Below are 57,671 nucleotides of genomic sequence, written 5' to 3'. Positions count from 1 at the left end.
GTAAAGAAGAACAAGAAAGTGCGTTAAAAGATCAAGGTGTTAATGCCATTTTAATAGATGTAGAAAAAGATAGTATTGATGATTTAACTGAGAAATTCAAAGGCTTTGATAAAGTTATTTTCTCAGTTGGTTCAGGTGGTAGCACAGGTGCTGATAAAACAATCATTGTTGATTTAGATGGTGCAGTGAAAACGATTGAAGCAAGTAAAAAAGCAAATGTTAAACATTATGTAATGGTTTCTACTTACGATTCACGTCGTGAAGCATTTGATGCAAGTGGAGATTTAAAACCTTATACAATTGCAAAACACTATGCAGATAATCATTTAAGAAATTCTGGACTAACTTATACAATCGTTCATCCAGGTGGTTTAGAAGATAAATCAGGTACTGGTGAAATTAAAGCTGACTTGTATTTTGATGAAGGAAGTACAATTCCACGCGAAGATGTGGCTTCTGTATTAAAACACGTAGCGACTTCTGAAAATAAATTTGAAAATAAAGAATTTCAAATTCTTTCAGGGCATCAATCTATTCAAGAAGCATTATCTCGTTTTGAGTAGTTAAGTTAGATAATTAATTACAAATGAAAAGTTCTGTGTTAGAGTAGGACAGTGAGTTTTAAAACTTGCTGTTCTATTCTTTTTTATTAATATATATAATTTCTATTAAATTAATAATGAAATTGATATAATAAACATATGAGTGAAAATTTTTGTTTAACGATAGAAGCGAAACAGCTTTCATATAGAATTAGTTATCTGATATATTAAAAGCTTAAATAGATAGTAATTTAAAGATAAAGTGGGTCATCAATTGTTCTAATTATACATAATCATTTAAATACGATATTTCACTTTAAAATAAAGAGAGAAGCAATAACCGTGTTTTAGGAGGTGCAATCATGCCATTATTTTTAAAGCCTATTTTCTTTGAAAAAATATGGGGCGGTAATAAGTTAAATCAATTTAATTACGACATACCAAGTGAACAAACTGGAGAATGCTGGGGTATTTCTGCACATCCGAATGGAAAAAATATGATTGAAAATGGTCAGTATGCTGGTCAAACATTAGATCAAGTATGGAATGATCATAGAGAATTATTTGGAGACTTTCCAAGTAAAGATTTCCCTTTATTATGTAAAATAGTGGATGCAAGACATCCTCTATCTATTCACGTTCATCCTGACGACTCGTATGCATATGAATTTGAAAATGGTCAATATGGTAAGTCTGAATGTTGGTATATTATTGATGCAGAAGAAGACGCTGAAATTATACTCGGTACTTCTGCTGATTCAAAAGAAACATTTGAGAATAAGATAAAAGAAGACGCGGTGTTGGATGCAGTAGAAAGAATCAAAGTTAAACCAGGTGAGTTTTATTTTATACCAGCTGGAATGCTTCATTCTATAGGTTCTGGCGTTTTAGTATATGAAACAATGCAATCATCTGATATTTCATATAGAGTATATGATTATGAACGTAATCGAACTGATGGATCATCATTAGAAGTTAGCAAAGCATTAGACGTGATTCAATTTACTGCAAATGCACCTACTATAGTACCTGAAACTACAATTGTAGAAAATCATAAACGTAGCCAAATTGTATCTAATGACTTTTTTACAATGGTTAAATGGGAAATAAGTGGAACGCTTAATTATATGAAGCCTCGTGAATTTTGTCTTATTTCTGTATTAGAAGGTCGTGGACAAGTGATTACAGATGGTGAAATCTTTAAGCTAGAAAAGGGATCTAATTTTATTTTAACTTCTGAAGATTTAGATAGCGTATTTGAAGGAGAGTTCACTCTAATTATAAGTTATATTTAGTTAATCAATTTAATTTATAAGCAGACGTGTTGGAATAATTTCTATATCTAGCATGATTTTCTTGTGTGATAGCTGAATCTAGAAGTTTTTTATCTTCCGCTTCCTGTTAATCGGAAATCTAATAATGTTTAAATAATGAGATAGTATATTTTAATAGTGAAATGGAATTTTGTGAGGATTCATATGATTCTATTTCACTTTTTTGAATTTAAAAAGTGATTTAATAATACGTCAACTCTATTAAAAAAATATGATAAAATAAAAAAAACGAAATCTTATAGACTATTCATATATTTAAATTTAAGCGATCTAAAAATGACTAATAGGTGCTAAAATTAATATTAATATATACATGAATAAAGATGCTAAATTTAAAATAAGTAAGAAGGAGATTCTAGATGGCAGAAGAAGTAAATTACTTTTGGTTAAATTGTGGATATACAAGATGGAACCATAATGAACCATTAGTTGGACAAACAACTTTATTTGAGTCTGGAGCACAGTTCAATCCTACTCAGGGTTTTCGAGCGTTCAAAAAAGCTAAAATTGGCGATCAAGTGATTTTTTATCAAGTACAAACAGATACTGGATTATTAGGAATTGGGGAAATTATTAGTGTTCAAACAGGAGCACAAAATAAAATTAGAGTTGAATTTAAATTTAATGAAGAGTTAAAGCCTTTAACTACTGACTATTTAAAACGTAGTGAAGTGCTAGATTATCGAATGAATAATATGCGAGAAACGTTAATAAATCAACTCACAAAAGAGGAGTTTCAATTAATCGTTGAGTTAGGAAAAGGTAACATTCAATTACCTCGATATTTCTTTTTATCTGAAACTGAAAAATTTGAACCTGATACCCATTATACGATTTTTACACATACTTATAATGGAATTAAACGGAATGGTTATCATTTTTATAACCAATTAGAAGTAGGGGATAATTTAATATTTTATGATAAGAATAGTAATCAATCGGTCGTAGGAATTGGTGAAGTATCTCGTCATATTCATGAAAAACCTCCAATTCCTGGTCGTACTAATAGTACTGCAATTGAGATTTATTATGAAAAGAATATCACTCCTGTTACATTAGGAGCACTAAATAAACATCCTAAATTAAAGAACTTATACTTTTTACAAGAAAATGCTAAGCAAGCAATAGCAAGTATGAGTCAAGCACAATACGATGCTATTATAGACATGAGTGAAAATGATGGGATTAGAACACCATTTGAGACTATTAAAAAACCAGGATTCAATACGGATCATGATGAGACCATTAAACCTTTTATTTTACTCGTTGTAGATAAACGTGAAGAAGGTTTGAAAGCAGCCAATAATCTTTTACAAAAAACGAATGCTAATCCAGTTATTACTAGTGGTCACCCTGACTTTAGTGAAGATATGTTATATGGCAAATATCTACCTAATGAGACAGGTGCTTTATATTATAGAGAAGGTTTTATTACACAACTTATGCCTAAAAATGACAAAAGTTACTTAGTGATTGATAACTTTAATAGACTTGATCCAGATATATTTCAAACTTATATTAATGTTTTAGAAGGGTACGAAGTTACATTACCTAGATATAATAAAGACGGTAACATGATTACTTGGTCTCGTGAAAAAAATTCTTTTTATCATTTTAATCCTAATTGGCATATTATTGGCGTAACATACGAAAAGTTAGAAGATATCAAAAATAAATATTCACAACAATTTTTAAAATATACACGTATTGTAAAAGTGAACCATGATGCATAATGTCAAACAAGTTAGATAAAAACAGCATAATGTATAATTAGTTAAAGTGGATATAGAATTTGAAATAAATTCTATATCCACTTTTTCTGTGTTTAATGAGTCCTTGTAAAAGGAATATATTAAATAGGTTAAAAAGGAAGGTGACGGAACATGCCAATCGTTTATTACGATGGAAATTGTGTGTATTGTTATAATTATTGTATTTGGCTAATACAACATGGTTTACCTAAAAATTATGAGTTTGCGACTTTAAAAGGAGAGGCGGGACAACATTTATTTAAACAACATCCCGAAGCTAAAAATAAAAATAGTGTGATACTACAAGAAGGAGATCGTTTATATTACGAGACTACTGCAGTAGCAAAATTAATCACAACATTAAGTAGTAAAAAATGGTTAGGCATACTACTTAGAGTAATGCCATTACCAATAAGAAATTTAGGTTATCGACTGTTTGCTAATAATAGAGATAAAATGTGGAAAACACATTGGCATAAACCAAACGCATATGAAAAATCATTCTTTATTGATGATGATAGACAATAAATGAGAAAACTATTTTTTAATTGATAATATCTATATATTTTGATTATATATTATAAAGCTTTTGATAATGATTCTATATATTTATTCATAAGTATTAATGTTTTTTAATTGCGTGTGTAAAATGACTTTACAGATTATAATTATTATAATATAATTATGATTGTAAAAGAGAGACTTGACTGTATAAAAGTACAAAAAAGGAGAGATTCGATGACTCAACAAGATGTAGTAAAAGAATTAAATCAACAAGTAGCAAACTGGACAGTAGCATATACAAAATTACACAACTTCCATTGGTATGTTAAAGGTCCTAATTTCTTCTCATTACATGAAAAATTTGAAGAATTATACAATGAAGCTAGTCAATATGTAGACGATTTAGCAGAACGTATTTTAGCAATTGGAGGTAACCCAGTAGCAACATTAAAAGAAAGTTTAGAACTTTCAATTGTAAAAGAAGCAGAAACACATTACACTGCTGAAGAAATGGTTAAAGCTTTCTCTGAAGATTTAACTCAAATTTCTAAACAACTTGGAAAAGCAATTGAAGTTGCAGGAGAAGCAGGAGACGATGTTTCAGAAGATATGTTTATTGGCATGCAAACATCAGTAGATAAACATAATTGGATGTTTAAATCTTATTTAGTTTAAATATTCTATTTTAAAAAGAGCCATTGTGGACGATAAAACGTCTACAATGGCTCTTTTAACTTTTAATATTAACATTGATAAGTGATTATTCAGCGATTTCTAAAGCAATTTCCATCATTTGAGTAAATGATGTTTGACGTTCTTCAGCTGATGTAGCTTCATCTCTTAAGATATGATCACTTACAGTAAAAATACCTAATGCTTTTTTACCAGCATGAATTGCATTTAAATATAAGCCAGCTGATTCCATTTCAATACCTAAGATACCCATGTTCTTCCAACTATCGTTAAAATGTTTATCGGCATTATAAAACGTATCTGATGATAAAATATTTCCAACATGTGTAACTGCTCCGATATCATCAGCAACTTGTTTAGCTTTAGTAATTAACTCAAAATCTGCAATTGGAGCAAAGTGACCAGGAATATTAAATTGATCTACATAATTTGAATTAGTTGAAGCAGCTTGAGCAATAATGACATCATATAAATTCACATTCTCTTGTAATGCACCACATGAACCAATTCGAATAATTGTATCAACATCAAAGAAATTATAAAGCTCATACGAATAAATTCCAATACTTGGAATACCCATACCTGAACCCATTACTGAGATTTCTTTACCTTTATATGTGCCAGTGTATCCAAACATATTACGTACTTCATTAAATTGCTCAACATTTTCTAAAAAGTTATCAGCAATATATTTTGCACGTAATGGATCCCCAGGCATTAATACTGTTTTAGCAATTTTAGTTCCATTAGGTTGAATATGAGGTGTACCGTTTGTCATGAATATCTTCTCCTTAACATTTTTATTCAAAATAAAGATAACATTTGTTTAAAATTTTTGCGAATTTTTGTACCATATAAATGAGAGAAACATATAAATTATGTTAATACAGTTGGCTTTCGAGCAATACATTGGAGGAAATTTTTATGGAATATTCAAAATATATTGATCATACACTTTTAAAACCGGAATCAACACGTCAACAGATTGATAAAATTATTTCTGAAGCTAAGGCGTATCATTTTAAATCGATTTGCGTTAATCCAACCCACGTTAAGTATGCTTCTGAACAGCTTGTGAATTCTGATGTGCTTGTATGTACAGTGATTGGGTTCCCACTTGGAGCTACAACAACCGCTACAAAGATTTTTGAAACAGAAGATGCGATTAAAAATGGCGCGTCAGAAATTGATATGGTTATCAATATAGGCGCACTTAAAGATGGAAGATATGAAGACGTTCAAAAAGATATCGAAGGCGTAGTTGGCGCAGCTAATGGAAAAATAGTGAAAGTTATTATTGAAACTGTTCTTTTAACAGACGATGAAAAAGTGAAAGCAAGTGAACTAGCAAAAGCTGCTGGTGCAGATTTCGTTAAAACATCAACTGGCTTTGCTGGGGGAGGCGCTACACCAGAAGATGTGAAATTAATGAAAGACACTGTGGGAGACGAATTAGAGGTTAAAGCTTCAGGTGGCGTACGTAATTTAGAAGATTTCAATAAAATGATTGACGCAGGCGCTACACGTATAGGTGCGAGTGCTGGTGTCCAAATTATTCAAGGTTTAGAGTCAGATTCTGATTATTAATCATGCAGTTGATGTAACAGCATACAGATACAACAGCTTATTTTGAGAGGAGTTCAGAATGATGAGAATGATAGATATTATTGAAAAGAAACGCGATGGAAAATCATTATCTAAAGAGGAAATTGAATTCTTTATCAAAGGCTACACGGAAGGAGATATCCCAGATTATCAAGCCTCAAGTTTAGCTATGGCGATTTTCTTCCAAGATATGAATGAAGAAGAACGTGCAGCTTTAACTATGGCAATGGTTAATTCAGGTGATGTTATTGATTTATCAAAAGTCAATGGTATTAAAGTAGATAAACACTCAACTGGTGGCGTTGGAGATACGACGACATTAGTGTTGGCACCATTAGTAGCTGCAGTGGGAGTGCCAGTTGCCAAAATGAGTGGCCGTGGTTTAGGACATACGGGTGGTACGATTGATAAATTAGAATCTATTGATGGGTTTCATGTTGAAATCTCTGAAGCGGACTTCATTAAACTTGTTAATGAAGATCAAGTTGCAGTGATTGGACAAACAGGCAATTTAACACCTGCAGATAAGAAACTATACGCATTAAGAGATGTTACAGGAACAGTTAACTCTATTCCTCTAATCGCATCATCTATCATGAGTAAGAAAATTGCCGCGGGTGCTGATGCAATCGTCCTAGATGTTAAAACTGGAAATGGTGCATTCATGAAAACATTAGAAGATGCCGAGGCTTTAGCACATGCTATGGTTAGCATAGGAAATAATGTTGGTAGAAATACAATGGCTATTATTTCAGATATGAGCCAACCACTTGGTCGTGCGATTGGGAATGCTTTAGAATTAAAAGAAGCGATTGATACATTAAATGGTCAAGGACCTGAAGATTTAACTGAATTAGTATTAACGCTTGGTTCACAAATGGTCGTACTTGCTGAAAGAGCAAGTACACTTGAAGAGGCGCGTCAATTGCTCAATGAAGCCATTGAAAATGGCTCAGCATTAGATAAATTCAAAACATTTTTAGAAAATCAAGGTGGCGATGCTTCAGTTGTCGATTCACCGGAGTTATTACCGACTGCCGAATATCAAATTGATTATAAAGCAAAATCAAGTGGTGTAGTTTCAGAGCTTATTGCTAATGAAATTGGCGTTGCTTCAATGATGTTAGGTGCGGGAAGACAAACGAAAGAAGATGACATAGATTTAAGTGTTGGCATTGTGTTGAATAAGAAAGTAGGAGACAACGTCAATGAAGGAGAGTCTTTATTAACGATTCACAGTAATCGTGAAAATGTTGATGATGTAATTAAGAAACTTGACGAAAGTATCGAAATTAAAGCGCAAGCAAAAACACCAACATTAATTCATAAAATAATTACAGAGTAGGAGTGTTAAATATGACGACACCATTTAAAAGAGTACATTTAATTGTCATGGATTCAGTAGGTATTGGTGAAGCACCTGATGCTGCAGCTTTTAATGATGAAGGTTCACACACATTAAAACACACGTTAGAAGGTTTTAACCAATCATTACCTAATTTAGAAAAATTAGGATTAGGTAATATTGAAGATTTGCCAGTAGTCAATAAAGTTGAACAACCAGGTGCTTTTTATACTAAATTAAGTGAAGCTTCTGTTGGAAAAGATACGATGACAGGACATTGGGAAATTATGGGACTAAATATCATGCAACCATTTAAAGTTTATCCAAATGGATTTCCTGACGAATTAATTCAAGAGATTGAAGAAATGACAGGTCGAAAAGTTGTAGCAAATAAACCTGCTTCAGGTACTGCAATTATTGATGAATTAGGCGAACATCAAATGAAAACAGGGGATTTAATTGTTTATACTAGTGCAGACCCAGTACTTCAAATTGCTGCACATGAAGATATTATCCCACTTGAAGAATTGTATGATATTTGCGAAAAGGTTCGTGAATTAACTAAGGATCCTAAGTACTTAATTGGCCGTGTTATTGCACGTCCATATGTTGGTGAACCAGGAAACTTTACTCGTACATCTAATCGTCATGATTATGCTTTAAAACCATTTGGTAAAACTGTTATGAATACATTAAAAGATAGTGATTATGATGTTATTGCTATTGGTAAAATCAATGACATCTATGATGGCGAAGGTGTAACTGAAGCCATTCGTACAAAAAATAATATGGATGGAATGGATAAGTTAATAGAAGTTGTCAAAAAAGACTTTAATGGATTAAGTTTCTTAAATCTTGTTGATTTTGATGCTTTATATGGTCATCGTCGTGATAAAGAAGGTTATGCACAAGCCATTAAAGATTTTGACGAACGCTTACCAGAATTAATTGATAATTTACAAGAAGATGATTTAGTGATTATTACTGCTGATCATGGTAATGATCCAATTGCAGAGGGAACAGATCATACTAGAGAATATATTCCAGTGCTTATGTTTAGCCCTAAAATAGATGCATACCATGAATTATCAGGAGATACAACATTTAGTTCTATTGGTGCAACAATTGCAGATAATTTCAATGTTGAATTGCCAAAATACGGAAAAAGTTATTTAAAAGAAATGGGAGTTGAATAATTATGAAAATAATGAGATATTTGTTAGGTTTAGCATTTGGAACAGCAGGAATACTACATTTTACAAAGGAACGTCAATTTAGATCGATTGTACCGGAGTATTTACCATTACGAAAAACAGCAGTTTTAGTGACAGGCGTATTTGAAATGTTCTTTGGAGTTATGTTATTAGCTAAAAAACCTGCGGATTGGTTGAAAAAAGGTATTAATGCATTTTTACTTGCGGTTTTTCCAGGAAACATTTACATGGCAAGAAAGCAATTACCATTAGGAAATAAATCTATTCCTAAGTGGGCATTATACTTAAGATTACCACTTCAATTCATTTTAATAGCTATTGTAAAAAAATTATAATAAAACTTAAATAAACAATACCCTACCTAAAGCATTTAGGTAGGGTATTGTTTATTTAATTATTAATTATTTGCCTTCACCAAAAATGTCGTCCCATTGATTACGCTTATCTAAGAATTCTTTTGCGAGTGCTTTAGCACCTTCAAGAGAATGACTAGCAGCCCAACCGCATTGAACTTCATTGCAAGCAGGAACTTCTGTAGCTTCTAACACATCATTTAAAGTTTTTTCAATAATATTTAATACATCTTCATAATCATCGTGATCAATAAATGAAACATAAAAACCAGTTTGACAACCCATAGGACTTAAATCTACAACTTTATCAGAATGATTTCTAATATTTTCAGCCATTAAATGTTCTAATGAATGTAGCGCTGGCATATCCATATGCGCTTTATTTGGTTGTTTAAAACGTAAATCATATTTTTTGATAACGTCTCCATTAATCCCTTCCATTGTGCCTGCTAAGCGAATATATGGTGCAACTACTTTTGTATGGTCAAGATTAAAACTTTCAACGTTCATTTTAGTCATATTTATTTCCTCCTATAAATACATTGCTTGAATAATATGATTGTAACAAGAGTGCTAATCATTTACAATTTTCTTAATCAAGTAATTCAAATGCTTATTGTAAGAAAATTTTGTAAATTCAAATGAATGTGATGACAATCTATAGTAAATCCGATAAAATAAGTAATAATTAAATTTAAAGATACATCAAGAAATGGATTGACTTGATGTCTAAATAAATATGGATATTAATATTCGTGTATAAAAGGAGTATAGATTGATGAGTAGTAAACAAGAGATATTAGACTATATAGAGAATAAAAAGTACGATTATGTCGAAATAAGCCATCGTATACACGAGCGTCCTGAGTTAGGCAATGAAGAGATATTTGCATCAAGAACATTGATTGATCAATTAAGAGCAAATGATTTTGAGATAGAAACGGATATTGCCGGACATGCTACTGGGTTCATTGCAACTTACCAGTCTGAAAAAGAAGGACCAACTATAGGATATTTAGCTGAATATGATGCTTTACCTGGTTTAGGTCATGCATGTGGCCACAATATCATTGGGACAGCAAGTGTATTAGCAGGAATAGCACTTAAACAAGTCATCGATCATGTTGGTGGAAAAGTAGTTGTATTAGGATGTCCTGCCGAAGAAGGTGGAGAAAATGGAAGTGCAAAAGCTTCATATGTAAAAGCCGGTGTGATTGATGATATTGACATTGCACTTATGATTCATCCTGGAAATGAAACATATCCAACGATAAATACATTAGCCGTTGATGTGCTTGATATTAAATTTTATGGTAAAAGCGCCCACGCTTCAGAAAATGCGGATGAGGCTTTAAATGCATTAGATGCGATGATTTCTTATTTCAATGGTGTAGCTCAATTACGTCAACATATTAAGAAAAGTCATCGTGTACACGGTGTAATTTTAGATGGAGGTAAAGCTGCTAATATTATACCTGATTATACACATGCGAGATTTTATACACGTGCCACTACTAGAAAAGAACTTGATATTTTAACAGAACGTGTTAATCAAATTGCAAGAGGTGCAGCCATCCAAACGGGTTGTGACTATGAATTTGGTCCTATTCAAAATGGTGTAAATGAATTTATAAAAACACCTAAACTAGACGAATTATTTGAAAAATACGCCATAGAAGTTGGCGAAGAAGTAAGTTATGATGATTTTGGTTTTGGTTCGACAGATACAGGAAATGTTAGTCATATAGTTCCTACGATTCATCCACATGTTAAAATTGGTTCAAGAAATTTAGTAGGTCATACACACCGTTTTAGAGAAGCAGCTGCAAGTGTTCATGGTGATCAAGCTTTGATTCGAGGCGCAAAAATTATTGCTCTTATGGGACTAGAATTAATTGAAAATAAAAAACTATTTGATGAGGTTGTAGAGCAACATTCTCAAATAAAGGGGTAAATAAATGAAAAATGAATATAGTGTTCCAAAGTTAACGTTAAGTGATTTGTATAATGAAAATATTGTATATAATTCAAGGCCTTCTTATGCATTGAATCCTTGGCTCACAACAGAAGAGCATCAGTCTAATTTTTTGACTGGTCGTGAAATGATTATCGCTAAGGATATGCCGATTGTTGTACACGAAGCGAGTATTACAGATAAGTTACAACAACTATTTGATTTTATTGGTAAAAAAATACCAAAGCATCTTTATACATTTAGAGATCGTGAAACGTATGAACGCTTGTTACAAGAGATTATCAATAAAGAAGGGAAAAAAATATATTTTCAATATATCGAAAACAATGACATAGTAGATGACGAAGCGTATGCCATTGATAAAGACGTTTTTGTAGCTTTAAATAATAAATCACGTATTCCTGAATGGACAAATCATAAATATTTACCAGACCGTGAAATTGTGTCAATTAGAGATTTCAAAGGTCGTATCAAAGATTGGGATTATCCTTTTGTAATTAAGCCAGGAGATGAATTACCAACTGCAGGTGGTTATGGCGTAATGATTTGCTATAACGACGAAGACTTAGAAAAAGCAACTCAACGAATATTTGAAGCGGCCCATGCTACCGATAATTTAATCATTGAACAAAAAATAGAAGCAGTTAAAAATTATTGTGTCCAATTTGCATATTCTAAAGAAATAGGTATCACCTATCTAGGTACTGCCCATCAAATTACTGATAAATATGGTCTATACGCAGGAAATGAAAATGTGCATGATGTTCCAGAAAAAGTGATTCAAGCTGGTCGTGAAATTATGCAAAATGGAGTGAACTTAGGCTTTATTGGTGTGGCAGGATTTGATTTATTATTAGATGAAAATGATAATGTATTTGCTATAGATTTGAATTTTAGACAAAATGGTTCGACAAGCATGCTACTATTACAAGATGAATTAAATCCTAACTATCAAAAATTTTATAGTTATTTTTCAAGAGGAGATAATACTCGTTTCTTCAATGTTATTTTAAAATATGTTAAACAAGGCGTGCTTTATCCTCTTTCGTATTATGACGGTGATTGGTTTGGTAAAGATGAAGTGAATTCTCGCTTTGGATGTATATGGAATGCTGATTCTAAAGAAGAAGTTGAACAATTAGAACAAGCATTTATTAGTGAACTTGATGATACTAATTAAGTTAGAGTATAGGTTAAATTAATTATAAAAAAAAATATGGATGTTTGACGTTAATTTTAATATAATTTAACATTTAATTAGTATATTAAGAGAGAGGGTTTGTAATGGAATATAAGCATAATGACTATTTCAAAGAGATATTAATTAATGAAGTCATTATTTTGGCTAGTAAAAATAAAAAATTAATTCGTATTCATCATGAAGATGGTGATTACACAGGAATGTGGACGAATGAAGACATCGCAAAAGAGTATTTAAATCACTCAGACATTCAATTTGATCGACTATTAAATATTGATATTGATACGTTCGTTACGTATGATATGGATGAATTGTTTGATGAAAGTGATAAAATTTTAATCAATACTTCAAGTAAAGAAGAGGGACATATTGTCAAAGTTGTAGACATGATGAATGAACTCATGTCTGAATTAGACAAAATTCGTCTTAAAGAATTTGCAAAAGATATTTCAAAAGAAAATCATGTTTTTGGCTTAACACGTAAAGGGGAAAAAAGATTTATTCTTATTAGTGATAAAGAAAATCAAAAACCTAATATTATGCCTGTATGGAGTATTAAAAATCGGGCACGAAAAGTTCGTGATAAAGATTTTGAAGAATGTGATTTAATCGAAATTGAAGGTAGTGTATTTAGTGAATGGCTTGATAAATTAAGAGATAATGATCAAGCTGTCGCAGTAGACTTAAAACCTGGAGTCGTAGGCACCATTGTTTCTCCACAAAAAGTATCTAATGAATTATCATTTTAAATCAAATCCCAATAGGTTTCTTTTTTAAGAAATCTATTGGGATTTTTATGTTAATGTTTTTAGTTTGAATTAGCTTAAATGAAGGACACCGATTGCACCTGAAAATGCACCATTTTCAATATAAAAAGGATGACATCCTCGTAAAACAGTATAATCCTCAATAACTTTTCGTAGTAAGGGATTATTATTAAAAGAAGACCCAATATAAACAACATTTTTTGTTTGACATTCACGAGCTACTGTAATCGCCATCGTTGTAATCACTTCGCCAACGACACCCACGACAGATGCTAATTTATCTGAGTTAGTAAAATGTTCATTCATATTATTTAGTACATTGCCAAAGTTTGCAGCAGTGAGTTCACCAGGAATAGGCGGTTCAGAATCTTTATATATATGTTTAACTTTTAAATCGATAATATCTCTATTTCCAGATTGAGCGAGATTTGTAAGTGTTTCATAATCAGATATTTCAGTCAATAAATAACCTAAACCTCGAATCATTCCGCCACCCGTACCAATTCCGCCTACACGTTCTTGATGGTGACCATTATAATAGTGTAAAGATGTACCAGTACCTATGTTTGCAAATATGTATTGATTAATATGATGGCCTTGCTCCTTAAGTAAAATACCTAATCCCTTTGAAGCAGCATCAAATTCAACAAATATTTGGGATGATTGTTTGATGTTTTCAGCAATAACGCCTGCGTTACCACCTGTTAAATTGATTTTTTCGAATTCATTTTGGTTTAACCATTGAATGACTTTATTTATATCTGTTGTTAATTCAGTTGACAATGTACGGTGTGTATCATCTTCCATTGCTATTTTAATTAATGTACCGCCGGCATCGATACCTACTCTCATTTTTTTCACCTCTAAAATTAATATATGACATGTTAATACTATAATAATTTTGACGAATTGCAATTATTTTACAATATTATAAAATAAATAGTAAATATTAGAGTAAATAGATTATTTTATAAGATTTAAAGGTTATATATGATATTATTAAAACAACTTTGAGATATAGGGGTTAATTTTATGAGTATAGTAAAGCAATTTGAAAATATTACAATTCAGGAATTTGAAGAACAATATCGCGATGATGTCTTAAACTTTGAATTAAGCGAACGACAACAAATTTATTCATCATTACCTAAATCTGTATTAGAAGATGCTTTAAAAGATGAAAATCGAGTAGCTAATATTGCCATTAATGAAAATGGAGATGTAGTAGGATTCTTCATACTTCATCAGTATTATCAACATGAAGGATATGATACACCTGAGCATGTCGTTTATGTTCGATCATTGTCTATTAATGAAAAATTTCAAGGACAAGGCTATGGTACAACTATGATGATGTATTTACCTCAATATGTTCAACTATTATTTCCAGATTTCAATCATTTATATTTAGTTGTTGATACTGAAAATGAAGGGGCATGGAATGTATATGAACGTGCTGGATTCATGCATACTGCTACTAAAGAAGAAGGACCCATCGGTAAAGAACGTTTATACTATTTAGATTTGGATTCTAAACATGTATCGTCATTGAAATTAGTTGAGAATAAAAATTCAAATATTGCAATGTATCAAATTATTGATTTATTAAAAGATGATCAAAAAGTTGGATTTATTGCACTCGAACATCTAGATACTCATCTAAACATCGCTGCAATAGAAGTCTATAAAGATCAAAGAAAAGAGGGGATTGCTGGGAGTGCTTTAAGACAACTTCCTACATATGTACGTAAACATTTTAAAGAAATAAGAAGTATAGGTATTACATTATTTGGGGAAAATAATGAACTTAAGCCATTATGTATTAGTAGCGGCTTTGTTGAGACAGATCAATCAGATGACTTAGTTATTTTCAAAAAATATATTAATTACTAATTGAATAGCAATTGCGAAATCATAAAATGTCATTTATAATTTATCTTTGTTACTATTAATAAAAGCAATGTAAAGATAATAAAATCCTTTGAAAGGAAGTTTAGTTATAATGAAAATTCAAGATTATACTAAAGAAATGGTTGATGAAAAATCATTTATCGATATGGCTTATACTTTATTACACGATAAAGGGTCAACAATGAATCTCTATGATATTATTGACGAATTTAAAAGTCTCGGTAATTATGAATATGATGAAATTGAAAATCGTATTGTACAATTTTATACTGACTTAAATACAGATGGACGTTTCTTAAATGTTGGTGAAAATCAATGGGGATTACGTGATTGGTATTCAGTAGATGATATTGAAGAAAAAATTGCACCAACAATTCAAAAATTTGATATTCTTGATGACGATGATGAAGAAGATGAAAATCTTAAGTTACTTGGCGACGATGAAATGGATGATGACGATGATATTCCAGCTCAAACGGATGATCAAGAAACATTAGATGATTCTGATGATAATGAAGAAGATATTGACGGTTCAGATATCGTTATTGAAGAAGATGATGATGACGACATCGCTGAAGGTGAAGAAGAAGCATTTGAAGATGCAGAAGATTTTAATGACTAAATATTAGTTTTAATTGACTTTTGAATGAAAAATGTTAAAATTTTATTCGGGCTCCTTTAATTAGGACACGTGTATAAATGTTATACGCTCCCCTTACAAATATGTGAGAGGGAGCGATTTTTTTATTTTTAGGAAATGTTTAAATTTTGTAGAGATAGAGTAAGGAAGCAACCCTTAATAAATTAGGAGGTCAGACAATGACAAAATTTATCTTTGTAACCGGCGGAGTAGTTTCATCTTTAGGTAAAGGTATCACAGCCGCTTCTCTAGGAAGATTGTTAAAAGACAGAGGACTTAAAGTAACAATTCAAAAATTTGATCCATATTTAAATGTTGATCCTGGTACAATGAGTCCTTATCAACATGGAGAGGTATTTGTTACAGATGATGGCGCTGAAACTGACTTGGACTTAGGACATTATGAACGTTTTATAGATATCAATTTAAATAAATATTCGAATGTCACTGCGGGAAAAGTATATTCACATGTGCTAAAAAAAGAACGTCGTGGAGATTATTTAGGTGGAACAGTTCAAGTGATTCCACACATTACAAATGAAATTAAAGAACGCTTATTATTGGCTGGAGAAAGTACAAATGCGGATGTGGTCATTACCGAAATAGGCGGTACAACAGGTGATATTGAATCTCTTCCATTTATTGAAGCTATTCGCCAAATTAGAAGTGACCTTGGCCGTGAGAATGTTATGTATGTTCATTGTACATTACTTCCATACATTAAAGCAGCTGGAGAAATGAAAACTAAACCAACACAACATAGTGTAAAAGAATTACGTGGTTTAGGTATTCAACCTGATTTAATTGTTGTTCGAACAGAATATGAAATGACTCAAGATTTAAAAGATAAAATTGCTTTATTCTGTGATATAGATAAAGAAAGTGTTATTGAATGTAGAGATGCATCGTCATTATATGAAATCCCATTACAATTAAGTGCTCAAAATATGGACGATATTGTAATTAAACGCTTAGATTTAGATGCTAAATACGATACACAATTAGATGAATGGCAATATTTATTAGATACCGTTAATTCATTAGATGGTACGATTACTATTGGCTTAGTTGGTAAATATGTAAGTTTACAAGATGCATACTTGTCAGTGGTGGAATCACTAAAACATGCAGGTTATCCATTGAAAAAAGATGTTGTAGTAAAATGGATTGATTCAAGTGAAGTGACAGACGAAAATGTAGAGAGTTATTTAAGTGATGTTGATGGAATTTTAGTTCCTGGTGGCTTTGGTTTTAGAGCGAGTGAAGGTAAAATTTCAGCTATCAAATATGCAAGGGAAAATAATATACCTTATTTTGGTATTTGCTTAGGAATGCAATTAGCAACTGTCGAATTTGCAAGAAATGTTGTAGGACTTAAAGATGCTCATTCAGCAGAACTTGATCCAAATACACCATATCCAATTATTGATTTGTTACCTGAACAAAAAGATATCGAAGATTTAGGTGGCACATTACGTTTAGGTCTTTATCCATGTACTATTAAAGATCATACTTTGGCACATGACATTTATAATGAAACAAATATTGAAGAGCGTCATCGTCATCGTTATGAATTTAATAATGCTTATAGAGAACAATTAGAAGATAAAGGAATGGTCTTTTCTGGTACTAGTCCAGATGGTCGTTTAGTGGAAATGGTAGAAATTCCAGAAAATGATTTCTTCATTGCTTGTCAATTCCATCCGGAATTCTTATCTAGACCTAATAGACCACAGCCAATTTTCAAAGCTTTTGTAGAAGCTGCTTATAAACACCAACAAAATTAAAATATCAAAATAGAAGCGGAATAGACTTTAAAAGTAGTCTATTCCGCTTCATTTATATCAATTTATATAGAAGATAAAGGTTGTACATGTTAGGCGCTAATGATTATAAAGTTAATTTATAATTCCAAGTCTCTAGTCATTTCAATCATTTGTGTATATATATCATAGTAAATGTAATTAAACGCCATTGTATGAGGTTGTACAATTTTATCGTAATCCTCAGTATATACAATCGGACGCGGAGTTGATAAGTTTACAAAATGCATAAGATGTTCAGGGAAATCTTCTTGTTTAGGACGATTGCATACTAATACAAAATCAATATCTTTGTCTATTAATTGTTGAACATCTTGAGCAACCTCCTTAGTATAAAAAGGAGAGAATAAAAATACACGATCAGTTGTGTCTAAATCATTTAAACTGTTTAATTCACTCAATTTTTTACTAGAATTTAATTTTTCATCACTTTCTAATATAAAAGTTTCAAAAAATTTTAAATCTCCATAACCATTAATATATACATATCCTTCTCCACCAATAGCTTGGATTAAACATTGAGCAGCCATTTGTATGTCTAACGCTTGGTCTTCTAAACGATTAAATATACCCGTTAATTGTGTTTGTAGTATCTTTGACATGATTATCCTCCATTTCATTAGTATTGTAATGAAATATAATATTTTATGCAATGAAGCTTCAAAAGTTATCAATTATTTTTAAATTAAGCATGCAATAAAAAATATTATCTGCTATAATAATTTTTGAAAATTTATGTAATTGGATACAAGGAGGAACTTTCATGCCATTAGTTTCAATGAAAGAAATGTTAATCGATGCGAAAGAAAATGGTTATGCGGTTGGTCAATACAACTTAAATAACTTAGAATTTACACAAGCTATTTTAGAAGCTTCTCAAGAAGAGAACGCGCCAGTGATCTTAGGTGTTTCCGAAGGTGCTGCACGTTATATGAGTGGTTTTTATACAGTAGTTAAAATGGTAGAAGGTTTAATGCATGATTTAAACATTACTATACCAGTAGCTATCCACCTAGATCATGGTTCAAGTTTTGAAAAATGTAAAGAAGCTATTGATGCTGGATTTACTTCAGTAATGATTGATGCTTCACATAGCCCATTTGAAGAAAATATTGAAATTACTTCTAAAGTAGTAGAATATGCACATCAACATGGCGTGTCAGTTGAAGCTGAATTAGGAACAGTGGGTGGACAAGAAGATGATGTTGTAGGCGGTATCATCTATGCCGATCCTAAAGAATGTCAAGAATTAGTCGAAAGAACTGGTATTGATACTTTAGCACCAGCATTAGGTTCAGTACATGGTCCTTATAAAGGCGAACCTAAATTAGGCTTCAAAGAAATGGAAGAAATTGGTGCATCAACTGGATTACCACTTGTTTTACATGGTGGTACAGGTATTCCAACTAAAGATATTCAAAAAGCAATCCCTTATGGTACTGCAAAAATTAATGTAAATACTGAAAATCAAATTGCTTCAGCTAAAGCTGTTAGAGATGTATTGAACAATGATAAAGAAGTTTACGATCCTCGCAAATACTTAGGTCCAGCACGTGAAGCTATTAAAGAAACAGTAAAAGGCAAAATTAGAGAGTTTGGTACGTCTAATCGCGCTAAATAAAATAATTATTATTAAAGGTTAAGGCAACCTGAACTGTCAGCAAAGTGTTCGCTTTGTTGACAGTTTTTTTATTTTATACAAAAATTTTACGATATATTATTAAAGTATTTGTATAAAGTTAGTCATGCTGAATGTTAATCAATTACTGACTCATGATTTATAAAAAATAAATTATCTCTTTTTAAAATTTATGAAAAAACAGAATTAAATAATTGTATAAATTGATTTATAATAGTGTTATCAATCCGTTATATGAAATATTAGATTTTTGGATATTAATATTATAATTGCTAAGTTTTTTTAAAAGTTAGTATTTTACAAATAAATAATATATAATTTATAATGCGAATTATGTATAATTTTACAAAAGGCGAATAAAGGAGAAAAAATAAATGAGTCAAGAAGTAATTAAAATCCGAGGTGGTCAACCACTAAAGGGTGAAGTTACAATTAGTGGTGCAAAAAATAGTGCCGTAGCTATTATTCCAGCTACTCTATTAGCGCAAGGACAAGTGAAAATTGACGGTTTACCGCAAATCTCAGATGTTGAAACACTAGTGAGTTTATTAGAAGATTTAAATATTAAAACAAATCTTAATGGTAAAACATTAGAAGTTGATACAACAGACATTAAAAATGCACCGTTACCAAATAACAAAGTTGAATCTTTACGTGCTTCTTATTACATGATGGGAGCCATGTTAGGTCGCTTTAAAAAATGTGTGATTGGTTTACCAGGTGGTTGTCCATTGGGCCCACGTCCAATTGATCAACACATTAAAGGATTTAAAGCTTTAGGTGCTGAAATTGATGAATCAAGTGATACATCAATGAAAATAGAAGCAAAAGAATTGCACGGAGCCAACATCTTTTTAGATATGGTAAGTGTTGGTGCAACCATCAACATTATGCTTGCAGCTGTTCATGCAAAAGGGCAAACAACGATTGAAAATGCTGCCAAAGAACCAGAAGTAGTAGATGTAGCAAACTTTTTAAATAGCTTAGGCGCAAATATCAAAGGCGCCGGTACGAGTACTCTAAAAATCAGTGGTGTTGAAGAGTTACATGGAGCTGAATATCAAGTGATTCCTGATAGAATTGAAGCGGGAACGTATATGTGTATTGCCGCTGCTTGTGGTGACGAAGTAACAATTAAAAATATTGTACCTAAACATTTAGAAGCGCTCACAGTTAAACTAAATGAATTAGGTGTTGATATTGATATCGATGATGATAAAGAACAAATAGTAATTAAAGGTAAATCATCATATAAAAATGTAGATATTAAAACATTAGTATATCCTGGATTTGCTACTGACTTACAACAACCTATTACGCCTTTATTATTTATGACAGATGGTCCATCTTTCGTTACAGAAACGATATATCCAGCTCGTTTCCGCCATGTAGAAGAGCTCAAAAATATGGGAGCTAGTATTGAAGCAGATACGTCTACTGGTACTGCAACAATTAAACCTTCTAAACTTCAAGGTGCCAAAGTATATGCGAGTGATCTACGTGCAGGAGCTTGCTTGATTATTGCTGGATTACTAGCAGAAGGTGTTACAACAATTTATAATGTTAAACATATTTATAGAGGATATACAGATATCGTTAAACATCTTAAAGATTTAGGTGCGGATATTTGGACTGAACAAGTTTAATTATTTTTGATATACTTAAATATATTAATTGCTGAAGTATATTAAATACCTGCAATGTTTAAGAAGTTTTGAATAGAGGTGAAGACAATGGAAATCTGTCCATATCTCGAAGAAACCTTTAAAATTGTTGGTAGAAGTTGGAACGGTTTAATCATTAATTACCTATCTCGATGCGCTGATTATACTGCACACTTTTCCGATATGAAAAGGGATTTAAAAACAATTACTCCACGTGCATTAAGTATTAAGCTTACAGAATTAGGTGAGTGGGAATTAGTAGACAAAAAAGTCATTTCTACACGTCCTGTTTCTATCGTTTATGAGTTAACCGATAAAGGAAAAGCACTTGCTGAGGCTTTAAGACCAATTGAAGCATGGGCTAGAGATTACGTCACATTAGAACATAACGATTCAGTTAAATAATATAGTTAAAAGGTTGGAGTTTATATAAACTTTAACCTTTTAATTATGTTTAAATAACATCAAATCGGATATATATTAGACATACACATTCTTAAGGAGTGAATCATTGATGAGAAATTATACTCAACAATATATTAATGGTGAATGGATTGATAGTGAAAGTAACGAAACAATTGATGTAATTAATCCAGCAACAGAAGAAGTTATTGGAAAAGTTGCAAAAGGTAATGAAAAAGACGTAGAAAAAGCGGTTCAAGCTGCTCATGACGTATATTTAGAATTTCGCCATAGTTCAGTTGAAGAAAGAAAACAACTACTAGATAGAATAGTAGAAGAATATAAAAATAGAAAACAAGATATTATTGAAGCAATTACTGCAGAGTTAGGTGCTCCACTAACTGTTTCAGAAAATGTTCATTATCAAATGGGTTTACAACACTTTTCAGAAGCACGTAGAGCTTTAGATTCATTTGAATTTGAAGAACGTCGTGGAGATGATTTGGTAACTAAAGAAGCGATTGGCGTTTCTGGATTAGTTACACCATGGAATTTCCCAACTAATCAAACATCTCTTAAATTAGCAGCAGCATTTGCTGCAGGTAGTCCAGTTGTGTTAAAACCTTCTGAAGAAACACCATTTGCTGCAATAATTTTAGCTGAAATCTTTGAAAAAGCAGGCGTTCCTAAAGGTGTATTTAACTTAGTTAATGGTGATGGTGAAGGTGTAGGTAATCCATTAAGCGAACATCCTAAAGTTAGAATGATGTCATTCACTGGTTCTGGAGCTACAGGTTCTAAAATTATGGAAAAAGCAGCTAAAGATATCAAAAAAGTATCTCTTGAATTAGGTGGCAAATCACCATATATCGTACTTGACGATGTAGATATTAAAGAAGCTGCAAAAGCTACAACTGGAAAGGTTGTTAATAATACTGGTCAAGTATGTACTGCAGGAACAAGAATCTTAGTTCCAGAAAGTATTAAACAAGAATTCTTAACTGCCTTAAAAGAAGAGTTTAGTAATGTTAAAGTTGGCGATCCACTTGATAAAAATACTCAAGTAGGACCAATCATTAGTAAAAAACAATTCGACACAGTACAATCTTATATTGATAAAGGTATTGAAGAAGGCGCTGAATTATTATATGGCGGTCCAGGTAAACCAGAAGGATTAGATACAGGTTATTTTGCTAGACCAACTATTTTTGTAAATGTTAAAAATGATATGACTATTGCACAAGAAGAAATTTTTGGTCCAGTTGTTTCAGTAATCACATATAATGATTTAGACGAAGCAATCGAAATTGCTAATGATACTAAATATGGTTTAGCAGGATATGTAATTGGTAAAGATAAAGAAACGCTTCAAAAAGTAGCACGTTCAATTGAGGCAGGTAGAATTCAAATTAATGAATCTCCAAACGAACCTTATTTACCATTTGGTGGTTATAAACAATCTGGTATCGGTCGTGAATGGGGCGACTACGGAATTGAAGAGTTCTTAGAAGTAAAATCAATTGCTGGTTATTTTAAATAATTAAGTATAATGAAATATTTTAATATAAATACAGTTCATGGAATTGTTTTAGTTCCATGAGCTGTTTTATTTTTTGAAATTTAATAAAATCATTTTGTAATTAAATTAAAAATTTGCTATATTAATTCTAGTATTTAAGATGCTAACGTTTAAAACATTTAAGTTATAATCATTTAGATGATTTGACAATGCTAGTAGCTAGATGATTTTTATAAAAATATAAGAAATGGGTGCAATTTATGCCTGAAAGAGAACGAACATCACCACAATATGAATCTTTTCATGAATTGTATAAAAATTATACGACAAAAGAACTTACGCAAAAAGCAAAATCATTAAAACTAACTAATTATAGTAAATTGAATAAAAGTGAGCTTGTCTTGGCAATTATGGAAGCTCAAATGGAAAAAGATGGAAATTACTATATGGAGGGTGTTTTAGATGATATACAACCTGATGGATATGGTTTCTTAAGAACCGTTAATTATTCTAAAGGTGAAAAAGATATATATATATCAGCTAGTCAAATTAGACGTTTTGAAATTAAACGAGGCGATAAAGTAACTGGAAAAGTACGAAAGCCTAAAGACAATGAAAAATACTATGGACTTCTACAAGTTGACTTTGTTAATGATGAAAATGCAGAAGTTGTAAAAAAACGTCCTCATTTCCAAGCACTTACTCCGTTATACCCAGAGGAAAGAATTATTCTTGAAACAGAGCCTCAAAACTATTCTACTCGAATTATGGATTTAGTTACTCCAATTGGTTTAGGTCAACGTGGTCTTATTGTTGCTCCTCCTAAAGCTGGTAAAACGTCATTACTTAAAGAAATTGCAAATGCAATTAGTACAAATAAACCAGATGCTAAATTATTTATATTATTAGTAGGTGAACGACCTGAAGAGGTAACTGATATAGAGCGTTCAGTAGAGTCAGCAGAAGTAGTACATTCCACTTTTGATGAACCTCCTCAACACCACGTTAAGGTAGCAGAGTTATTACTAGAAAGAGCAAAACGTCTTGTAGAGATAGGACAAGATGTCATTATCTTGATGGACTCTATTACGCGTTTAGCAAGAGCATATAATCTTGTTATCCCGCCTAGTGGTAGAACATTGTCAGGTGGTTTGGATCCAGCATCCTTACATAAGCCTAAAGCATTTTTCGGTGCTGCGCGTAATATTGAAGCAGGTGGTAGCCTAACTATTTTAGCAACAGCTTTAGTAGATACAGGTTCACGTATGGATGATATGATTTATGAAGAGTTCAAAGGTACAGGTAATATGGAACTTCATCTTGATCGTAAATTATCCGAACGTCGAATATTCCCAGCTATTGATATTGGACGTAGTTCTACACGTAAAGAAGAATTATTAATTAGCAAGTCCGAATTAGACTCATTATGGCAACTTAGAAATATGTTTACTGATTCTACCGATTTTACAGAGCGTTTTATAAGAAAATTAAAACGTTCAGAAAATAACAAAGAATTTTTTGAACAATTGCAAAAGGCAGCCGCTGAAAGTACAAAAACAGGAAAACCAATTATCTAAAATATATGATTGAGGGTTGCGTTTTCCTTCAATAACTATTATAATTACACAGTATTGGGTAAAAACTCACAAATAACTCTGTTCCAGATGGTTCAGGGCAAAGGAGCTGAAAAAAATGAAACAAGGAATTCATCCTGATTACCACAAAGTCATCTTTTTAGATACAACAACTAACTTTAAATTCTTAAGTGGTTCTACTAAAACTTCTTCAGAAACAATGGAATGGGAAGATGGTAACGAATACCCAGTTATTCGCTTAGATGTATCATCTGATTCACATCCATTCTACACAGGACGTCAAAAATTCGCTGCTGCGGATGGTCGTGTGGAACGTTTCAACAAAAAGTTTGGTCTCAAATCAAACAACAATTAATTTTGAACTTAAAATGCCTGCCTAATCTATTATGTATAGAATTAAGCAGGTATTTTTTTATTTCTAAACTATTTTATTCATTTGTTCAATGATAACCCAGTAATAAACTCATTTATAATAAACGAAAATATGATATAATTAAGCGATTATGTTTTGAAAAAGGTGGAACTTATAATGTATGAAACTTACCATTCTGGTTGGATTGAATGCATTACTGGAAGTATGTTTAGTGGTAAATCGGAAGAATTAATTCGTCGATTAAGAAGAGGAATTTATGCTAAACAAAAAGTAATCGTATTTAAACCGGCTATTGATGACCGGTATCATAAAGAAAAAGTTGTATCACATGATGGTAATGAACTAGAAGCCATTAATATTTCAACAGCTAGAGAAATACTATTACAAAATTTATCTCAATTTGATGTCATAGGGATAGATGAAATTCAATTTTTTGATAATGAAATTGTACATATAGTAGAAAAGCTAGCTGAAGAGGGTCATAGAGTTGTAGTAGCAGGTTTAGACATGGACTTTAGAGGTGAACCTTTTGACCCCATGCCTCAAATTATGGCTGTAAGTGAACAAGTGACCAAATTACAAGCCGTTTGTGCAGTATGTGGTTCGTCATCAAGTCGGACGCAACGTTTAATCGATGGACAACCAGCAAGAATTGATGACCCAATTATATTAGTAGGAGCAAATGAAAGTTATGAGCCAAGATGCAGAGCACATCATATTGTAGCACCTAGCATCAATGACAAGGAGGAAATATAGTGTTTGATCAATTAGATATTGTTGAAGAAAGATATGAACAGTTAAATGAAATGTTAAGTGATCCAGAAATCGTCAACGATCCAGATAAATTACGAAAATATTCTAAAGAGCAAGCTGATTTACAGAAAACAGTAGATGTTTATAGAGATTACAAAAGTAAAAAAGAAGAAGTAGCAGAAATAGATGAAATGCTAACTGAAACAGATGATAAAGAAGAAATTGAAATGTTAAAAGAAGAAGCATCTGGATTAAAAAGTGAACTTCCTGAATTAGAAGAACAACTTAAATTCTTGTTAATTCCTAAAGATCCAAACGATGAAAAAGACGTTATTGTCGAAATTAGAGCAGCAGCTGGTGGAGATGAAGCAGCTATTTTCGCAGGCGATTTATTAAGAATGTATACAAAATATGCGGAATCTCAAAATTTTAAAACTGAAATTGTTGAAGCGGCAGAAAGTGATCATGGTGGATATAAAGAAATCAGTTTTTCAGTTTCAGGTAGTGGTGCCTATAGTAAGTTGAAATTTGAAAATGGTGCTCATCGTGTACAACGTGTGCCCGAAACAGAATCTGGAGGACGTATTCATACATCTACAGCGACTGTAGCTGTATTACCTGAAGTTGAAGATGTAGAAATTGAAGTGCGTAATGAAGATTTGAAAATTGATACGTATCGTTCAAGTGGTGCTGGTGGTCAACACGTTAATACTACAGACTCTGCTGTGCGTATTACACATATTCCAACCGGTATTATTGCAACGTCTTCAGAAAAATCACAAATTCAAAACCGTGAAAAAGCATTAAAAGTATTAAAAGCACGATTATATGATATGAAATTACAAGAAGAACAACAAAAGTATGCAGCTCAACGTAAATCAGCTATAGGGACAGGAGATCGTTCTGAACGTGTACGAACTTATAATTATCCTCAAAGTCGTGTGACAGATCATCGAATTGGTTTAACTTTACAAAAGCTCGACCAAATTATGGAAGGTAAATTGGATGAAATTATTGATGCATTAACACTTTCTGAGCAAACTGAAAAACTGAAAGAACTAAATAATGGCGAGCTTTAAAGATACCTTACAAGAAGCGATTGAATTAACAAAAGAAAAAGGATTTGAGCAATCTAGAGCGGAATGGCTGATGTTAGACTTATTTAAATGGTCTAGGACTGATTATTTAATGCATATGTATGATGAGATGTCTCAAGCTGAAGAAGCAAAATTTTCACTTGCATTAGACCGTATGTTATTAGGAGAGCCTATTCAATATATTGTTGGTTTTCAATCATTTTATGGATATCAATTACAAGTAAATTCTCAATGTCTTATTCCACGTCCAGAAACAGAAGAAGTTATGCTTCATTTTTTAAAGCATTGTAAAGATGGAAGTACAATTGCTGATATAGGAACAGGCAGTGGAGCGATTGCAATTGTACTTAAAAAACTAAATCCAACCTTAAATGTAATAGCCACAGATCTTATTGAAGATACTCTAGAGGTAGCATCTGATAATGCACATCAATTAAAAGCGGATATCAGATTTCTAAAAGGTAACGCCCTTAAACCACTTATTAAAGAAAATATTAAATTAGATGGCTTAATTTCAAACCCTCCTTATATTGATCAAACTGAGATGAAAGATATGGAAGATACGGTAGTAAAGTATGAACCTCATATCGCGTTATTTGCTGAGGATGAAGGGTATGAAATTTATGAGATGATTCTAGATGATTTACCAAAAGTACTTAATAAAGGGGCTTATGTAACTTTTGAAATTGGATATAATCAAGGAGAAATATTAAAAGCACGTATTATAAATAAATATCCGCATGTGAATGTAAATCTCTTGAAAGATATTAACGGATTAAATAGAATGATTTCATTTAAGTGGTAATAGTGGAGTGGGAAAGAAATGTATTATTTTCTAACCCACTTCTTTTTCTTTAATAATTTCACATATGTGAAAGGTGTGATCAAAGTGAAAACAAATATATGGAATATGAAAGATTATAGTCAAGATCCCCACACGTTTTCTCAATTAGCAGAAATAAAAACTATTTATGAAAATGGTGGCCTAATTGCGATACCTACTGAAACAGTGTACGGTTTAGGTGCCAATGCTAAAAATGAACAGGCAGTAGAAAACATTTATAAAGCCAAAGGACGCCCGTCTGATAACCCACTGATTGTTCATATTTACAAGCAATCACAAATGGATGCATTTGTATCAACTATCCCTAAGGAAGCTAAGAAATTAATGAATGCATTTTGGCCTGGCCCAATCTCGTTTATTCTTCCTTTAAAACAAGGATATTTATGTGAGAAAGTGACAGGTGGTCTTAATTCTATTGCTGTAAGAATGCCAAGTCATCCAATTGGAAGAGCCATATTAGAATATGTTGATTTACCAATCGCAGCACCCAGTGCAAATATAAGTGGAAGACCTTCTCCAACGACATTTCAACATGTTTATAATGATTTAAATGGAAAAATAGATGGTATTGTGAATGGCGATCAAAGTGAAGAAGGCTTGGAGAGTACAGTTTTAGATTGTACCCAATTTCCTTTTAGAATAGCAAGACCAGGATCAATTACTCAAACAATGCTTAATCAGGTGGTACCTCACAGCGTCATTCAATATGATTATAATCAATTAGAACGTCCCATAGCACCAGGTATGAAATATAAACACTATGCACCTAAAACACCTGTATATATGTTAACTGAATTGACACAACCTATTTCTGAGTTAAATGAATCAGGGTTAGCATTTGTTTTACCTTCTAGTATGAAAAAGTATGTACCTAAAGATGGTATATTTATCTCTCTTTGTGAAAATCAAAGAGATGTTAAAGGGGCTAATCATAACTTATATAAAATTTTACATGACATTGATGATGATGAACGAATAAAAAAAGCATTTATTTATACTTTTGATAATATTGAAGGTTCTGAAGCAGTTATGAATCGTATGCTAAAAGCAACGGGAAATCAAATAGTTAAAGGAAGAGAATTATGAAGATAATATTTGTATGTACTGGAAATACTTGTAGAAGTCCTATTGCTGAAAGTATAGCTACAGCGCTTCTACCTAACGATTCTATTCAATCACGTGGATTATTTGCAATGAATGGACAATCCATTACTCCTGAAGCATTAGAAGTTATTTTAGAAAATAATTTACCAGAACCTTCTGTATCTCAAACATTCAGTCAAGATGACTTAAAAAGTGATTTAATTTTAACAATGACCAATAGTCATAAACGACAGTTAATCAGTCAATTTGGGACAGAATATCCTATTTATACATTATGTGAGTATGTATCAGAAACAGGTGAAATAGATGATCCATTTGGCGGTAGTATAGATACCTATCGTCACACATTTAATCAATTATATTCTCTTATTAGCAAATTGAAACACGAAGAATAAAGAGAAATATTACGCTAATAGTATAAGTTGAGTAATAAATAAGTTATAATAAAGAAGTATAGCTTGTCAGCTATGCTTCTTTTTATCTTTGCAAGTGAGGTGAAATAATATGCAAGAACTTACAACTTTACTGGATGAATTGAAAACTCAATCGTTTTTCAAAAAAGATGAGATTTGTGTGATAGGATGTTCAACTTCTGAAGTAATTGGGGAAAAAATTGGGTCAGTTGGTTCAATGGAAGTTGCTGAAACTATTTTTAATGAATTGGAACATATAAAACGTGAAACGGGCGTTTCATTTGCGTTTCAAGGTTGTGAACATATTAATAGAGCGATTACAATTGAGCGTGAAGATTATAATCCATTTACTATGGAAGAAGTAACTGTTGTACCAGATGTTCATGCAGGAGGAAGTCTTGCTACATATGCCTATCAACATATGAAAGATCCAATAGTCATTGAATATATAAAAGTGCCTAAAGGTATTGATATTGGTCAAACGCTTATTGGAATGCACATTAATCATGTTTGTGTTCCGTTGAGAACAAGCGTTAAAAAAGTTGGTGAAGCTACAGTTACAATCGCTACTTCAAGACCAAAAAAAATTGGTGGAGAAAGAGCTAAATATGAATAAGTTCTAAAGGAAGAAGGGGAATATATGTCTTATATTAAAGAACAAGATCACATTATTTATGAAGCCATTCAAAATGAATACAACCGTCAAAACAATAATATTGAGCTCATTGCTTCAGAGAACTTCGTTTCAGAAGCGGTAATGGAAGCGCAAGGATCTGTAATGACAAATAAATATGCAGAAGGCTATCCAGGTCGTCGTTACTATGGTGGTTGTGAATATGTTGATGTTACGGAAACAATAGCTATTGAACGTATCAAAGCTTTATTCGGAGCTGAACATGCAAATGTACAACCCCATTCAGGTTCTCAAGCTAATATGGCAGTGTATTTAGTTGCTTTAGAGATGGGAGATACTGTGCTTGGAATGAATTTAAGTCATGGTGGTCATTTAACTCACGGTGCTTCAGTTAATTTTAGTGGTAAGTTTTATAACTTTATCGATTATGGCGTAGATAAAGAAACTGAAAGAATTAATTATGATGAAATTCGTGAATTGGCACAGAAACATAAGCCTAAATTAATTGTAGCTGGTACGTCAGCGTATTCTAGACAATTAGATTTTAAGAAATTTAAAGAAATTGCTGATGAAGTTGGTGCTAAATTAATGGTTGATATGGCACACATTGCAGGTTTAGTAGCAACTGGATTACATCCTAATCCTGTAGAATATGCTGACTTTGTTACCAGTACAACTCATAAAACGTTGAGAGGACCACGTGGAGGCCTGATTCTTTGCAAGGAAAAGTATAAAAAAGAGATAGATAAGACAATATTTCCTGGAATTCAAGGTGGACCACTAGAACATGTGATTGCTGCAAAAGCTGTTGCTTTTGGAGAAGCTTTAGAACCAGGTTTCAAAGTGTATCAAGAACAAGTCATTAAAAATGCTAAAACTTTAGCTGAAACACTTCAAAATGAAGGATTTAGAATTGTTTCAGGAGGTACAGATAATCATCTAGTTTCAGTAGATGTGAAACAATCAGTTAATTTAACGGGTAAACAGGCTGAAGAAACATTAGATTCAATTGGTATTACATGTAATAAAAATACAATACCTTTTGATCAGGAGAAACCATTCGTTACAAGTGGAATTAGACTAGGCACTCCTGCTGCAACGACGCGTGGTTTTGATGAAGTAGCATTTAAAGAAGTAGCTTTAATTATCAGTACAGCATTAAAAAATTCAACTGACCAAGCAAAATTGAAAGAAGCTAGTGATAGAGTAAAACAATTGACTCAACAATATCCGCTATATGAATAACAACATAAATGGAGGAAATGAATTATGAGTAAAGTACATGTATTTGATCACCCACTCATTCAACATAAATTGAGTTACATTCGTGATAAAAATACTGGAACAAAAGAATTTAGAGAGCTTGTTGATGAAGTAGGTATGCTAATGGCATATGAAGTTACAAGAGATTTACAATTGCAAGATGTAGAAATTGAAACACCTGTAACAACTATGACAGCAAAACGATTAGCTGGAAAAAAATTAGCAATTGTACCTATTTTAAGAGCAGGATTAGGGATGACAGATGGTGTATTAAGCTTAGTTCCAGCTGCTCGTGTAGGACATATTGGTTTGTATCGTGATCCTAAAACATTAAAAGCAGTAGAATATTTTGCTAAATTACCTCAAGATATCGATGAACGTGAAATTATAGTAGTTGATCCAATGTTAGCTACAGGCGCTTCAGCAATCGAAGCAATCAATTCACTAAAAAATCGAGGTGCAAAGAATATTCGTTTTATGTGTTTAATTGCCGCACCTGAGGGTGTTGAAAAAATGCAAGAAGCGCATGAAGATGTTGATATCTATATTGCAGCTTTAGATGAAAAACTTAATGAAAAAGCATATATTACACCTGGTTTAGGAGATGCTGGGGATAGATTATTTGGTACTAAATAGTACTATAGGAGTAAATATTATGAGAAAGATTATGACAGTCTTTGGTACAAGACCGGAAGCAATTAAAATGGCACCTTTAGTTAAAGCACTTGAAAAAGATTCAATGCTAGAACCAATTATTGTTGTAACTGCTCAACATAGAGAAATGCTTGATTCAGTTTTAAAAACATTCAACATAAAACCACATTATGATTTGAATATCATGAAAAAAGGGCAAACTCTTTCAGAAATAACAGCTAAATCTATTATTCAACTTGAGCAAATTATGAAAAAAAAATGTCCAGATATGGTACTTGTTCATGGTGATACAACAACTACTTTTTCTGGTGCATTAGCAGCATTTTATAATCATATATCTGTAGGCCACGTAGAAGCTGGTCTTAGAAGTGGGAATAAATATGCGCCTTTTCCAGAAGAAATAAATCGGCAGATGGTTAGTAATATTGCCGATTTACACTTTGCTCCTACTATTGGTGCAAAACGCAATCTAATTCAAGAAAACAAAGATAAGACATCTATAGTGATTACTGGCAATACTGCCATTGATACACTAAATTTTACAATTAATAAAAATTATACTTCTGAGTTGATAAAAAAGCATAAAAATAAAAAAATTGTATTGCTGACCGTTCATCGTAGAGAGAATATTGGAAAACCTATGGAACATATTTTCAAAGCAGTTAGAGATATCGTTGAAGATATTGAAGACGTTGTAGTAGTTTTTCCTTTACATATGAATCCCGAAGTTAGAAAACTATCATACGCTTATTTAGAAAATCATCCAAGGATAGAGCTTATTGAACCATTAGATGTTGTCGATTTTCATAATTTTGCTAATCATGCTTATTTAATTTTGACTGATTCTGGAGGCATTCAAGAAGAAGCACCATCATTAAATAAACCAGTTTTAGTTCTTAGAGATGTAACTGAAAGATCTGAAGGTGTAGAAGCTGGAACATTAAAAGTAATTGGAACAGAGTATACACATGTGTATCAAGAAATAAGAAAATTATTAAAGAACAAACAAGTTTATAATAATATGGCCTATGCTCAAAATCCTTATGGAGATGGAAAGGCATCTGAACGTATATGTGATAGTATTAAATACTATTTAGGATTAACTGAAGAAATACCTAAAGAATTTGAAAAGTTAAAAAATTGTTGATTTATTTGTGAACATTTTATGACAATATCGGTGTTGAATTCAACAACAATTTGAATAGAATTGACACATAAATTACCCTATATTATTATTAAAATTGTATGAGTGGAACGGTTTCCATGATTGTCATAAGTTTTGGAGGCACAAAGAATGAAACGGTTCAGCATCATATTTAGACAATTCATTCAATATTACATTTATTTTTTAATATTGTTAAGTATTTTGTATTTTATTAAATCTAATTCTTTTTTATTAGGCTTAATAATTGGGACACTTGGGTCTCTAATCAACACATACATTTTTGAGATATATCTTTCTAGGGCAAAACAACCAGATAATATACATATTTCTACAGGTAATGTATGGAGATACTTAGTCGCAATTATTGCATGTATAGTATGGGTTGTCTTTAAAGAGAATGTAAATATCATTGGTATAATGATAGGCCTTATGATTTCTTATGTATTAATCATTTTTCGCCCTCTCTTGCTAAAATAGTAAACTATATACAGAAAGAGGTGAGTACATGGATCACAAATCCCCACTCGTAAGTTGGAATGTGTTTGGATTTGATATTGTTTTCAACTTAGCAAGTATTATGATGCTTATTATTACTGCTATTATTGTTTTTATAATAGCTATTGTTTGTACGCGTAATCTTAAGAAAAGACCTAGTGGCAAACAAAACTTTATCGAATGGATTTTCGATTTTGTAAGAGGCATTATTGAGAGTAACATGGCTTGGAAAAAAGGTGGTCAATTTCACTTCTTGGCGGTAACATTAATTTTATTTATTTTTGTTGCCAATATGCTAGGTTTACCATTTGCAATTGTTACACATGATCATTATTTATGGTGGAAATCTCCAACTGCTGACGCGACTGTAACGTTGACGTTATCTACGATGATGATTTTATTAACACATTACTATGGTGTTAAAATGCGTGGAACAAAAGCATATGTTGGTAATTACTTTAAACCTTTCTGGCCATTAGCAATTATTAATGTCTTTGAAGAATTCTCTTCAACATTAACACTAGGTTTACGTCTTTACGGTAATATTTTTGCTGGTGAGTTACTATTATCACTATTAGCTGGCCTGTTTTTCCAAAACGGCTGGGGCTGGATAATTAGTATTCCTGGCTTAATTATATGGCAAGGATTCTCAATCTTTGTCGGTACAATCCAAGCATATATCTTTATTATGCTATCTATGGTTTACATGTCCCATAAAGTTGCGGACGCACATTAACATAAACAAACATTTTAGGAGGAATTATTAATATGGGTTTAATCGCAGCAGCAATTGCAATCGGTTTATCAGCATTAGGTGCTGGTATCGGTAACGGTCTTATTGTTTCTAGAACAGTTGAAGGTGTAGCACGTCAACCAGAAGCACGTGGTCAATTAATGAGTATTATGTTCATTGGTATTGGTTTAGTTGAAGCATTACCAATCATCGGCGTTGTTATCTCATTCATGACATTATTCAGATAAGAAATGTTCGAGGCGAAGTCTCTTTGATCTTCGCCATTCGTTTTATTTAGTGGCAAAGTGATGATTAATAATGAAAGGAGTGTCAAATGCCAGTGAACGCATTAACTAATTCATTTGTTTTAGGTGCAACTACAGGTGGCGTTGAATGGGGAACAACAATTGTTACAATTATTACATTTATAATCCTATTAGCGTTATTGAAAAAATTTGCTTGGGGTCCATTAAAAGAAGTAATGGATAAACGTGAACGCGATATCAATAGAGATATTGACGAAGCTGAAGAAGCAAAATTGAATGCACAAAAACTTGAAGAAGAAAATAAAAAGACACTTAAAGAAACACAAGATGAAGTTCATCATATTCTTGAAGATGCAAGAATTCAAGCACGTAAACAACATGAAGAAATTATTAAAGATGCACATGAACGTGCAAACGGTATGATTGAAACAGCACAAAGTGAAATCAACAGTGAAAAAGAACGCGCTCTTGCAGATATTAATAATCAAGTTTCTGAGTTATCTGTTTTAATAGCTTCTAAAGTTTTACAAAAAGAAATTTCAGAACAAGATCAAAAAGGTCTCGTTGATAAGTATCTTAAAGAGGCAGGCGATAAATAATGGCAGATGTAGCAAAAAAATATGCTAAAGCTTTATTTGATGTCTCTATAGATAAAGATCGATTAGATTTAATGTATGAAGAATTACAAGAAGTTAGTCATGCAACTTTAAATTACATTGATGATTTAAAAGCAATTGATTCAAATCCTAATCAGCCTGCTTCTGAACGACGTAAATTCGCAGGTATTGTATTTGGGGATGCGAACTATTACTTAAAAAATATGCTAATGATTTTAGCAAATAATCGTCATTTAGCGCTTATCCATTCTATCTTTAAAGAATTTAAACATTTGTATGACCATCATTATAATCAAGGTGATGCTTTGGTTGAATCTGTATATCAATTGAATGAAGAAGAATTATCTCGTATTGAAAGAGTAATTCTTAACAAAACTAAATTGTCTAAAGTACATATTACAACTAAAATAAATCCTAACTTAATTGGCGGTTTTAGAGCAAAAGTTGGGACTACTGTATTAGATGGCAGTATAAAAAATGATTTAGAACAAATAGAGCGTAAATTTAAAAGAGTTAATTAAAAAAGAGGAGTGACATAGATGGCCATCAAAGCTGAAGAAATCAGTGCATTACTTCGCTCACAAATTGAAAACTATGAGTCAGAAATGTCTGTTGATGATGTAGGTACCGTCCTTCAAATTGGTGATGGTATTGCATTAATTCACGGATTAAATGATTGTATGGCTGGTGAGCTTGTAGAGTTTTCAAATGGAGTGCTTGGTTTAGCACAAAACCTTGAAGAATCAAATGTGGGTGTCGTAATCTTAGGACCTTATAGTGAAATTAGAGAAGGCGACGAAGTTAAACGTACTGGCCGTATCATGGAAGTGCCAGTAGGTGAAGAACTTATCGGACGTGTTGTAAATCCACTTGGTCAACCAATTGATGGACAAGGTCCTATCAATTCAACTAAGACACGCCCTGTTGAGCAAAAAGCAACAGGTGTTATGGATCGTAAATCAGTTGATGAACCATTACAAACTGGTATTAAAGCGATTGACGCATTAGTACCAATTGGTCGTGGACAACGTGAGTTAATCATTGGTGATAGACAAACAGGTAAAACAACGATTGGTATTGATACAATTTTAAACCAAAAAGGTTTAGATACAATTTGTATTTATGTAGCTATTGGTCAAAAAGATTCAACAGTACGTGCAAACGTTGAAAAATTACGTCAAGCTGGTGCTTTAGACTACACAATTGTTGTATCTGCATCAGCAGCGGAACCAGCACCATTATTATACATTGCCCCTTATTCAGGAGTAACAATGGGTGAAGAGTTCATGTTTAATGGAAAAAATGTACTTGTTGTATATGATGATTTAACTAAACAAGCAGCAGCTTATCGTGAATTATCATTATTATTACGCAGACCTCCAGGTCGTGAAGCATATCCAGGGGACGTCTTCTACTTACACAGTAGATTGTTAGAAAGAGCAGCTAAATTAAGCGATGCATTAGGTGGCGGTTCAATTACAGCTTTACCTATCATTGAAACACAAGCTGGAGATATCTCTGCATATGTTCCAACTAACGTAATTTCAATTACTGACGGACAAATTTTCTTACAATCTGATTTATTCTTCTCAGGTGTACGACCTGCGATCAATGCCGGTCAGTCTGTATCACGTGTTGGTGGTTCAGCACAAATTAAAGCAATGAAAAAAGTTGCCGGTACATTACGTTTAGATTTAGCATCTTATCGTGAGTTAGAATCATTTGCACAATTTGGTTCTGATTTAGACGAATATACTGCTAGAAAATTAGAACGTGGTAAACGTACGGTTGAAGTTTTAAAACAAGATCAAAACAAACCACTTCCTGTTGAAAATCAAGTGTTAATTATTTATGCCTTAACAAAAGGTTATTTAGATGACATTCCTGTAGAAGACATTACACGTTTTGAAGATGAATTAAATAGTTGGTCTAAATCAAATGCTTCAGAATTATTAGGAGAAATCAGAGAAACTGGTAACCTTCCTGATGATGCTAAATTTGAATCAGCTATTAATGAATTTAAGAAAAGTTTTAGCAAGTCTGAATAACTAAACTTTAAATCAAAAAGGTGGTGAGATAATGGCTTCTCTTAAAGAGATAGATAGTCGTATTAAATCGACGAAAAAAATGAAACAGATTACTAAAGCGATGAACATGGTTTCAAGTTCTAAATTACGTCGAGCTGAAAAAAATACTAAGCAATTCGAACCTTATATGGAAAAAATGCAAGATGCGATAACTGCTATTGCAGGCGCAAGTAAAAATTCAAGTCATCCAATGTTAAGACCAAGACACATTCAACGTAGTGGTTACCTGGTTATTACAAGTGACAAAGGATTAGCGGGTGCTTATAGTTCGAATGTGCTTAAACGACTAGTCAATGACATTAAAGAAAAACATACAAATAGTGATGAATATAGCATTATTGTTTTAGGTCAATCCGGTGTTGATTTCCTTAAAAATAGAGGTTATGAAGTTGAAAGTTCACTTGTTGATGTACCTGATCAACCTTCATTTAAATCAATACAAGCTATCGCTAAGCATGCGATTGACTTATTCAGTGAAGAACATATTGATGAACTTAAGATTTATTATAGCCACTATGTTAGTGTTCTTGAAAATAAACCTTCTGTTAAACAAGTTCTACCATTATCTCAAGAAGATTCTAGTCAAGGCCAAGGTCAAATGTCGTCATATGAATTTGAACCAGATAAAGACTCAATCTTAAGAGTTATTCTTCCACAATACGTTGAAAGTTTAATCTATGGAACGATTCTTGATGCTAAGGCTAGTGAACATGCAGCACGTATGACTGCAATGAAAAATGCATCTGATAATGCAACTGAACTTATTGATGACTTATCATTACAATATAATAGAGCGAGACAAGCTGAAATCACTCAACAAATTACAGAAATTGTTGGTGGTTCTGCCGCACTTGAATAATATTTTAAAGGAGGAAACAACATGGGTAATGGCCGTGTAACTCAGGTTATGGGTCCTGTAATTGATGTTCGATTCGAACATAATGAAGTCCCTGAAATTAATAATGCCCTAATTATTGAAGTCCCTAAAAATGATGGCACATTCAAATTAACATTAGAAGTTGCATTGCAATTAGGTGATGATGTTGTTCGTACTATTGCAATGGATTCAACTGATGGTGTTCAACGTGGTATGCAAGTTGTGAATACTGGTAAAGATATTAGTGTTCCTGTAGGTGAAGAAACACTTGGACGTGTGTTTAACGTTTTAGGAGAAACAATAGATTTAAATGAAAAAATAGATAGTTCTGTTAGACGTGATCCAATTCATCGTCGTCAACCTAATTTTGATGAATTGTCTACTGAAGTAGAAATCCTTGAAACAGGTATCAAAGTTGTAGACTTATTAGCACCTTATATTAAGGGTGGTAAGATTGGTTTATTCGGTGGTGCCGGTGTAGGTAAAACTGTATTAATTCAAGAATTAATCAATAATATCGCTCAAGAACATGGTGGTATTTCTGTATTCGCTGGTGTAGGTGAACGTACTCGTGAAGGTAACGATTTATACTATGAAATGAGCGATAGTGGCGTTATCAATAAAACTGCCATGGTATTTGGACAAATGAATGAGCCACCAGGTGCGCGTATGCGTGTTGCTTTATCTGCATTGACAATGGCTGAATATTTCCGTGATGAACAAGGTCAAGATGTACTTTTATTCATTGACAATATTTTCCGCTTTACTCAAGCTGGTTCTGAAGTTTCAGCATTATTAGGACGTATGCCTTCAGCTGTAGGTTATCAACCAACATTAGCAACTGAAATGGGTCAATTACAAGAACGTATTACATCTACTAATAAAGGTTCAGTCACTTCAATTCAAGCAGTATTCGTTCCTGCCGATGACTATACTGACCCAGCACCAGCAACTGCGTTCGCGCATTTAGATGCAACAACAAACTTAGAACGTAAATTAACTGAAATGGGTATTTATCCTGCGGTAGACCCATTAGCTTCAACTTCTAGAGCTTTAGAACCATCTATTGTTGGACAAGAACATTATGAAGTTGCACGTGAAGTTCAATCTACATTACAAAAATACAGAGAATTACAAGATATCATTGCAATTTTAGGTATGGATGAATTATCTGAAGAAGATAAATTAACAGTAGAACGTGCGCGTAGAATTCAATTCTTCTTATCACAAAACTTCCATGTGGCTGAACAATTTACTGGTCAAAAAGGTTCTTATGTTCCAGTTAAAACAACTGTAGCGGACTTTAAAGATATCTTAAATGGTAAATATGATCATATTCCTGAGGATGCGTTCCGTTTAGTTGGAAGTATGGATGATGTTATTGCTAAAGCTAAAGATATGGGTGTTGAAGTTTAAACTAATTAGGAGGTAAAGATAATGAACACAGTAAATCTTGATATTGTCACTCCTAATGGTTCAGTCTACGAAAAAGATGATGTTGAACTCGTTGTATTTCAAACTACTGCGGGCGAAATAGGTATCATGAGTGGACATATTCCGACAGTTGCCGCATTAAAGATAGGCCATATTAAAGTTAAGTTTAAGAATGGTACTGAGTATATAGCTGTTAGTGGTGGCTTTGTTGAAATTAGACAACATAAAGTATCTGTCATTGTTCAAACAGCTGAAACAGCTAGTGAGATTGATGTAGAAAGAGCTAAGTTGGCTCGTCAAAGAGCTCAGTCTCATTTAGATGAAGAGGATAACAGTGACATTAACCGAGCTAAACGCGCATTAGCTAGAGCGGAAAACCGTCTGCGTGTAGCTGAATTAAAATAATGATTAAATTAAATGATGTGGGATAATATTTATGATGAATATATTATTTCAATTTAGTGAGAATGGTTAATGAAAAAGTAACAGATATTAAAATATTATTGGTTTAGTTAATTATTCTTAATATATTAAAAGAGTTTGAGACATTTAATGGTGTTTCAAGCTCTTTTTTTATTGTAAATAAAAGAACTTAGAATGATAATAACTTTAAATTTTTATTTTAGTTACTTTTATTAAATATCGTAACGTTCTTATGTATCATTATTAACTTTTTTAATGTACAATATATTACAGAAATCTTTAAGGAGAGAAAAGAATGGAATATGTTGGGCAATTTGCAATAATACATCTATTTTTACATGTAATATGTATATGTATTGCGTACTGGGCATTACATTCTCTCAGATTAGATCAATTTTTTAAAAAAGGATATTCAACACAACTACAAGTGTGTATGATTTTCTTAGCAATTTTAATGGGTACTGCAGTAAGTAACTTTATCGTGGATTTATTACAGTATTCTACACAAATTAAATATTTATTTTAAAAAATGAATTTCTACTAATTAACTAAAAATGTAGATATACTAATTAAATAAGTAATTCAAAATGGGAAATGTTATAAGAAATAGGAGTTTAATGTGGAGGATTAATATGGATAAGATAATTATAAATGGAGGCAATCGCCTTACTGGTGAAGTTCAAGTAGAAGGAGCTAAAAATGCTGTATTACCTGTCCTTACAGCATCGTTATTAGCGTCTGAAGGACAAAGTAAATTAACCAATGTGCCAGATTTAAGTGATGTTGTTACTATCAATAATGTTTTATCTACTTTAAATGCTAAAGTGGATTATGATAAAGAAAACAGATCAGTTACAGTTGATGCTTCTGCTACACTAAATGAAGAAGCGCCTTATGAATATGTGAGTAAAATGAGAGCAAGTGTGTTAGTAATGGGACCTTTATTAGCACGTTTAGGTCATGCAATCGTTGCATTACCAGGTGGCTGTGCAATTGGTGCTCGTCCAATTGAACAACATATCAAAGGTTTTGAAGCCTTAGGTGCAGAAATTCATTTAGAAAACGGAAATATATACGCAAGCACTAAAGAGGGATTGAAAGGTGCAAATATTCATCTAGATTTTCCAAGTGTAGGTGCAACTCAAAATATTATAATGGGTGCTTCTTTAGCACAAGGAAAAACAGTTATCGAAAATGTAGCTAAAGAACCTGAAATTGTAGATTTAGCTAATTATATCAATGAAATGGGTGGTAACGTTGTTGGTGCTGGTACAGATACCATTACTATCCATGGTGTTGAAAAATTAACGGGCGTTGAACATGCAATTATACCTGATCGTATTGAAGCAGGTACACTTATTATCGCAGCAGCAATTACAAGAGGAGATGTTTTTGTAAAAGGTGCTGTTAAAGAACATATGACAAGTTTAATTTATAAATTAGAAGAAATGGGAGTTAACCTCGATTTTAATGAGGAAGGTGTACATGTTACTACAAATGGTGAACTTCAACCTGTAGATATTAAAACACTGCCTCATCCAGGTTTCCCTACAGATATGCAATCACAAATGATGGCATTATTATTAACAGCTGAAGGCCATAAAGTGGTAACTGAAACAGTATTTGAAAATAGATTTATGCATGTTGCAGAATTTAGAAGAATGAATGCTAATATTAATGTAGAAGGTAGAAGTGCTAAAATAGAAGGTAAAAGTCAACTACAAGGTGCTCAAGTAAAAGCTACGGATTTAAGAGCAGCCGCAGCTCTTATTTTGGCTGGTTTAGTGGCAGAAGGTACAACTCAAGTGACAGAACTTAAACACTTAGATCGTGGTTATGTTAATTTCCATGAGAAGTTAAAATCACTTGGTGCAGATATCAAAAGAGTCGATGACTAATTTTTAAATAGATTTGAGGTAATAGTTATGGAAACAATTTTTGATTATAATGAAATAAAAAAAATCATTCCTCATAGACAACCTTTTTTACTTATTGATCGTATTGTTGAATATGAAGAAGGAAAGCGTTGTGTAGGTTTAAAACAAGTTTCAGGAAACGAACCGTTTTTCCAAGGACATTTTCCTGATTATGCAGTTATGCCTGGTGTTCTCATTACAGAAGCTTTGGCACAAACTGGAGCGGTAGCTATGTTAAATAGTGAAGAAAATAAAGGTAAAATTGCATTATTTGCTGGGATTGATAAATGTAGATTTAAAAAACAAGTGACACCTGGTGATACTTTAATGTTAGAAGTTGAAATTACAAAAATTAAAGGTCCTATTGGAAAAGGTACAGCAAAAGCTACTGTTGATGGACAACTTGCTTGTAGTTGTGAACTTACTTTTGCTATTCAAGATGCGTAATTAAAATAAGAGTAGTAGCGAAATCATTCATTTCGTTACTACTCTATTTTTATCTTTCAAATTTTTCTTCTTTTAATTTCGGTTTAGATTGCATCATTCTGTTAAATGTAATTTTTAATTCTTCTCCAGATAATCCTTCATCAATAAGTTGTTCTAATAGTGTTTCTGCGTATACCTGACGGTGTGTATAAATATGACACTCGAAAATAATTGATATTTTCCTTTCAAATAGAGAGATATGTTTTATTGTTGCATCAAACAATGCTGGATCGTTAGAAGGTCTAGTAATCACTACTCTGATATCTAATACTGTTTGTGATTCATAAAATTTTTGCATGATATCATAATGTGTATCTGAAATTACAATTTCTAGGAGCCAACCTGTACCACTATTTTCTTTATTTATAATAACACCATCATAAAGTTCAAATTCTGAAATCCTGTTATCATCGCTTACTATTTGGAATCGAACTGCTTTAAAAGTCTTCATAACATGTCTCCCATACTCTTAAACATTTTTAAATTATATGATTATTGTTTTTTTGTTAAATAAGTCGTCTCATATCTTAATATTTTTCTTAAATATATCAGATATTAATACTAAAAAGGGAAGAAATCTAAAAAAATAGCTTTTTGACGTTATATTCAATTCTATTTAATATAACGATATAAGGAGGTGACACATGTTAAATAAGATAGTAATCGTTGGTCGTATGACTAAAGATGCAAAAATTTATGATAATGAGGAGGTGAAAATCGCAACGTTTAGTGTGGCTACTGAACGCAATTATAAAGATGAAAATGATGAAATAGCGTGTGATTATATATTTTGTAAAGCATTTGGTAAGATGGCTAGCAACATTGAAAAATATACTTCTCAAGGATCTTTAGTAGGTATTACTGGCCAAATGCGTTCTCGTAAATATGAAAAGGAAAAACAAACTCACTTTGTCACAGAATTATATGTTGAAACAATTAAATTTATGTCCCCTAAATTAAATAATGAAAAACTCTCAGATAGCTCACTAAATACAGACACTTATTCATTTGATAATCTCGAATTAATGAATATAAAATAAAACTCTCTATTTTTAATACTCCAAACCTTTCCAATTAATATAAAATAAGTCTTTCAATTATACTCAAATATACTCAAGAGGTCGGTATAAATATTCCGACCTCTTTAACTATGTATAAGACATTAGATACAACTCATTCATTGAATGATAAAAAAGACAGTGTATTTTTCTGAAATATTACAAAGTAATTACAGTTGGTTCTTTTATTATATATCTAATAAACACTGCCATTAAAGTGTTTATAGTATATATATAAGAAAAATTATTTACAAATCTATGTAATTTTAATGTAAAATAAGTATATTTTTTTTATTTCACTGTAACCTGCTAAGCTTTTTTAGATGTTAGAGTAGTATCCGTAAAATATTTAAGAAAACAAATGACTTAGGAGGATTATACTATTATGAAAAAGACAATTATTGCATCTTCATTAGCAGTAGGCTTAGGATTAGTAGCAGGAAACGTAAGTCATGCTGATGCAAGTGAAAATCAAATTAATAAAGAAAAATTAGCTCAATTAGCGGAATCTAACGATCAATCATTAAATCAACATCCTATTCAAGAAGGAGCTTATAATTACCAATTTAATTTAAATGGTAAAACTTATCATTTTTGGTCAGATGGAACATATTTTAAATGGGAATATTATCCATCAAACGGTTCAACTGTAAATAGTGCTAATCAAAATGTAGCTTCAACTCAATCAGCACAAAATGTATCTTTCCAAAATAATAATTATAATCATATAAATCAATCAGCTTCAACTTCAAATGTAAGTCAACACTATGCAAATGAAGCTCAAACACAACAAGCACCAAAAACAACACAAACTAAACAAGCAACTCAAACACAACAAGCACCTGCTAATGCAACTACAAATCAACCTAAACAATCAACAAGTGGTTCATCTGTAAATGTAAATAGTCATTTACAACAAATCGCTCAACGCGAATCAGGTGGAGATATTCATGCCATCAACCCTTCTTCTGGTGCAGCAGGTAAATATCAATTCTTACAATCTACTTGGGATTCAGTAGCACCAGCACAATATAAAGGTGTATCACCAGCACAAGCACCTGAAAGTGTTCAAGATGCTGCGGCAGTAAAACTTTATAATACTGCAGGTCCATCTCAATGGGTTACAGCGTAAAACTTAATAAATAATTTACTAGTGCCTGAGACAATATGAGTTGTCTTAGGCATTTTTATATATATTGATAGTAATGACTGAATTTAGAAAGATTTCTGTACTATTCTTTATTTATTATATTTATAATAATAGTTGTATGAATTAAACTTATTTCAATGAATATCTTTTTTATTTGAATTATAACAATGGTTTTGTTATGGTTAAATTAAACTAAAGACTACTAGGGGAGCCATGGAACATGGCTGAGATGAAGCATTCAGACCCTTATAACCTGATTTGGTTAATGCCAACGTAGGAAAGTAGTAATACATATTCATTCATTCTATTTTTTTGAATATTGACTACATTTCTACGTTGAAATGTAGTTTTTTTATTTAAGGAGGAATAGTTAATGAGTTTTTCAGATGAATTAAAGCAAGCGTCAAAGCCAATTATTGAAGAGATTTATAATGATGGTTTTATTCAAGATTTATTAAAGGGAAAATTATCAAAACAAGCAGTACGCCAATACTTACGTGCTGATGCTTCTTATTTAAAAGAATTTACTAATTTATATGCTTTACTTATTCCTAAAGCACCTACTATGAAAGAAGTGAAATTCTTAGTAGAGCAAATTGAATTTATGTTAGACGGCGAAGTAGAAGCCCATGAAATTTTAGCGGACTATATTAATGAACCTTATGAAGAAATTGTAAAAGAAAAAGTGTGGCCACCTAGTGGAGATCATTACATTAAACATATGTATTATCATGCTTATACACACGAAAATGCTGCATACACTATAGCTGCAATGGCACCATGTCCTTACGTATATGAAGTGGTTGCTAAATGGGGATTAGAAGATTCAAATCTTAATAGAGATGCACTTACTGCTAAGTGGTTTGATTTTTATAGCACTGAAATGGCACCTTTAATTGAAGTATTTGACCGTTTGTTAAATGAACTTACAGAACATTGTACCGAACAGGAAAAAAGAGAAATTAAAGAAGCATTTTTACAAAGTACTGTACATGAACGTCACTTCTTTAATATGGCATACATTGATGAAGAATGGGATTTTGGAGGAGCAAATCATGAATAAACCTAAGATTGCGTTAACAATTGCTGGTACTGACCCTTCTGGTGGCGCAGGAGTTATGGCAGATTTAAAATCATTCCATGCTTGTGGCGTATATGGAATGGCTGCTATTACAAGTATTGTGGCTCAAAATACTAAAGGAGTTCAACATATCCATAATCTAGAAACTAGTTGGGTTAAAGAACAATTAGATAGCGTATTTGATGATGAATTACCTCACGCAATTAAGACTGGAATGATTGCTACACATGAAACGATGGAACTGATTCAAACGTATTTAAAAAATCATAGCAATATTCCCTATGTTATCGATCCAGTTATGCTAGCAAAAAGTGGTGATTCCTTAATGGATGATGAAACAAAAAAACATCTTCAGAAAACGCTCTTACCATTAGCGGATGTCGTTACTCCTAACATTCCAGAAGCTGAAGAAATTACTGGCTTGAAAATTGATACTGAAGATAATATTCGTAAAGCAGGTCATATATTTATAAATGAAATAGGAAGTAAAGGTGTAGTAATTAAAGGCGGTCATTCTGCTGATTTAAATAATGCTAAAGACTTTTTATTTACTAAAGATGATGTCTATACTTTTGAAGAGAAGCGATTTAATACGCCACATACTCATGGTACAGGTTGCACATTTTCAGCTGTTATCACAGCCGAACTAGCTAAAGGTAAAACAATTTATGAAGCTGTAAAAAAAGCTAAAAAATTTATTTCATTAAGTATTGAACATACACCTGAAATCGGTCAAGGACGCGGCCCGGTAAACCATTTTGCTTATATGAAGAAAGTAGGTTTAGACGATGAATAGTTTAGAAAAGATAAGACAAGAGAATCCACTAGTAGTCTGTTATACCAATGATGTGGTTAAAAACTTCACTGCGAATGGACTCTTGAGTATTGGTGCAAGTCCAGCAATGAGTGAAGCTCCAGAAGAAGCAGAAGAGTTCTATAAAGTAGCAGGGGCACTGCTTATAAATATTGGAACATTAACTAAAGCAAATGAAAAAGATATTTTAGAAATTGGAAAAATTGCTAATCAACAAGGTACACCCATTGTATTTGATCCAGTTGCTGTAGGCGCATCAACATATCGTAAACAATTCTGTGAAACTTTTCTTTCTGAAATAAATGTTTCTGTGATTAAAGGAAATGCATCTGAAATTCTTACTTTAGTAGATTCAAATACTACAATGAAAGGCACTGATGGGGAAACAGACTTAGATGTAGTGACAATTGCTAAAAAAGCTTATGAAAAATATCAAACAGCAATTGTTATTACAGGTAGAGAAGATGTTATTATTCAAGATAATCAAATTGTCAAACTATCAAATGGTTCTCCATTACTGGCAAAAATCACAGGCGCTGGTTGTTTATTAGGCGGTTTAGTTGCTGGATTTTTATTTAGAAATACACATCCATCATTACAAGTATTAGAAGAATCAGTAAGTTATTATAATATTGCCGCAGAGATTGCTGAAAAAAGTGAAAAGGTTAATGGACCTGGAACATTCTTATCTCAATTACTTGATGAAATGTATCAACTTAACTATGATACTTATAAACAATTTGTAAAACGTGAAGAGGTTTAAATATGTTTGATTCAAAAAGTTTACAAGTTTATTTTATATGTGGAACACAAGACATCATCGGTGATCAAAACATTAAAGATGTTTTAAAAGCAGCATTAGAATCAGGAATTACTTTATTTCAATTTCGTGAAAAAGGACCAAATGCTTTAGTAGGGAATGAAAAAGAAGCCTTAGCTAAGGAATTGAAAACACTTTGCCATGAGTATAAAGTACCTTTTCTCATTAATGATGATGTGGATTTAGCTGAAAAGATTGATGCAGATGGTATACATGTAGGTCAAGATGACGAAATAATTGCTTCTTTTGCTAATCGTTTTAAAAATAAAATTATAGGGTTAAGTGTAGGAAACGTAAAGGAATATCAACAATCAGATTTAGAACACGTAGATTATATAGGTGTAGGTCCAATGTATGAGACATCTTCAAAATCTGATGCAAGTGCCCCTGTAGGCCCTGAAATGATTGCAACATTAAAAAATATTAATCCAAGCTTACCTATGGTTGCTATAGGTGGTATTACTGAAGATAATTGTGAGCCTATAGCTAAAGAAGGCGCTGATGGTGTGTCAGTTATTTCGGTCATTACACATAGTCAAAATATTGACAAGACTGTTAATAAATTAAAGCACTATTTCAAATAAATATCTCTTTTTTTTCAGTTTTTGTTTTCTAGTACACCCTATCTATGATAAAATTATTTCTATGTGAATATATCAATAGAGGTGTAAAAATGAAGAAGAAAGCGCTACTACCTTTGTTATTAGGGGTAATGGTCTTTTTAGCTGGATGTGACTATTCCAAATCTAGTAATAGAAATGGATTTTTCTACAATACATTCGTTGAACCAATGGCTAAAATTTTACATTGGTTAGGCCATTCTGTTTTTCATGATGATTATGGTATTGCAATCATCGTTTTAGTATTAGTTATTCGTATTATCTTATTGCCTTTCATGCTATCAAACTATAAAAATAGCCATATGATGCGTGAAAAAATGAAAATTGCTAAACCTGAAGTAGAAGGTGTACAAGAAAAAGTGAAACGTGCACGTACTCAAGAAGAAAAAATGGCAGCTAATCAGGAAATGATGGAAGTTTATAAAAAATATGACATCAATCCTATGAAGAGTGCTTTAGGTTGTTTACCTGTTTTAATTCAAATGCCTATCGTTATGGGATTATATTTCGTATTGCGTTATCGTATTGGTGGCGGTATTACAGAACATCCACATTTCTTATGGTTTAATTTAGTACATCCTGATATTTGGATTACTATTATTGCCGGTGTGTTATACTTTATCCAAGCATGGGTGTCAAGTAAACAAATGCCTGAAGAACAACGTCAAATGACTTATATGATGATGATCGTTTCACCTATTATGATTATTTGGATTTCATTAAGTTCAGCTTCGGCACTAGGTTTATATTGGTCTGTCAGTGCGGCATTCTTAATTATTCAAACATTCTTTGCAAATAAACATTATGAAAAAGTTGCAAAACAAGAAATTGGACCTATGGCTGAGGCACATAAAGAAAATAATTCAAATAAAAAAGGTAAAAATACGCAAGTCGTTTCTAAAAATAATAAGAAGAAAAAATAATATAAGTATAATACGATAAAAAAGTAGGAAAAGATCATCTATCTTTTCCTACTTTTTTTATTCTTCTAAGTGCCACTCGCTATAAAATTGAGATAAAAATAGTTTCATAAATTGATGACGTTCTTCAGCTAGTTGAGATCCTGTTTGTGTATGCATTAATTTTTTTAATTTTAATAACTTGTCATAGAAGTGTCTAATAGCAGAAGGAGGTAAATCAACCATATCTTTTTCTGAAGGAATTGAGTGATAGGGAGATTCTGTCCACATTGGCTCATTGAAATGTCCAGAAAATTGAAACGTTCTTGCGATACCTATAGCACCAATAGCATCTAAGCGATCAGCATCTCTAACGATTTGCCCTTCGATTGGAAGTGTAACATCGTTATTTCTACCATTTTGATAACTCAAATGTTTGATAATAAAAATAATATTCTTTTGAACAGTATCATCCAATTCTATTTTTTTTAAAAATTGACGTAATTCGCTTAAAGCATGGTGTTTATCAGTCAATTTATCATCAATGACGTCATGCAATAAAGCCGACAATACTATTGTAAGAAAATCGCCTTGATGTTCTTGTTTGGCAATATATTTAGCTAATGATGTGACACGTTCAATATGTGCAATATCATGTCCAGAGTAATCATTTTTATGAAATTGGTACATATATTCTTTAGCTAATGATATTTGTTCTGCTTGATTCATAAACTACTCCTTTAAAAACATGTATTGAATGAGTTTAAAGAATTGGTGATAATAATTGAGATATGCCTTCTTTAAACTTAATCCAAGTACTACGTTGATTATATAATTCTTTAGTCAACTCATATGAGACTTTCATATCTTTAATAAATGCTTTTTTAAGTTGAAGAGAAATATCTTCGTCATAAATGAACGCATTCACTTCGAAATTTAATGTAAAACTACGATTATCCATATTTGTTGTACCTACAGTAGCGATTTCATCATCGACAATGAGTGTTTTTGAATGTAGAAATCCATTATTATATTGATAAATCTTAACACCTGCGTCTAATAAAGAAGCGGCATTTTTTAATGTAGCCCAATAAACAAAAGGATGATCGGGTTTACATGGAATCATTAAATTAACTTCAACGCCACCTAAAGCGGCAATTTTTATGGCATCAATAAAAGCTTGATCAGGAATAAAATAAGGTGATTGAATATAAATAGAATGTTTTGCTGACATAATCATCTTTAAATAGCCATATTTAATTTGTTCCCAGTCTTCATCAGGACCACTTGAAGCGATTTGAACACCAATCTCGCCGCCTGAATCTACATCAGGAAAATATCTATCTTCATATCTGATATTGTCACGTGTTGATTGTGAATTCCAATCTAAGATGAATCTTAATTCTAATGCATTGACAGAATCACCTTCAAGTCTTAAATGAGTATCTCTCCAATAACCAAATTTTTTATCTTTACCAAGGTATTCATCACCAACATTAAAACCCCCAACATACCCAATCTTGCCATCTATAATTACAATTTTTCTATGATTACGGTTATTCATTCTTAAATTGATTAAGGGCAATTTGGAAGGGAAGAAGGCTTCTGCGCGTCCACCTTTGTCTTTAAACTGTTTCAAATCTTTCTTGCGTAATGTTCTTGAACCCATATCATCATATAACATTTTAACTTCTATACCATCTTCAAGTCTGTCTTCGAGTGCCTTTAAAATACGACGTCCAAGACCATCACTTTTGAAAATATAGTATTGAATATGTATATAATCTTTAGCATTCTGAATATCTTCAATTAATGCGTCAAATTTAGCATGACCATCTGTAAAGATTTTTATACTGTTATCAGTAGTTAAGAATGCAGCATTATTATAGAGTAACATGTGCACCATTTCTTTAAACTTAACAATTTGATGATTACCTTTAGCAAAATCATCTTTTTCAAGTGCATTTAATTGTTCATCAACTATCATAGCTAAACCTTTACGATCTTCTTTTTTTAATTTAAAAATATGTTTGCGTTGTATTTGACGCCCTAATAATAGATATAAAATAAATCCTACTATCGGTAGAAATACAAGAATTAAAAGCCACGCCCAAATTGAACCTGCACTACGACGTTCCATGAAGATAATGATAAATGCGAAAATCAAGTTTAATATAAAGGCAGTGATTAATATGATGTTAATAATTAAAGAAGAATGTGAGAAAGATAATTGCACGATCTCTACCATATTCATTAATTGAACCTCCTAAATCGTTTAAAATTAATGTACTAACAAATATTATACCATGCACTATAATAAATGGTATGATTAATTTTTAAAATAAAAATGTATAATTGACGTAATAAAGAGAAGATTATACGATGATATAGAAGCTATGAAAGGGTGAATTAGTTGGAAAATCAAAATCATGCCCATCATTCTGAGCAAGTTAAATTAAATTTAAAATCTCGATTAAATCGAATAGAAGGACAAGTTAAAGCAATTAATCGAATGATTGATGAAGACGTCTACTGTGATGATGTATTAACTCAGATAAGAGCAACACGTTCAGCACTTAATAGTGTTGCTACTAAGTTACTAGAACATCATATGAAAAGTTGTATTATGGAAAAAATAAATCAAGGTACTGAAGAAGAAGCAATGGAAGAACTACTAGTAACATTTCAAAAACTAGTGAAAGATTAGTTAGGAGATTGTAATATGTTAAACAGTAATATTGTATTTATAGATAACATTGAAACAGAAGAACAAGCACAAATGTTAAATGAACGTTTGTTAAATATGATTGGAGTACATACGGTATCAATCGATATAGAAAGAAATAAGGTTAATGTTGAATATGAAACACCTACTAATTTAAATAGTATTGAAAAAGAAATTTATGACGCTGGATTTAAAGTACTTTCATAATAAAAAACTTTAGTGTAACTTAAATAATTTAAAATAATTTTCAAATATGGTAGTAAAGCATGACTAATTAGGGTAGTATATCATTGAAGGTCAAAAAACGAGGTGAGATACCATGAACAAATCAGATAAGTTACAAAATGTAGTCAAATTATTATCATCTTTAGGCGTCAATATCAAAAAAACAAAATCTCGTTTCGACATTATTAATACTTTGCCTACCACAAAAACCGTTACTCAAGAACTTAAATAATATGTGATTGAAAAAAGTCTGAGACATTATTAGTTGTCTCAGACTTTTTTATGGGTTAGAGATACATTGCTGAAGTGGAACGATAAAGTCAAAATGAGTTTTGTTTCATTCTCATTCATACTATTTTCATGTTATTAACTGAATTAAAATATATTTATTATTAAGCATCTTTTGACGCTGGCTTTTGATGGTAATAAATAGAAAGTATAACACCAATACCTAGCATTAAACTCCATAATGCGCTACCACCATAACTAATAAACGGTAGTGGTATACCTGTAATAGGTAAAAGTTGGATTGTCATACCAATATTTTGCAAAATATGGAAGACGAGTAAAGAAATATAACCAATTAAAAATACCTTATTAAATGATGAAGTTGTTTTTATGGCTAAACGGATAAGATGGAAAATTAAAGCTAGGAATATAAGAAGTAATATCACTGCTCCAATAAATCCAATTTCTTCTCCAATGACAGAAAAAATAAAATCGGTATGGTTTTCTGGAATGTATACTTCTCCGTGATTATAACCTTTACCAAATAATTGACCGGATCCTACAGCTTTTAACGATTCCGTTAAATGGTAGCCATCTCCATTACTATAAGCATAAGGATTTAACCATGAATTGATTCGACCCATTTGGTACATTTTGATATGTAACGTTTTCTCAATCAGAGAGGGTTTATATATAATGGCTAAAATAATGCTACTTCCTAATACTGCTACAGTAATAAAGATAGGAGCAAGAATGCGCCATGTAATACTACTCACTAGCATGATTCCAACAATAATGGCACACAGAACCAATGTAGTTCCTAAATCATTCTGAAGTAAAATTAATATCATAGGTACCAAGGATATGCCAATGATTTTAAAAAATAAGATTAAATCAGTACGAAAAGATTTATTAAATGTAAATCGATTATGATTAGAAACGATTTTAGCCAATGCAAGTATCAAAATAATCTTCATAAATTCTGAAGGTTGAATACTAATTGGACCAAAAGCATACCAACTTTTAGCGCCATTAATAATAGGCGTAATAGGTGTTTCAGGAATGATTAATAAACCTAGTAGTAAGATACAAAAGAAGATATACCATATATATGTATTATTTTTTATTTTTTTGGGAGAAAAAATCATCACAATAAGTGCTAGTATTGCTCCTAAAATATAATAGATAATTTGACGAATACCAAAATTGGCACTATATTGGCCGCCACCCATAGCAGAACTGATTGTAGTCACACTAATGATGGCTAAAATCATTATTAATGCTATAAGTATCCAGTCAATTTTTCGAAGCCAATGTGTTGTAGGCTGTTGACGGGATGAATATTTCATAAAAAACTCCTTAAATTCTATGGAATAGTATATATAGATTTTACATGACTTTATATGATTATGCTACAAAATATAGAAGATGATATAAAGTCGAAGCAGTTTAATCTAAAAAATAACAATTAACATGAATGGACTATTCTTTAAGAAATATACATATTTTTATTTATTGGTAAATGCAAAAAACACTGATACTGTGATAATATGGACATTTAGAAAGAATAATTTAAATTACATATCGTTAATGAAAAGTATAATTAACAATTTAAACTTAATACATTATAGTATTATAATTATGATGAGAGAAACAAAAGCGTAATTAAACTTCAATTTATAAATGGCTTTTGTCATTATTTTTCTCGATGGAGGATATAAAACATGGTAAAAGAAAATATTTGTATCGTATATGGTGGTAAAAGTGCTGAGCATGATGTATCAATTTTAACAGCACAAAATGTATTAAATGCGATTAATAAAGACAAGTATCTTGTAGATATTATATATATTACAAATGATGGCCAATGGAAGAAAAAAGAAAATATTACAAAAAATATTAAAAGTGTTGAAGAATTACATTTAGAAGACATAAGTCCTGGAGAAATTACATTACTTTTAAAAGAAAATGGGGAAGGAAGTAAATATGATGCTATTTTCCCATTATTACATGGACCAAATGGTGAAGATGGTACCATTCAAGGTTTATTTGAAGTGCTAGATTTACCGTATGTAGGAAATGGTGTATTAGCTGCATCAAGTTCGATGGATAAATTAGTAATGAAACAATTGTTTGAACATCGCGGTTTACCACAACTACCTTATATTAGTTTTTTAAGAAGTGAATATGAAAAATATGAAGGTAATATTATTAAACTCGTTAATGATAAATTAACATACCCAGTATTTGTAAAACCTGCTAACCTTGGATCTAGTGTGGGTATTAGTAAATGTAATAATGAAGATGAACTTAAAAAAGGGATTGAAGAAGCATTTCAATTTGATCGTAAGTTAGTGATTGAACAAGGTATTATTGCACGTGAAGTGGAAGTCGCAGTTTTAGGTAATGATTATCCTGAAACAACATGGCCTGGAGAAGTAATTAAAGATGTTCAATTTTATGACTATAAGTCAAAATATAAAGACGGTAAAATCAGTTTACAAATTCCAGCAGATTTAGATGAAGAGGTTCAAATGACATTACGTAATATGGCATTAGAAGCATTTAAAGCTACAGATTGTTCTGGATTAGTACGTGCCGATTTCTTTGTGACGGAAGATAATCAAATCTACATAAATGAAACAAATGCGATGCCTGGTTTTACAGCATTTAGCATGTATCCAAGTTTATGGGAAAATATGGGATTATCATACTCTGATTTAATCACTAAACTAATTGATTTAGCTAAAGAACGTTACGAAGATAAAAAGAAAAATAAATATACTATCGATTAAGCGAGGAGCCTAAGTATGATTGAAGTTTCTTTAAAACAAATTCAAAAATGGATATCTTGCGATATTGATGAAGCATATTTAGAACATCAAATTAAAGGAGTCACTATCGATTCTCGTCATATAGAAAAAGAGATGTTATTTGTTCCATTTAAAGGTGAAAATGTAGACGGTCATCGTTTTGTAGAACAAGCACTAAAAGATGGTGCTGGTGCTTCATTTTATGAAAAAGGACAGGATATTAGCGATTCAATTCAAGGACCTATTATATGGGTAGATGATACATTAACTGCTTTACAACAATTAGCTAAAGCGTACTTAAAGCATGTTAATCCAAAAGTAATTGGAGTGACCGGCTCTAATGGTAAAACCACAACAAAAGATATGATTGAAAGTGTGTTACATACCGAATTTAGAGTCAAAAAAACACAAGGTAACTATAACAATGAAATTGGTTTACCTTTAACCATTCTTCAATTAGACAAAGACACAGAAATTTCTATTTTGGAAATGGGTATGTCAGGATTCCATGAAATTGAATTGTTATCTAAAATTGCGGAACCTGATATTGCGGTTATCACAAATATTGGTGAATCTCACATGCAAGATTTAGGTTCTAGAGAAGGTATTGCTAAAGCCAAATCTGAAATTACTATTGGTCTTAAATCTGATGGCACATTTATATATGATGGAGATGAACCACTTCTAAAACCGCATGTTGAAAATGTGAAAGATGCTAAACTTGTTAGTGTTGGTTTAAATCATGATAATACATTAGTATGTAAAGTGGAAAATAGTAAAAATGATGGCATAGCATTTACGATAAATAACAAAGAACATTATGAATTACCAATTTTAGGTATTCACAACATGAAAAATGCTACTATCGCTATTGCAATTGGACATGAACTTGGTTTAGATTACGACACAATTCAAAAGAATATAAGTAATGTACAACTCACAGGTATGCGTATGGAACGACATGTTACTGATAATCAAATTACGGTTATTAATGATGCTTACAATGCAAGTCCAACAAGTATGAAAGCTGCTATTGATACATTAAGTAATATGAATGGACGTAAAATCATTGTACTCGCTGATTCTTTAGAATTAGGTGAAAATAGTCAACGTATGCATGAAGATGTAGGTGCTTATTTGGACAATAAAGGTATTCATACGTTACTTACTTACGGTAATGATGCTAAGTTTATAAGTCGTACAGGTGGCCAGTTTGTGGAAGATGTAGCTTATTTTTCAGATAAAAATGAACTGACTCATTACTTAAAGTCTATTTTACAACCTGATGACAAAGTGTTAATTAAAGGGTCACGTGGTAATAAACTTGAAGAAGTAGTAAATGCTTTAATTTAATTATTCATAATAATTAAGAGTTGCTTAGAAATGAAAGGTTTCAAAGCAACTTCTTTTTATTATTTTAATAGAACCAATACTCTACTTAAAAACGTTATTTACTGTAGATATGAAAATTGCTTTATTGCTATAACTATTTTTAGGTGGTACTATATAGAAGTTGACGTAATAAGAAGACCTTATATACAAAAACGTATATTGATAAATAAAAGAATTAAAAGGAGAATTATATTGCAAAATTTTAAAGAATTAGGGATTTCGGATAAAACGGTAAAAACCCTAGAAGAAATGGGTTTTAAAGAACCAACACCGATCCAAAAAGAAAGTATCCCTTATACATTAGAAGGAAAAGATATCCTTGGACAAGCTCAGACAGGTACGGGTAAAACAGGAGCTTTTGGTATCCCTTTAATAGAAAAAGTTGTTGGAAAATCAGGCGTTCAAGCTTTAATTTTAGCACCTACAAGAGAATTAGCAATGCAAGTTGCTGAACAATTACGCGAATTCAGTCGTGGACAAAATATTCAAGTTGTTACTGTCTTTGGTGGTATGCCAATTGATAGACAAATTAAAGCGTTAAAACGTGGGCCTCAAATTGTAGTAGGAACACCAGGACGTGTTATCGATCATTTAAATCGTCGTACATTAAAAACGAATGATATTCATACTTTAATTTTAGATGAAGCGGACGAAATGATGAACATGGGCTTCATTGATGATATGAGATTTATTATGGATAAAATCCCTGCTGAACAACGACAAACAATGTTATTTTCAGCGACAATGCCTAAAGCTATTCAGACATTAGTACAACAATTTATGAAGTCACCACAAATTGTTAAAACAATGAACAATGAAATGTCTGATCCTCAAATCGACGAATACTATACAATTGTTAAAGAGTTAGAAAAATTTGATACATTTACTAATTTCTTAGATGTACATCAACCTGAGTTAGCTATTGTATTTGGTAGAACTAAACGTCGTGTGGATGAGTTAACAAGTGCATTGCTTACTAAGGGTTACAAAGCAGAAGGATTACATGGAGACATTACACAAGCCAAACGTTTAGAAGTACTTAAAAAATTCAAAAACGATCAAATTGATATATTAGTTGCCACAGACGTTGCAGCACGTGGTCTTGATATTTCAGGTGTAAGTCACGTATATAATTTTGATATACCTCAAGATACTGAAAGTTATACACATAGAATTGGACGTACAGGTCGTGCAGGTAAAGAAGGTATTGCTGTTACGTTTGTTAACCCAATTGAAATGGATTACATTCGTCAAATTGAAGAAGTAAATGACAGAAGAATGAAAGCTTTAAGACCACCTCATCGTAAAGAAGTGCTTAAAGCACGTGAAGAAGATATTAAAGACAAAGTTAAAAACTGGATGTCACGTGAGAGTGAAGATCGTTTAAAACGTATTTCTAGTGAATTATTAGAAGAATATGATAGTACTGAATTAGTAGCTTCATTATTACAAGAACTTGTCGAAGCAAACGATGAAGTTGAAGTTCAATTAACTTTCGAAAAGCCACTTGCAAGAAAGAGTCGTAATAATAAAGGTAATCAATCAAGACGTGGTGGTAAACGAAATAATAAATTTGATAACAAAAATAAACGATCAAAAGGTAATTTCAACAAGAAAAAAGGTAAAAAACAAGATCGTCGAGATAGACAAGATAAAAGAAAAACATCTATCAAAGGTCGTACGTTTGCTGATTTACAAAAATAGTTGTTATAGATAAGAATAAATTTGCTTGATT

General features: G+C 31.8%; 63 protein-coding genes and 1 riboswitch (1 of these 64 running past the window's edge). Of the genes, 55 read left to right on the top strand and 8 right to left on the bottom strand.

Going from position 1 to position 57,671, the window contains the following annotated elements:
• From NR218_RS05880 to NR218_RS05860, 5 genes are all read left to right on the top strand, one after another.
• Positions 1 to 563, top strand: partial view of an NAD(P)-binding oxidoreductase gene (locus tag NR218_RS05880; RefSeq protein ID WP_002448697.1) — the 3' portion only. The gene continues 94 nt to the left of window position 1, outside the view; only the last 563 of its 657 coding nucleotides appear in the window; the start codon falls outside the window, past its left edge; the stop codon is at positions 561 to 563.
• 341 nt (positions 564 to 904) lie between these two features.
• A complete protein-coding gene (locus tag NR218_RS05875) occupies positions 905 to 1,837 on the top strand; it encodes a type I phosphomannose isomerase catalytic subunit (protein WP_017176087.1) in 933 nt (310 codons plus the stop codon).
• Between the two features lie 398 nt (positions 1,838 to 2,235).
• Positions 2,236 to 3,609 carry an EVE domain-containing protein gene (locus NR218_RS05870; protein ID WP_049382646.1) on the top strand — a complete coding sequence of 458 codons (1,374 nt, stop codon included), beginning with the start codon at positions 2,236 to 2,238 and terminating at the stop codon, positions 3,607 to 3,609.
• Positions 3,610 to 3,759: 150 nt separating this feature from the next.
• On the top strand, positions 3,760 to 4,155 hold the full coding sequence (locus tag NR218_RS05865) for a thiol-disulfide oxidoreductase DCC family protein (protein ID WP_019835530.1): 396 nt from the start codon (positions 3,760 to 3,762) through the stop codon (positions 4,153 to 4,155).
• A 210-nt stretch (positions 4,156 to 4,365) separates the two neighbouring features.
• A complete protein-coding gene (locus NR218_RS05860) occupies positions 4,366 to 4,806 on the top strand; it encodes a Dps family protein (RefSeq protein ID WP_017176090.1) in 441 nt (146 codons plus the stop codon).
• An 85-nt stretch (positions 4,807 to 4,891) separates the two neighbouring features.
• On the opposite strand, the gene deoD is transcribed toward NR218_RS05860, so the two are convergent.
• Entirely contained in the window at positions 4,892 to 5,602 is a 711-nt protein-coding gene (gene deoD / locus NR218_RS05855) for a purine-nucleoside phosphorylase (protein ID WP_017176091.1), read from the bottom strand.
• A 146-nt stretch (positions 5,603 to 5,748) separates the two neighbouring features.
• Between deoD and deoC the strand changes: the two genes are divergently transcribed.
• From deoC to NR218_RS05835, 4 genes are all read left to right on the top strand, one after another.
• On the top strand, positions 5,749 to 6,411 hold the full coding sequence (gene deoC, locus NR218_RS05850) for a deoxyribose-phosphate aldolase (RefSeq protein WP_017176092.1): 663 nt from the start codon (positions 5,749 to 5,751) through the stop codon (positions 6,409 to 6,411).
• A gap of 61 nt (positions 6,412 to 6,472) precedes the next feature.
• The gene (locus NR218_RS05845; protein WP_017176093.1) at positions 6,473 to 7,774 is read left to right on the top strand and encodes a pyrimidine-nucleoside phosphorylase; all 1,302 of its coding nucleotides are present in this window, start codon (positions 6,473 to 6,475) and stop codon (positions 7,772 to 7,774) included.
• An 11-nt stretch (positions 7,775 to 7,785) separates the two neighbouring features.
• Positions 7,786 to 8,970, top strand: a complete 1,185-nt coding sequence (deoB, locus tag NR218_RS05840) for a phosphopentomutase (protein WP_019835529.1) — start codon at positions 7,786 to 7,788, stop codon at positions 8,968 to 8,970.
• A 2-nt stretch (positions 8,971 to 8,972) separates the two neighbouring features.
• Positions 8,973 to 9,323, top strand: a complete 351-nt coding sequence (locus NR218_RS05835; protein WP_017176095.1) for a membrane protein — start codon at positions 8,973 to 8,975, stop codon at positions 9,321 to 9,323.
• Between the two features lie 66 nt (positions 9,324 to 9,389).
• Here the strand turns inward: NR218_RS05835 and NR218_RS05830 are convergent, their stop codons facing one another.
• Complete coding sequence (locus NR218_RS05830; RefSeq protein ID WP_049419941.1) at positions 9,390 to 9,860, bottom strand: S-ribosylhomocysteine lyase; 471 nt, start codon at positions 9,858 to 9,860, stop codon at positions 9,390 to 9,392.
• 259 nt (positions 9,861 to 10,119) lie between these two features.
• Between NR218_RS05830 and NR218_RS05825 the strand changes: the two genes are divergently transcribed.
• From NR218_RS05825 to NR218_RS05815, 3 genes are all read left to right on the top strand, one after another.
• Positions 10,120 to 11,295, top strand: a complete 1,176-nt coding sequence (locus tag NR218_RS05825; protein ID WP_017175111.1) for a M20 family metallopeptidase — start codon at positions 10,120 to 10,122, stop codon at positions 11,293 to 11,295.
• Between the two features lie 4 nt (positions 11,296 to 11,299).
• Positions 11,300 to 12,496: an L-aspartate--L-methionine ligase LdmS gene (gene ldmS, locus NR218_RS05820; RefSeq protein ID WP_037541099.1), complete on the top strand. Its 1,197-nt coding sequence runs from the start codon at positions 11,300 to 11,302 to the stop codon at positions 12,494 to 12,496.
• A gap of 104 nt (positions 12,497 to 12,600) precedes the next feature.
• Complete coding sequence (locus NR218_RS05815) at positions 12,601 to 13,266, top strand: DUF2750 domain-containing protein (protein WP_017175113.1); 666 nt, start codon at positions 12,601 to 12,603, stop codon at positions 13,264 to 13,266.
• Between the two features lie 69 nt (positions 13,267 to 13,335).
• On the opposite strand, the gene coaW is transcribed toward NR218_RS05815, so the two are convergent.
• Positions 13,336 to 14,136, bottom strand: coding sequence for a type II pantothenate kinase (coaW, locus tag NR218_RS05810; RefSeq protein WP_017175114.1), 801 nt, complete (start codon positions 14,134 to 14,136; stop codon positions 13,336 to 13,338).
• Between the two features lie 180 nt (positions 14,137 to 14,316).
• Between coaW and NR218_RS05805 the strand changes: the two genes are divergently transcribed.
• The 3 genes from NR218_RS05805 to NR218_RS05795 all read left to right on the top strand — a co-directional run bounded on the left by NR218_RS05805 (position 14,317) and on the right by NR218_RS05795 (position 17,622).
• On the top strand, positions 14,317 to 15,177 hold the full coding sequence (locus NR218_RS05805; RefSeq protein WP_049414157.1) for a GNAT family N-acetyltransferase: 861 nt from the start codon (positions 14,317 to 14,319) through the stop codon (positions 15,175 to 15,177).
• 109 nt (positions 15,178 to 15,286) lie between these two features.
• Positions 15,287 to 15,817, top strand: a complete 531-nt coding sequence (gene rpoE / locus NR218_RS05800; RefSeq protein WP_002448639.1) for a DNA-directed RNA polymerase subunit delta — start codon at positions 15,287 to 15,289, stop codon at positions 15,815 to 15,817.
• Between the two features lie 197 nt (positions 15,818 to 16,014).
• Entirely contained in the window at positions 16,015 to 17,622 is a 1,608-nt protein-coding gene (locus NR218_RS05795; RefSeq protein WP_019835603.1) for a CTP synthase, read from the top strand.
• Positions 17,623 to 17,738: 116 nt separating this feature from the next.
• Here NR218_RS05795 and NR218_RS05790 read toward each other — a convergent pair whose 3' ends face one another.
• Complete coding sequence (locus tag NR218_RS05790) at positions 17,739 to 18,260, bottom strand: DUF2529 domain-containing protein (RefSeq protein WP_019835604.1); 522 nt, start codon at positions 18,258 to 18,260, stop codon at positions 17,739 to 17,741.
• 161 nt (positions 18,261 to 18,421) lie between these two features.
• Here NR218_RS05790 and fdaB point away from each other — a divergent pair, with 161 nt between their 5' ends.
• The 27 genes from fdaB (at position 18,422) to fabZ (ending at position 42,072) form a co-directional block, all read left to right on the top strand.
• Positions 18,422 to 19,279: a class IIb fructose-bisphosphate aldolase FdaB gene (gene fdaB, locus NR218_RS05785; RefSeq protein ID WP_002448638.1), complete on the top strand. Its 858-nt coding sequence runs from the start codon at positions 18,422 to 18,424 to the stop codon at positions 19,277 to 19,279.
• 392 nt (positions 19,280 to 19,671) lie between these two features.
• Entirely contained in the window at positions 19,672 to 20,943 is a 1,272-nt protein-coding gene (locus NR218_RS05780) for a UDP-N-acetylglucosamine 1-carboxyvinyltransferase (RefSeq protein ID WP_019835606.1), read from the top strand.
• Positions 20,944 to 21,030: 87 nt separating this feature from the next.
• On the top strand, positions 21,031 to 21,366 hold the full coding sequence (locus NR218_RS05775) for a winged helix-turn-helix transcriptional regulator (protein ID WP_002488141.1): 336 nt from the start codon (positions 21,031 to 21,033) through the stop codon (positions 21,364 to 21,366).
• A gap of 109 nt (positions 21,367 to 21,475) precedes the next feature.
• On the top strand, positions 21,476 to 22,903 hold the full coding sequence (locus tag NR218_RS05770) for an aldehyde dehydrogenase family protein (protein WP_017175119.1): 1,428 nt from the start codon (positions 21,476 to 21,478) through the stop codon (positions 22,901 to 22,903).
• Positions 22,904 to 23,142: 239 nt separating this feature from the next.
• The gene (gene rho / locus NR218_RS05765) at positions 23,143 to 24,459 is read left to right on the top strand and encodes a transcription termination factor Rho (protein WP_017175120.1); all 1,317 of its coding nucleotides are present in this window, start codon (positions 23,143 to 23,145) and stop codon (positions 24,457 to 24,459) included.
• Between the two features lie 115 nt (positions 24,460 to 24,574).
• Positions 24,575 to 24,832: a type B 50S ribosomal protein L31 gene (locus NR218_RS05760; RefSeq protein ID WP_002448672.1), complete on the top strand. Its 258-nt coding sequence runs from the start codon at positions 24,575 to 24,577 to the stop codon at positions 24,830 to 24,832.
• A 174-nt stretch (positions 24,833 to 25,006) separates the two neighbouring features.
• On the top strand, positions 25,007 to 25,606 hold the full coding sequence (locus NR218_RS05755; RefSeq protein ID WP_017175121.1) for a thymidine kinase: 600 nt from the start codon (positions 25,007 to 25,009) through the stop codon (positions 25,604 to 25,606).
• Positions 25,606 to 26,682 carry a peptide chain release factor 1 gene (gene prfA, locus NR218_RS05750; RefSeq protein WP_061544548.1) on the top strand — a complete coding sequence of 359 codons (1,077 nt, stop codon included), beginning with the start codon at positions 25,606 to 25,608 and terminating at the stop codon, positions 26,680 to 26,682. Before NR218_RS05755 ends, prfA begins: the two co-directional genes overlap by 1 nt.
• Positions 26,669 to 27,505: a peptide chain release factor N(5)-glutamine methyltransferase gene (gene prmC, locus NR218_RS05745; protein ID WP_070859296.1), complete on the top strand. Its 837-nt coding sequence runs from the start codon at positions 26,669 to 26,671 to the stop codon at positions 27,503 to 27,505. The genes prfA and prmC overlap by 14 nt, the downstream gene beginning before the upstream one ends.
• Positions 27,506 to 27,589: 84 nt before the next feature.
• Positions 27,590 to 28,630 carry an L-threonylcarbamoyladenylate synthase gene (locus NR218_RS05740; RefSeq protein ID WP_019835609.1) on the top strand — a complete coding sequence of 347 codons (1,041 nt, stop codon included), beginning with the start codon at positions 27,590 to 27,592 and terminating at the stop codon, positions 28,628 to 28,630.
• Positions 28,627 to 29,043 carry a low molecular weight protein arginine phosphatase gene (locus NR218_RS05735; RefSeq protein WP_265883279.1) on the top strand — a complete coding sequence of 139 codons (417 nt, stop codon included), beginning with the start codon at positions 28,627 to 28,629 and terminating at the stop codon, positions 29,041 to 29,043. The genes NR218_RS05740 and NR218_RS05735 overlap by 4 nt, the downstream gene beginning before the upstream one ends.
• A gap of 109 nt (positions 29,044 to 29,152) precedes the next feature.
• Complete coding sequence (locus tag NR218_RS05730) at positions 29,153 to 29,677, top strand: TIGR01440 family protein (protein WP_265883278.1); 525 nt, start codon at positions 29,153 to 29,155, stop codon at positions 29,675 to 29,677.
• Positions 29,678 to 29,701: 24 nt separating this feature from the next.
• Entirely contained in the window at positions 29,702 to 30,940 is a 1,239-nt protein-coding gene (gene glyA / locus NR218_RS05725; RefSeq protein ID WP_265883277.1) for a serine hydroxymethyltransferase, read from the top strand.
• 24 nt (positions 30,941 to 30,964) lie between these two features.
• Complete coding sequence (gene upp, locus NR218_RS05720; RefSeq protein ID WP_017175128.1) at positions 30,965 to 31,594, top strand: uracil phosphoribosyltransferase; 630 nt, start codon at positions 30,965 to 30,967, stop codon at positions 31,592 to 31,594.
• Between the two features lie 19 nt (positions 31,595 to 31,613).
• Positions 31,614 to 32,759 (top strand): non-hydrolyzing UDP-N-acetylglucosamine 2-epimerase, encoded by a 1,146-nt coding sequence (wecB, locus tag NR218_RS05715; RefSeq protein WP_265883276.1) that lies wholly within the window; start codon positions 31,614 to 31,616, stop codon positions 32,757 to 32,759.
• A 147-nt stretch (positions 32,760 to 32,906) separates the two neighbouring features.
• Positions 32,907 to 33,254 (top strand): ATP synthase subunit I, encoded by a 348-nt coding sequence (locus NR218_RS05710; RefSeq protein WP_017175130.1) that lies wholly within the window; start codon positions 32,907 to 32,909, stop codon positions 33,252 to 33,254.
• A 28-nt stretch (positions 33,255 to 33,282) separates the two neighbouring features.
• Entirely contained in the window at positions 33,283 to 34,008 is a 726-nt protein-coding gene (gene atpB, locus NR218_RS05705; protein WP_002448665.1) for a F0F1 ATP synthase subunit A, read from the top strand.
• Between the two features lie 32 nt (positions 34,009 to 34,040).
• The gene (gene atpE, locus NR218_RS05700) at positions 34,041 to 34,253 is read left to right on the top strand and encodes a F0F1 ATP synthase subunit C (protein WP_002448651.1); all 213 of its coding nucleotides are present in this window, start codon (positions 34,041 to 34,043) and stop codon (positions 34,251 to 34,253) included.
• An 86-nt stretch (positions 34,254 to 34,339) separates the two neighbouring features.
• Positions 34,340 to 34,870 carry a F0F1 ATP synthase subunit B gene (locus tag NR218_RS05695; RefSeq protein ID WP_017175131.1) on the top strand — a complete coding sequence of 177 codons (531 nt, stop codon included), beginning with the start codon at positions 34,340 to 34,342 and terminating at the stop codon, positions 34,868 to 34,870.
• The gene (locus tag NR218_RS05690; RefSeq protein ID WP_017175132.1) at positions 34,870 to 35,409 is read left to right on the top strand and encodes a F0F1 ATP synthase subunit delta; all 540 of its coding nucleotides are present in this window, start codon (positions 34,870 to 34,872) and stop codon (positions 35,407 to 35,409) included. The genes NR218_RS05695 and NR218_RS05690 overlap by 1 nt, the downstream gene beginning before the upstream one ends.
• Positions 35,410 to 35,427: 18 nt before the next feature.
• Positions 35,428 to 36,936: a F0F1 ATP synthase subunit alpha gene (gene atpA, locus NR218_RS05685; RefSeq protein WP_017175133.1), complete on the top strand. Its 1,509-nt coding sequence runs from the start codon at positions 35,428 to 35,430 to the stop codon at positions 36,934 to 36,936.
• Positions 36,937 to 36,967: 31 nt separating this feature from the next.
• Positions 36,968 to 37,834, top strand: a complete 867-nt coding sequence (gene atpG, locus NR218_RS05680; protein WP_017175134.1) for an ATP synthase F1 subunit gamma — start codon at positions 36,968 to 36,970, stop codon at positions 37,832 to 37,834.
• 21 nt (positions 37,835 to 37,855) lie between these two features.
• Positions 37,856 to 39,268 (top strand): F0F1 ATP synthase subunit beta, encoded by a 1,413-nt coding sequence (gene atpD / locus NR218_RS05675; RefSeq protein WP_017175135.1) that lies wholly within the window; start codon positions 37,856 to 37,858, stop codon positions 39,266 to 39,268.
• 21 nt (positions 39,269 to 39,289) lie between these two features.
• Positions 39,290 to 39,691: a F0F1 ATP synthase subunit epsilon gene (locus tag NR218_RS05670; RefSeq protein ID WP_002448708.1), complete on the top strand. Its 402-nt coding sequence runs from the start codon at positions 39,290 to 39,292 to the stop codon at positions 39,689 to 39,691.
• 313 nt (positions 39,692 to 40,004) lie between these two features.
• On the top strand, positions 40,005 to 40,235 hold the full coding sequence (locus tag NR218_RS05665) for a DUF1146 family protein (protein WP_017175136.1): 231 nt from the start codon (positions 40,005 to 40,007) through the stop codon (positions 40,233 to 40,235).
• 106 nt (positions 40,236 to 40,341) lie between these two features.
• Entirely contained in the window at positions 40,342 to 41,607 is a 1,266-nt protein-coding gene (gene murA, locus NR218_RS05660; protein ID WP_049419939.1) for a UDP-N-acetylglucosamine 1-carboxyvinyltransferase, read from the top strand.
• A gap of 27 nt (positions 41,608 to 41,634) precedes the next feature.
• Complete coding sequence (gene fabZ / locus NR218_RS05655; protein WP_002448673.1) at positions 41,635 to 42,072, top strand: 3-hydroxyacyl-ACP dehydratase FabZ; 438 nt, start codon at positions 41,635 to 41,637, stop codon at positions 42,070 to 42,072.
• A 49-nt stretch (positions 42,073 to 42,121) separates the two neighbouring features.
• Here fabZ and NR218_RS05650 read toward each other — a convergent pair whose 3' ends face one another.
• On the bottom strand, positions 42,122 to 42,562 hold the full coding sequence (locus NR218_RS05650; protein ID WP_017175138.1) for a YwpF-like family protein: 441 nt from the start codon (positions 42,560 to 42,562) through the stop codon (positions 42,122 to 42,124).
• Positions 42,563 to 42,755: 193 nt separating this feature from the next.
• Here NR218_RS05650 and NR218_RS05645 point away from each other — a divergent pair, with 193 nt between their 5' ends.
• The 7 genes from NR218_RS05645 (at position 42,756) to yidC (ending at position 48,577) form a co-directional block, all read left to right on the top strand.
• Positions 42,756 to 43,151, top strand: coding sequence for a single-stranded DNA-binding protein (locus NR218_RS05645; protein WP_145436872.1), 396 nt, complete (start codon positions 42,756 to 42,758; stop codon positions 43,149 to 43,151).
• A 403-nt stretch (positions 43,152 to 43,554) separates the two neighbouring features.
• On the top strand, positions 43,555 to 44,301 hold the full coding sequence (locus tag NR218_RS05640) for a transglycosylase family protein (protein ID WP_017175140.1): 747 nt from the start codon (positions 43,555 to 43,557) through the stop codon (positions 44,299 to 44,301).
• 212 nt (positions 44,302 to 44,513) lie between these two features.
• A riboswitch (TPP riboswitch) is annotated at positions 44,514 to 44,616 on the top strand.
• 76 nt (positions 44,617 to 44,692) lie between these two features.
• Positions 44,693 to 45,382: a thiaminase II gene (gene tenA, locus NR218_RS05635; RefSeq protein WP_019835613.1), complete on the top strand. Its 690-nt coding sequence runs from the start codon at positions 44,693 to 44,695 to the stop codon at positions 45,380 to 45,382.
• On the top strand, positions 45,375 to 46,196 hold the full coding sequence (thiD, locus tag NR218_RS05630) for a bifunctional hydroxymethylpyrimidine kinase/phosphomethylpyrimidine kinase (protein ID WP_017175142.1): 822 nt from the start codon (positions 45,375 to 45,377) through the stop codon (positions 46,194 to 46,196). The genes tenA and thiD overlap by 8 nt, the downstream gene beginning before the upstream one ends.
• Positions 46,189 to 46,977 (top strand): hydroxyethylthiazole kinase, encoded by a 789-nt coding sequence (gene thiM / locus NR218_RS05625; RefSeq protein ID WP_017175143.1) that lies wholly within the window; start codon positions 46,189 to 46,191, stop codon positions 46,975 to 46,977. Before thiD ends, thiM begins: the two co-directional genes overlap by 8 nt.
• Positions 46,978 to 46,979: 2 nt before the next feature.
• Positions 46,980 to 47,618: a thiamine phosphate synthase gene (gene thiE, locus NR218_RS05620; protein WP_265883275.1), complete on the top strand. Its 639-nt coding sequence runs from the start codon at positions 46,980 to 46,982 to the stop codon at positions 47,616 to 47,618.
• An 89-nt stretch (positions 47,619 to 47,707) separates the two neighbouring features.
• Positions 47,708 to 48,577, top strand: a complete 870-nt coding sequence (gene yidC, locus NR218_RS05615) for a membrane protein insertase YidC (RefSeq protein WP_265883274.1) — start codon at positions 47,708 to 47,710, stop codon at positions 48,575 to 48,577.
• A gap of 57 nt (positions 48,578 to 48,634) precedes the next feature.
• Here yidC and NR218_RS05610 read toward each other — a convergent pair whose 3' ends face one another.
• Positions 48,635 to 49,282: an HD domain-containing protein gene (locus NR218_RS05610; protein WP_072291664.1), complete on the bottom strand. Its 648-nt coding sequence runs from the start codon at positions 49,280 to 49,282 to the stop codon at positions 48,635 to 48,637.
• A gap of 34 nt (positions 49,283 to 49,316) precedes the next feature.
• Positions 49,317 to 50,801, bottom strand: coding sequence for a cardiolipin synthase (gene cls / locus NR218_RS05605; RefSeq protein ID WP_265883284.1), 1,485 nt, complete (start codon positions 50,799 to 50,801; stop codon positions 49,317 to 49,319).
• Positions 50,802 to 50,966: 165 nt separating this feature from the next.
• Here cls and csoR point away from each other — a divergent pair, with 165 nt between their 5' ends.
• The 3 genes from csoR (at position 50,967) to NR218_RS05590 (ending at position 51,735) form a co-directional block, all read left to right on the top strand.
• A complete protein-coding gene (gene csoR, locus NR218_RS05600) occupies positions 50,967 to 51,260 on the top strand; it encodes a copper-sensing transcriptional repressor CsoR (RefSeq protein WP_002437530.1) in 294 nt (97 codons plus the stop codon).
• 15 nt (positions 51,261 to 51,275) lie between these two features.
• Positions 51,276 to 51,485, top strand: a complete 210-nt coding sequence (gene csoZ, locus NR218_RS05595; protein WP_048787783.1) for a putative copper chaperone CsoZ — start codon at positions 51,276 to 51,278, stop codon at positions 51,483 to 51,485.
• Positions 51,486 to 51,597: 112 nt separating this feature from the next.
• The gene (locus tag NR218_RS05590; RefSeq protein WP_002437525.1) at positions 51,598 to 51,735 is read left to right on the top strand and encodes an Lmo0850 family protein; all 138 of its coding nucleotides are present in this window, start codon (positions 51,598 to 51,600) and stop codon (positions 51,733 to 51,735) included.
• Positions 51,736 to 51,895: 160 nt separating this feature from the next.
• Here NR218_RS05590 and NR218_RS05585 read toward each other — a convergent pair whose 3' ends face one another.
• A complete protein-coding gene (locus NR218_RS05585; RefSeq protein WP_070859270.1) occupies positions 51,896 to 53,080 on the bottom strand; it encodes an FtsW/RodA/SpoVE family cell cycle protein in 1,185 nt (394 codons plus the stop codon).
• Positions 53,081 to 53,455: 375 nt separating this feature from the next.
• Here NR218_RS05585 and NR218_RS05580 point away from each other — a divergent pair, with 375 nt between their 5' ends.
• From NR218_RS05580 to cshA, 3 genes are all read left to right on the top strand, one after another.
• Positions 53,456 to 54,526, top strand: coding sequence for a D-alanine--D-alanine ligase (locus NR218_RS05580; protein ID WP_265883273.1), 1,071 nt, complete (start codon positions 53,456 to 53,458; stop codon positions 54,524 to 54,526).
• Between the two features lie 15 nt (positions 54,527 to 54,541).
• A complete protein-coding gene (locus NR218_RS05575; protein WP_265883271.1) occupies positions 54,542 to 55,897 on the top strand; it encodes a UDP-N-acetylmuramoyl-tripeptide--D-alanyl-D-alanine ligase in 1,356 nt (451 codons plus the stop codon).
• A 231-nt stretch (positions 55,898 to 56,128) separates the two neighbouring features.
• Positions 56,129 to 57,640, top strand: a complete 1,512-nt coding sequence (gene cshA / locus NR218_RS05570; RefSeq protein ID WP_048787780.1) for a degradosome RNA helicase CshA — start codon at positions 56,129 to 56,131, stop codon at positions 57,638 to 57,640.
• Positions 57,641 to 57,671: the final 31 nt, after the last annotated feature.

Source organism: Staphylococcus sp. SUC_1.2, assembly GCF_026222585.1.
The sequence above is the reverse complement of the archived record's forward strand: the minus strand, read 5'-3'. Positions and strand labels throughout refer to the sequence as shown.

Excerpts from the sequence above, each read along its gene's own strand:
- NR218_RS05860 (WP_017176090.1), top strand. The coding sequence starts at position 4,366 with ATGACTCAACAAGATGTAGTAAAAGAATTAAATCAACAAGTAGCAAAC.
- murA (WP_049419939.1), top strand. The coding sequence starts at position 40,342 with ATGGATAAGATAATTATAAATGGAGGCAATCGCCTTACTGGTGAAGTT.
- NR218_RS05830 (WP_049419941.1), bottom strand. The coding sequence starts at position 9,860 with ATGACTAAAATGAACGTTGAAAGTTTTAATCTTGACCATACAAAAGTA.
- NR218_RS05670 (WP_002448708.1), top strand. The coding sequence starts at position 39,290 with ATGAACACAGTAAATCTTGATATTGTCACTCCTAATGGTTCAGTCTAC.
- NR218_RS05575 (WP_265883271.1), top strand. The coding sequence starts at position 54,542 with ATGATTGAAGTTTCTTTAAAACAAATTCAAAAATGGATATCTTGCGAT.
- NR218_RS05695 (WP_017175131.1), top strand. The coding sequence starts at position 34,340 with ATGCCAGTGAACGCATTAACTAATTCATTTGTTTTAGGTGCAACTACA.
- prmC (WP_070859296.1), top strand. The coding sequence starts at position 26,669 with ATGGCGAGCTTTAAAGATACCTTACAAGAAGCGATTGAATTAACAAAA.
- NR218_RS05835 (WP_017176095.1), top strand. The coding sequence starts at position 8,973 with ATGAAAATAATGAGATATTTGTTAGGTTTAGCATTTGGAACAGCAGGA.
- thiD (WP_017175142.1), top strand. The coding sequence starts at position 45,375 with ATGAATAAACCTAAGATTGCGTTAACAATTGCTGGTACTGACCCTTCT.
- NR218_RS05845 (WP_017176093.1), top strand. The coding sequence starts at position 6,473 with ATGAGAATGATAGATATTATTGAAAAGAAACGCGATGGAAAATCATTA.
- NR218_RS05610 (WP_072291664.1), bottom strand. The coding sequence starts at position 49,282 with ATGAATCAAGCAGAACAAATATCATTAGCTAAAGAATATATGTACCAA.
- NR218_RS05790 (WP_019835604.1), bottom strand. The coding sequence starts at position 18,260 with ATGTCAAAGATACTACAAACACAATTAACGGGTATATTTAATCGTTTA.
- upp (WP_017175128.1), top strand. The coding sequence starts at position 30,965 with ATGAGTAAAGTACATGTATTTGATCACCCACTCATTCAACATAAATTG.
- NR218_RS05590 (WP_002437525.1), top strand. The coding sequence starts at position 51,598 with ATGAACAAATCAGATAAGTTACAAAATGTAGTCAAATTATTATCATCT.
- thiE (WP_265883275.1), top strand. The coding sequence starts at position 46,980 with ATGTTTGATTCAAAAAGTTTACAAGTTTATTTTATATGTGGAACACAA.
- NR218_RS05770 (WP_017175119.1), top strand. The coding sequence starts at position 21,476 with ATGAGAAATTATACTCAACAATATATTAATGGTGAATGGATTGATAGT.
- NR218_RS05755 (WP_017175121.1), top strand. The coding sequence starts at position 25,007 with ATGTATGAAACTTACCATTCTGGTTGGATTGAATGCATTACTGGAAGT.
- NR218_RS05865 (WP_019835530.1), top strand. The coding sequence starts at position 3,760 with ATGCCAATCGTTTATTACGATGGAAATTGTGTGTATTGTTATAATTAT.
- NR218_RS05780 (WP_019835606.1), top strand. The coding sequence starts at position 19,672 with ATGAGTCAAGAAGTAATTAAAATCCGAGGTGGTCAACCACTAAAGGGT.
- NR218_RS05795 (WP_019835603.1), top strand. The coding sequence starts at position 16,015 with ATGACAAAATTTATCTTTGTAACCGGCGGAGTAGTTTCATCTTTAGGT.
- NR218_RS05585 (WP_070859270.1), bottom strand. The coding sequence starts at position 53,080 with ATGAAATATTCATCCCGTCAACAGCCTACAACACATTGGCTTCGAAAA.
- atpA (WP_017175133.1), top strand. The coding sequence starts at position 35,428 with ATGGCCATCAAAGCTGAAGAAATCAGTGCATTACTTCGCTCACAAATT.
- NR218_RS05815 (WP_017175113.1), top strand. The coding sequence starts at position 12,601 with ATGGAATATAAGCATAATGACTATTTCAAAGAGATATTAATTAATGAA.
- deoB (WP_019835529.1), top strand. The coding sequence starts at position 7,786 with ATGACGACACCATTTAAAAGAGTACATTTAATTGTCATGGATTCAGTA.
- deoC (WP_017176092.1), top strand. The coding sequence starts at position 5,749 with ATGGAATATTCAAAATATATTGATCATACACTTTTAAAACCGGAATCA.
- coaW (WP_017175114.1), bottom strand. The coding sequence starts at position 14,136 with ATGAGAGTAGGTATCGATGCCGGCGGTACATTAATTAAAATAGCAATG.
- NR218_RS05645 (WP_145436872.1), top strand. The coding sequence starts at position 42,756 with ATGTTAAATAAGATAGTAATCGTTGGTCGTATGACTAAAGATGCAAAA.
- rpoE (WP_002448639.1), top strand. The coding sequence starts at position 15,287 with ATGAAAATTCAAGATTATACTAAAGAAATGGTTGATGAAAAATCATTT.
- NR218_RS05870 (WP_049382646.1), top strand. The coding sequence starts at position 2,236 with ATGGCAGAAGAAGTAAATTACTTTTGGTTAAATTGTGGATATACAAGA.
- NR218_RS05825 (WP_017175111.1), top strand. The coding sequence starts at position 10,120 with ATGAGTAGTAAACAAGAGATATTAGACTATATAGAGAATAAAAAGTAC.
- deoD (WP_017176091.1), bottom strand. The coding sequence starts at position 5,602 with ATGACAAACGGTACACCTCATATTCAACCTAATGGAACTAAAATTGCT.
- atpD (WP_017175135.1), top strand. The coding sequence starts at position 37,856 with ATGGGTAATGGCCGTGTAACTCAGGTTATGGGTCCTGTAATTGATGTT.
- wecB (WP_265883276.1), top strand. The coding sequence starts at position 31,614 with ATGAGAAAGATTATGACAGTCTTTGGTACAAGACCGGAAGCAATTAAA.
- NR218_RS05640 (WP_017175140.1), top strand. The coding sequence starts at position 43,555 with ATGAAAAAGACAATTATTGCATCTTCATTAGCAGTAGGCTTAGGATTA.
- NR218_RS05735 (WP_265883279.1), top strand. The coding sequence starts at position 28,627 with ATGAAGATAATATTTGTATGTACTGGAAATACTTGTAGAAGTCCTATT.
- NR218_RS05650 (WP_017175138.1), bottom strand. The coding sequence starts at position 42,562 with ATGAAGACTTTTAAAGCAGTTCGATTCCAAATAGTAAGCGATGATAAC.
- NR218_RS05805 (WP_049414157.1), top strand. The coding sequence starts at position 14,317 with ATGAGTATAGTAAAGCAATTTGAAAATATTACAATTCAGGAATTTGAA.
- glyA (WP_265883277.1), top strand. The coding sequence starts at position 29,702 with ATGTCTTATATTAAAGAACAAGATCACATTATTTATGAAGCCATTCAA.
- NR218_RS05775 (WP_002488141.1), top strand. The coding sequence starts at position 21,031 with ATGGAAATCTGTCCATATCTCGAAGAAACCTTTAAAATTGTTGGTAGA.
- NR218_RS05690 (WP_017175132.1), top strand. The coding sequence starts at position 34,870 with ATGGCAGATGTAGCAAAAAAATATGCTAAAGCTTTATTTGATGTCTCT.
- thiM (WP_017175143.1), top strand. The coding sequence starts at position 46,189 with ATGAATAGTTTAGAAAAGATAAGACAAGAGAATCCACTAGTAGTCTGT.
- NR218_RS05730 (WP_265883278.1), top strand. The coding sequence starts at position 29,153 with ATGCAAGAACTTACAACTTTACTGGATGAATTGAAAACTCAATCGTTT.
- NR218_RS05710 (WP_017175130.1), top strand. The coding sequence starts at position 32,907 with ATGAAACGGTTCAGCATCATATTTAGACAATTCATTCAATATTACATT.
- rho (WP_017175120.1), top strand. The coding sequence starts at position 23,143 with ATGCCTGAAAGAGAACGAACATCACCACAATATGAATCTTTTCATGAA.
- NR218_RS05580 (WP_265883273.1), top strand. The coding sequence starts at position 53,456 with ATGGTAAAAGAAAATATTTGTATCGTATATGGTGGTAAAAGTGCTGAG.
- tenA (WP_019835613.1), top strand. The coding sequence starts at position 44,693 with ATGAGTTTTTCAGATGAATTAAAGCAAGCGTCAAAGCCAATTATTGAA.
- NR218_RS05875 (WP_017176087.1), top strand. The coding sequence starts at position 905 with ATGCCATTATTTTTAAAGCCTATTTTCTTTGAAAAAATATGGGGCGGT.
- atpE (WP_002448651.1), top strand. The coding sequence starts at position 34,041 with ATGGGTTTAATCGCAGCAGCAATTGCAATCGGTTTATCAGCATTAGGT.
- fdaB (WP_002448638.1), top strand. The coding sequence starts at position 18,422 with ATGCCATTAGTTTCAATGAAAGAAATGTTAATCGATGCGAAAGAAAAT.
- ldmS (WP_037541099.1), top strand. The coding sequence starts at position 11,300 with ATGAAAAATGAATATAGTGTTCCAAAGTTAACGTTAAGTGATTTGTAT.
- atpB (WP_002448665.1), top strand. The coding sequence starts at position 33,283 with ATGGATCACAAATCCCCACTCGTAAGTTGGAATGTGTTTGGATTTGAT.
- yidC (WP_265883274.1), top strand. The coding sequence starts at position 47,708 with ATGAAGAAGAAAGCGCTACTACCTTTGTTATTAGGGGTAATGGTCTTT.
- cls (WP_265883284.1), bottom strand. The coding sequence starts at position 50,801 with ATGGTAGAGATCGTGCAATTATCTTTCTCACATTCTTCTTTAATTATT.
- NR218_RS05760 (WP_002448672.1), top strand. The coding sequence starts at position 24,575 with ATGAAACAAGGAATTCATCCTGATTACCACAAAGTCATCTTTTTAGAT.
- fabZ (WP_002448673.1), top strand. The coding sequence starts at position 41,635 with ATGGAAACAATTTTTGATTATAATGAAATAAAAAAAATCATTCCTCAT.
- atpG (WP_017175134.1), top strand. The coding sequence starts at position 36,968 with ATGGCTTCTCTTAAAGAGATAGATAGTCGTATTAAATCGACGAAAAAA.
- csoZ (WP_048787783.1), top strand. The coding sequence starts at position 51,276 with ATGTTAAACAGTAATATTGTATTTATAGATAACATTGAAACAGAAGAA.
- NR218_RS05665 (WP_017175136.1), top strand. The coding sequence starts at position 40,005 with ATGGAATATGTTGGGCAATTTGCAATAATACATCTATTTTTACATGTA.